The organism is Paenibacillus sp. FJAT-27812, assembly GCF_001273905.1.
GTDB lineage: Bacteria > Bacillota > Bacilli > Paenibacillales > Paenibacillaceae > Pristimantibacillus.
This window is the reverse complement of the sequence record NZ_LIGH01000001.1, coordinates 739,795-797,465: the sequence shown is the minus strand read 5'-3', so window position 1 is coordinate 797,465 and position 57,671 is coordinate 739,795. Positions and strand designations below refer to the sequence as shown.

Here is a 57,671-nt window from a genome sequence, read left to right as displayed (position 1 = left end):
TCCTCGGTTTTGACGATGCAGAGCAGGTCAGTTGCGCGTACTCTCACTCCGCCGTTGCCGCCGACATGGAGCTCCCAGCCTCCATCGATGGCGACTACGCCAAAATCTTTAATCGTCGCTTCCGCACAATTGCGCGGACAACCGGAAACGGCAAGCTTTACTTTGGCGGGCGCATTCAGACGCTCGAACGCTTTTTCCAATTTGATGCCCATCCCGATCGCATCCTGCGTGCCGAAGCGGCAAAAGGTCGAGCCAACGCAGGTTTTTACCGTTCGCAGCGTCTTCCCGTAGGCGTGGCCGGATGGCATATCGAGCTCCTCCCAAATTTTCGGGAGATCCTCTTTCTTGACGCCAAGCAAGTCGAGCCGCTGCCCGCCTGTAAATTTAACCATCGGAACGTCAAACTTCTCGGCGACCTCAGCGATTTTTTTTAAATCGGCAGGGGAGGTCACGCCGCCGTAAATACGCGGAACAACGGAGTAGGTGCCATCCTTCTGAATATTGGCATGATAACGTTCATTGGTAAAACGGGATTCATTCTCGTCCACGTATTGCTCCGGATTGATCATGCCGAGGTAATAGTTAAGCGCCGGGCGGCATTTTGTACAGCCCTCAGCATTATGCCAGCCGAGCACGTTCATGACTTCTTTGGTCGAATTAAGGCCCATCCTTGTAATTTCTGCGACGATCTCATCGCGGCTGAGCGTCGTACAGCCGCAGATGCCTTCTTTAACCGGCTCGCCCGCCGCATCGCCGGCGTACAGCTGGAGGAGCCCTTCGACTAATGGCTTACAGCCGCCGCAGGAAGCGGAAGCTTTCGTGCAGGATTTGATAGCGCTAACCGTATTGCAGCCCTTATTCGTAATCGCATCGCCAATCGTTCCTTTCGCTACGCCGTTGCAGCCACAGATTATTTCATCATCAGCCATCGACTCGAGCCTATTGCCGCCGGAGGATTTGCCAAGCAGATCGGAGGGGATGCCAAGCAGCAGCTCCTTCTCGCGTCCTGCTACCGATTCGCCTTTCTTAATAGAAGCGAATAATTGTGCACCGTCCGAAGTGTCGCCGAATAGGACGGCGCCAATCAGCTTGCCGTCTTGAATGACGAGCTTTTTGTAAGTGCCTGCTAAATCGTCTTGCATTTTCAGGGCGCGAGTAGCAGGCGTTTCAACGAAGCGGCCAGCCGAGAACACGTCTACGCCAGACACCTTTAGTTTTGTTGAGGTGACGGACCCTGCATAACCAGTCGTTTCCACACCGGCCAAATGCTTAGCGAGCACCGCGCCTTGTTCATATAGCGGCGCAACAAGGCCGTATGAAATGCCGCGGTGCTCAGCGCATTCGCCGACCGCATAAATACCGGGCACGCTCGTTTGCATGAAATCATCTACGACGATGCCGCGATTGACTTCGATGCCTGCCGCCTTAGCGAGCGTTATGTTAGGCCTAATGCCAACGGCCATTACGACCAAATCGCCATCTACTTCGGTACCGTCCGTGAAGGCGAGTCCGGCAGCACGGCGCTTGCCCTTAATGGAAGCCGTATTTTTTTGCAGCAGAAATTGCATGCCTTGCGCTTCCAGCTCGCGCTGCAGCATTTTTGAAGCAGCTTCATCTAATTGACGCTCCATCAGGTAGCTGTGTATATGGACGACGTTCACTTCCATTCCGAGATGGAGGAGACCGCGGGCAGCTTCCAGCCCGAGCAAGCCGCCGCCGATGACGACTGCTTTTTTATAAGTTTGGGATGCGCTTAACATCACTTCGCAGTCATGGATATCGCGGAAGGCGATGACGCCTTCCTTGTCTGCGCCGGGAAGCGGCAGCATGAACGGGTTGGAGCCGGTAGCGACGATGATGGCGTCATAATCAACTTCAATGCCTAGCTCAGAGATGACCTTTTTGCGCTCCGTATCAATGTTCGTTACCTTGTTGCCCGTGTGCAAGGCTATATTATTTTGTTTGTACCAATCCCAGTCGTTAATGATAATTTCCTGCATATCTGCACCGCCTGCCAAGACGGATGAAAGCATAATTCGATTATAGTTGGGATGCGGCTCAGCGCCGAAGATTGTAATGTCATAGGTATCCGGTGAAAGCTTCAAGAGATGCTCGATTGCCCGCACCCCCGCCATGCCGTTGCCGATAAGGACTAGCTTCTTCTTTGCTATACTCATTGTATTTCTCTCCTCTCGATCTGTCTAAGTTTATCTTTTGGCTATGGGAAAATAAGAAAAGCCTGCCTCGTTTCATAGGAGAACGTACGTCTCCCGTGAAAACGAAAGCAGGCTTCTTTGCCGCTTCAAACGAATACATCGTTGTATTCGTGAATGATATGATTTTGATAACGCTAATATACAATGCGGCTGAAGTTCGTGTCAATATACTTAACACAAAAATACGAAAAACTTGTGTGATGACATTTTTAAGGTTTTTATGTTATATATAATGACAAATAGATCGACTTGTGCACAATGAACAAACGAAGTCGAATAGGAGGGGGCGCTTCTACATGCGTTCTTTGTTGGTGATCGATCAACGTACAGCAAACGAGGTGGCGGCGGCGGTCCCTCTGCCGGATCAGCTTTCGAAGAAACAAACGCCAAAATGTTTGCTTGAGTGCTACGGGTATCAAGTCCTTCGTACGTCGGATGAGAAGAAAGCCGTTCTGCACATGGGCAGCACGGATGCCGTAATCCTTCATTTGCCGCTCAATGAGGCGAAGCAATGGGGAACAAGGCTGCTGAAGCAAAAGACGGTCCCGATGCTCTGGTGGTGCAGCGCCGCGACAGCTTCTTTATCGTCCGCATTTTGTGAGGATGACGTGCCTGTTGATGGCATTTTAACACCCTCGATGAGCGAGCAGGAGCTGCACTGGGCGCTACATTTTGGCTCTAAGCAATGCTTCGAGAGGCTGCAATGGATGAATGAGCGCAAGCAGCTGGAAGGGCGGCTTGAGGAGCGGAAGTGGATCGATATGGCTAAGGGGATTTTGTGCAAAATTAAAAACATTTCCGAAGCGGAAGCGTATGACGTGCTGCGAAAGCAGGCGATGAATGAGCGCAAGCGGATGGTAGATGTGGCAACGTCAATCGTGAAGGTATACCAAATCCTTCAGGATCAAAAATAAGGGGGCTTTGTGATGATGATCAACCTGTTAAAGGAAGTCGGACGCGGCAAAAGGGGAGCGCGCGACCTTGGGTATGATGAAGCGCTGCTGGCATCCCATGCCATTTTGGAGCTAAAGGCAACCCCGGCGCAAATCGGCGCATTTTTTATCGCAGAACGAATAAAGATGGAAAGCGTCGAGGAAATCGAAGCTTTCGTAGCTGTATGCAGGAAGCATGCTTATCGCGAGCCGATCCAGCAAGGGCTCGACTGCGCCGGTCCCTATGACGGCCGAAAAAAATCATTTTACGCCACATTTCCAACGGCTTTCCTTCTTGCTGCCGCCGGCCTGCCCATTACGCTGCACGGAGCGGCATCCTTGCCGCCAAAATGGGGAATTACGCTGCACGATATGCTCAAGGAAGCCGGCATTGATGCGGAGCGATTATCGAAAGACCAGATTGTTCAAGCGGCTGCGGGTACGGGAGTGCTGTACGTTCCGACGGAGGAATGGTGCCCGCCGCTTAAAGCTCTTCGTTCCATTCGGATTGAGCTGGGCATGCGAACGGTGCTGAATACGGCCGAGAAGCTGATCGATTTTGCCCATTCTCCCTATTTAATATTTGGGGTATATCATAATACGGTGTTCGAGCGCATGGCAAAATTAGCGGGCAATTTGCAATACAAAAAAGCGCTTATCGTGCAAGGGGCGGAAGGCTCCGAGGACCTGTTCATCGAGAGGCCGACCCGGACCTATTTCGTGGAAAACGGAGAGTCACATCTAAGCATGATCGATCCGGATGCTTATGGTCTAGAGACGCCCCTGCCGGAAGTCGATTGGACGGCGACCGAGCAGCTTCGTGTTTCGGAGTCCGTCCTGCAAGGGAGCGGACATCTCGCATTCGTTAATCAGGTGCTGCTTAATGCAGCTGTCAGACTGCAATTGGCTGAGAAGGCCGACTCGGTGGAGGAAGGGCTGTATATTTGCAAGGCTTTGCTCGATAGCGGGGCCGCATGGGAGCTTTACCGCAAATGGCAAAGCGCGATGCGAAGCGAAGCGGCGCTGCCTTGTCGCACCACATAACAGGCGAATGGCAATTACGTTGTTTAATAGTAACCCGGTAAACCGTATTCCGCTTTGTTGTGGGATACGGGTTTTGTTTTGCGTAGAGATAGCCTGCATAAAGGGAAAAGTGTCCTAAATATTAACATGTATTCCACAAAAAAGAGCCTTGTGATAAGATGGTTTGGATGTCCATTTTATCGCGATTGAGTAAATCGGTAGGGTTGAAGGAGGAATTGAGTGAGATTTAATTCTTTATCGATCATTATTTCGGCTCTCATCTTAGGTGTTTCTATTATAGCGGGCTGTATGATAATTGCTAACCATGAAGGACAAACCACGGAGCAAGCACCAGGCGAGATCCTTAATATTGAACAGGCAGCAGCATACTTGGATTTATCCGAAAAGCAAGTGAACCTTATTATTAATGCTGAGCAAAGCAAGCTTCAAAACAGCGGATCTTTTTCGGGCAAGATGTTTCCTTATTTTAAAGTTGGCAGTGACATATTTATTAGCAAGAGTGGTTTGGCAGACTGGATTAATGAAGCAGCAAGCGCTAGACGGGAATATGTCGTCGGGGATGTAATGCAATAAAGAAGCTTTGATATAGGCGCAACAAAGCTCCCTGATCATTCGTCTATGAAGGAACCGATATATGAGAAGTGGAGGATATGATGAGGGAGCAAATAAAAAGTAAAGTTGTCGTAGTCGCTATACTCATTGCCTGTAGTATTCCTATTCTTTTGTGCGGGTTCCTGTATCACCTTCTTAGTGCGCCAATGATGCCGTGAATAAACGGTGCGCGAAATTCCCAGCTGTAGAGTACGGCAGCAAGCTTGGATTTAATCGACAAATAATAGAGGTACTCTTTTAAGCTGCTGCATTTGTATTGATAGCCCAGTACCTTCGTGCTGTCCGTGATCATCTCGAGATGAAGGATTCTTCCGATATCCTCTTTCGTAGCGGGGACGGGACTATTTTTGAAATTGCGGATCAACATGCTGTAAATGGACGCTATATGGTATGCGGCCATGTCTTTCCGATAATGATCATGGGCACATAAGCCAAAGGTCTCGGACAGTTGTTTCCTTAGCTCATATTGAAGAATTAAGCTTCTCTCCAAATAAGGCTTGTAGAGAGAGCTCATTAGACTGTCCATATTGTTGACGGTGTAGAAATATAAAATATCAGGGAGCGCGTATGCGCGATCGGCAGTTAGCAGCGCTTCAAGATGAAAGATCGTATCCTCCCCAATCGTCAGCCCCTCATGGAACGTAATGCCGTTTCGATTAAGCGATTCCCGCAAAAATAAGCTTCGCCAGGCAAAACATAAATCATTTCCGGTATGAACGGCTGCCGCGCTTAAAATGAGGTCTTTCCCGCTTATAAGCGAATGGAGCTTGTAATGCGGAGACACGCTTAGTCCAGTCGGAACGGTCCTGTATCCGCTGATTACGACTTCGCAGCCATGCTCCTCCGCAGTGGCGTAAAGCTTAACGAAAAATAACTCATCAATCTCATCATCGGCATCGAGAAAGGCAATATATTTGCCGCTGGAAGCTTTGATGCCCACGTTTTTAGCGCTGCTTGTTCCGCTGTTGGGTTTATGAATCACTCTTATTCTAGCGTCTGCAGCAGCGAATTCATCACAAATGACGCCGCTGCGATCCGTGGAGCCGTCATTAATAAGCAGCACCTCTATGTTACGGAATGGCTGGTGAAGGATGCGGTGCAGGCATCGGAGCAGCCATCTTTCAGCATTAAAAATAGGCACGATTACACTAATGGCATAGCCCATGCACATCTCACCCCAAGTATGATCGTTAATGAATAGATGAATAGCGCTTACAAGTCTAGCTTTAAACTGATCATATCACATTCGTTATAAAGAACAAATCGTTATTTTTACGTAGAGCTTAATGAATGATAAGGAAGCTACAACAGTTAAAAAAGTGGTAATATGGAAAAATGGGGAAGGGGAGGAATGTTTGAAGTTTAAGGGGAAAGTGTTGTGGCCGGCCGTTTTGTTATTGGTTGTGGGCAGCTGGGTCGGTAATGTAATGTACTTTCAGAGCATGCAATTAGCGGAGCCGCTGTTTTTGAAGCATGAAATTTCGATTAGAAGCATTCAGGGCGAATTGATAGAACTACATTTTTTGGAAAATAATAATGCGGACAAGAAGATCATAAATGTTCAAGCAGAGGAGCTGCCGCAGCTTCGGTTCGCGGTTGATGAACGCAGCAGATATCAATATCAAACGTTAATGAGGGCTGCAGCAGAATGGATGCCGGCTGAGGCTGGCCAGCAGATCGCGGCGCCGCTTACGATCAAGGAAATAACCGTTTTTTATAATAAAGGACAGCCTCGAAAGGTTCCGATTGGCGAGATTAATGTCGTGGAGAGCAGCGGGGGAGGCTTGCTGGATTTTTCCTCAATGGGATCATCCAGTACGGGGGCTGGAAGCTATTTTGTGAAATTAACAAGGTCTGCTGCTTTAGAAAAAATAGAATACAGCGACAGCTTGAAGCCGTGGTTTAAGCTTAACTTGTCGGGGCAGCCTGTCGATTCGTATCTTTTTCCTGCGAAATTCTCGCAAGGGAGAATCTTATCGTTCGAGTATCAATGGTCCTTTCCGGACGATGAGCCAGCTGCGCTTGTATTTTACAAGCCTGCCATTACGCTTTACTTCCAGACGGAAGAGGGCGGAGCTATTGTTGAGCGGATTCCAATTAATAATAACTTCAACTTGAGTGAAAGCCAAGTCAAGCGATTAGTCCGAACGGGAGGTGCGCTTCATTGAAAACCTCTTTGAATATCGCGCTCAGGCGGCTTGGATGGGGGCTGTTCATTGCCTTTTTGGATATTCGCATCGGCTATGTTGACATAATCCCCGATTTCATAGGCTATATGATGATAGCGTCAGCGCTGCATGCAATGAGCCCCTATCAGCCCGTGTTCAACAAAGCAAAATGGATCGCGATTGTTCTGGTAGTTGTTTCTATGCCGAATGCGTTGATCCATACAGGCATATTCTTATCGGATTTTACCGCAGTTCCAATCCAGCAACAACTATATTCGCAAGCGCTTCTGGGCCTTCATGTCGTGCTTGCCTTCTTGGTTTTTGAAGGGCTTGGTTTGCTGGCAAAGCAGGATGGGCAGGAGATATTGCTGGATTCTGTCCGAAGCCGCAAAAGCTTATATATGGTGATATTGGCTGCGCAGCTTATCTTTTATCCTTTTCTATTGAATATGGATGAAAGCTGGATTCCTCTATTCATCCTTTTAGCACTCTTTTCATTCATTGCCGAGCTGCATTTTGTTCGGCTGCCGTTCCGCTTTTCAAAAAAATAAATATGGTTACCGTAAATTTAAATTATAATCTAAAATACGGCTATAATTAAAAAGGACAATTGGCGCCGAAGATGGCATTCGAGCCGCCGTGTTTTTTTATGCTGCATGCAGCAAGCTATTTTGGCAACAGGAAAAGGGGGATAAGATGTCGTTTGTAAATCGATTGCGATGGTTTTTTAAAGATCGGTGGGGGAGCTATGCAATAGCCGTCAGCATCATGGCGTTAGTCAGCCTGCTGTCCACAATACCGCCCAATCTCATTGGGAAGACGGTCGATCATATACGTGAAGGGGAGCTCACTTCGGCAGGCTTGTCGCAGACGGTGCTGCTGCTTATCGGGCTGTCGCTTATGCTGTACGTCATGGTTTATATATGGATTACGACGCTGTTTGGCAACTCGGCGCTTGTCGAGAAAGTGCTGCGCGGACGGCTGCTTGCGAATTTGACGCGGATGACGCCTGCTTTCTTTCAGCGCAACAGCACGGGGCAATTAATGGCGCTCGCAACGAATGATATTTTGGCAATCGGACAAACGGCAGGCTACGGCGTCATGACTCTCGTCAATACGCTCGTTGGCGCTTCGGTTGTCGTCATTATGATGATTTCGCTTGTGAGCTACAAATTAATGATTGCTGCCCTCATTCCGCTGCCCTTGCTGGCGGTCGTTATTAGCAAGCTAGGCAAAAAAGTGAGGACAAGGTTCTTGGATGCTCAGGCCTCTTTTGGCAAAATGAACGATCATGCGCTGGAATCCATCTCCGGCATTCGCGTTATTCGTTCGTACGTGCAGGAGAACGATGATCTTTCGGCATTTGATAAAGTGACCTCTGATGTGATGCTCAAAAACAAACGGGTATCGATTTTAAACGCATTGTTCCAGCCGATCATTTCATTGATTGTTGGCGTGAGCTATTCGATTGGCATTGGCTATGGCTCCTATCTTGTCTTCCAAGGCGAGATATCGCTTGGACAGCTGATTTCCTTCAATATTTATTTAGGCATGCTCATTTGGCCGATGATCTCCTTCGGCGAGTTCATTAACGTTCTGCAGCGCGGCAGCGCATCTGCTGATCGCTTGGATACGGCGCTCACGCAAAAGCCGGATCTGGAGGACGCGGACAAGCTCGCTGCGGTCGCAGTGCCTACGAGCATTGAGATGAAGCAGCTTACTTTTACTTATCCTACCGCAAGCCATCCTAGCTTGGATCAGGTATCTTTCCAGCTTGAACGAGGCCAGACGCTTGGGATCGTAGGTAAAACGGGAAGCGGCAAGAGCACGCTGCTGAAGCAGCTGCTTCGCCAATATCCGCTTGATCAGGAGCGGTTGTTCGTAGCAGGCGTGCCTGTAGAGCAAATCGCGATCGACCAGATGAGACGCTGGATTGCTTACGTGCCGCAGGAGCATCTGCTCTTATCCAAAACAATTAGAGAAAATATCGCGCTGGGCAAGCCAAATGCGATGCCTGAGGAAGTTGCCCGCGCGGTAGAAATGGCCTCTTTTACTGAGGATATTGCGATGATGCCTGAGGGGCTAGAGACGATTGTTGGCGAAAATGGCGTCATGCTGTCGGGCGGACAAAAGCAGCGTTTAGCAATAGCGCGGGCGCTGCTCGTAGACTCGGAAATATTGCTGCTGGATGATTCGTTGTCGGCCGTTGATGCGAGAACCGAGAGCCGGATTTTGCATCACATTCGCTTGGAGCGCGAAGGGAAGACAACGTTTATCAACACCCATCGTCTTTCTGCCGTTAGCCATGCGGATTGGATCATCGTGCTGAATGAAGGCAGGATCATCGAGGAAGGCTCGCATGAAGAGCTGATGCTGTTCGGGGGCTGGTACAAGGAGCAGTGGGAACGGCAGCAAATGGAAGCAAGCTTGGAAGAATGAGGAGGCTGTAGAATGCCAAAGCAATCAACGGCGAGAAGACTATTCCAATATGCTCTCGTCTATAAGTTCAGAATTATCGGCGCGCTGCTCATTCTTTGCTGCGCAGTAGGCGCTGAGCTTGGCGGACCTTTTATTATAAAAACGATTATTGATAAGCATTTGGACGTTGAAGGCAGCGATCTAGTGCCTGTTCTCTGGCTGCTTGCTCTGTATATGGGATTGCTGCTCGTTGCGAGCATCGGAAATTTCTCGCAATCGTACATTTTGCAATCGACAGCGCTGCAAATTATTAAAAACATGCGCATGGATTTAATGCGCCACATCCAGCGGATACCGCTGCGCTATTTTGACAATACGCCCATCGGTCAGATTGTTTCGAGAATAGCAAACGACACGGAGGCTGTACGGGATTTGTTCATGAGCTTCATGGCGACCTTTGTCGTCAGCTTCGTGCAGTTGATCGGCATCTTTACGGCGCTGTTTATTTTGGATGTGCGCCTGGCCCTGTACTGTCTGCTCCTGCCGCCGCTCTTCGCGCTCATTATGGTCATTCATTTGAAGTATTCGAAGCGCTACATTACGATTATGCGGGCTCGGCTTAGCGATATGAATGCGATGATCAATGAATCGATTGTCGTCATGCCGATTATTCAAGCGTTTCGCCGCGAGAAGGTGACGCTGGATGAATTCGAAGTGCTGAATGAGGATCGGTACGTCAATCAAATTAAGCAGTTTAGAGTTTTCTCTTTGTCATCCAGAAACATTGTGGGCACAATTGGCAGTCTAGTGACGGCGCTCGTCATTTGGTATTTTGGCCGTGCGTCTCTGGAGACTTCTATCATGTTCGGGGTGTTTTATGCCTTTATCGACTACCTGGGGCGTATCTTCCAACCGATTATCGGTATTTTCGATCAGCTGACGAATGCGCAGCGAGCGTTCGTATCGGCGGAGAAGGTGTTTGCGATACTTGATATGGATGGCATGGAGGTCGAGGAGGTTGCGGACGTGAAGCGGCCAGAGGGCGTCGTGAAGTTCGATCAAGTAACCTTCGCGTACAAAGAAGGCGAAAACGTGCTGAAGCAAATTTCGTTTGAAGCGCGCAAGGGTGAGACCGTCGCTTTGGTAGGCCATACGGGCTCCGGCAAAAGCTCGATTATGAACCTTTTGCTAGGCTTTTATGAACCGGATAAGGGCGTTATCTCAATTGACGGTCGCGATATTTCGACATATTCGAAGCAGGCGCTGCGCAAGCATATGGGGATCGTGCTGCAGGATCCGTATTTATTTGCCGGTGATATCAAGTTCAACGTCAGTCTTTACAATAAAGACATTTCTATCGATCGCGTTAAAAGAGTGCTGAAGGACGTTGGCGCCGCGCCATTCATCGAACAGCTGCCAGGCGGTTATGATGAGCTTGTCGTTGAACGCGGAAGTACGCTTTCCTCTGGCCAAAGGCAGCTTATTTCCTTCGCTAGAGCTCTCGCTTTTGATCCATCGATTCTTATATTGGATGAGGCGACGGCTAGCATTGACAGCGAAACGGAGGGGCTTATTCAACAAGCGCTGCGCGTCGTTAGTCAGGGACGCACTACGCTCATTATCGCGCATAGGCTGTCCACTATTCGCGATGCCGACCAAATTCTTGTGCTGCATCGCGGCGAGATCGTCGAGCGCGGCAATCATGATGCTTTGATGGCGCTCGGGGGCAGGTATTGCAAAATGTATCAGCTGCAAAAGGGTGAAAAAGCTTCGGCTGAGCCTGTGAGCACAATGAAAAAATAGTGATTTCGTATCATTTCTGTCTAAGTACCGTGTGTATGACGAACTATGTCATATATATGGTACTTTTTGTTATATTTCACGGGATTTCATACCTAGAAAATCATTACATTGTACCAATTGACAGGAAAAACGATCCGCTGTATACTCTTTCATATGTTATATGTCAGTTTACATCACATTAATAATAGACGGCTCCAATAGCTTCTGGGCCCAAAGCTATACCCCTTTCTTCAACAATGCAAATATTCTGTTTATGGATGTCATGCATGTATGGAGATAAGGGGATTTTTATTGCCGCCGATGAACAAATGTGCATGTTTACTGGAACTTAATTTCAAGTTGATATTGTGATGACAAATTTTCACTAGTCTATAATAGTTATGTATTGTTCTTTAATACCATTTTTGTTTAAAGGGAGGAGAAATTTAGAATGCAGAGAATCGTAAAGCGGATACAGAAACAAGTCTGCATGCTGCTAGTCGCTCTTCTGTTGGTTTCCGGTATGTTAGGAAGCTTGGGCAGCCCTGTACAGGCGACGCCTGCGGGGGATAATATCGTTATTTCACAGGTTTATGGAGCTGGGGGTAACGGCTCAGGGGCGACCTTTAAGCAGGATTTCATTGAGCTTTATAATCCGACCAATCATGAAATTTCCTTGTCGGGGATGACATTAATCTACGCGTCGGCAACAGGATCTTGGCCGACGTCGGGTAACAATCTTATGCCATTATCGGGTAAAATAGGACCTGGAAAATATTACTTAACCCAACAAGCTGCTGGTGCTGATGCTGCAGCTCCAAACCTGACAAGCCCAGATGCAACAGGCAATCTTAGTTTGGCGGGGGCAAGCGGCAAGGTGAAGCTGGTCAACAGCGCTAATACGGTTATTGATTTAGTAGGCTATGGTGCAGCTACTGAATTCGAAGGCGCAGGTCCTACAGGAACGCTGCTCACGAATGTTACAGCAGCAATCCGCAAAGGCAATCGTGCTCAAGATACGAATAATAACAATTCCGATTTCGAAGTGGGCACGCCAGATCCACGGAATTCATCGTACGGAGTCATTTCTGACGGCGTTGAAGCTGTAACGGCAGACGTAAGCTCCGGAGCGGTTCAACCAGGCACGATCATTCATCTTTCGACGCCAACGGTTGGCGCTAGCGTCTACTACAGCGTATATGGCTCAGGAGATACGCAGATCGCTCCGGAAGATTATGATTGGTATCAACCGGGCGTGACCTCTATTGAAATTAATGGACCAACGACGGTTCATGCTTATGCGAAGAAAGACGGCTTGGCGAATAGCGCATTAAGTGAATTCTCTTACAGCATCTCGAACCAAATTACAATCGCGGCAGCTCGTGCGGCTGCAATTGGTACAAGCGTGACACTCAGCGGAACAGTAACTCATCGTGCTGAATCCGGTGCATTTTTTAATCTATTTGTTCAAGATTCGAGTAATGGCATTATCGTAAGAGTTCCAAGCAGCGTATCCGTTCAGCCGGGAGATACGATTGAAGCTTTCGGAAAGCTTACGGAGTTTAACGGTTTGCTTCAATTAGAAGCAGCTGCGGATGATATGAAGGTTACGGGTTCAGAAGCTATCCCTGCGCCTGCTAGTGTAGATTCTACAAGCTTTGGCAAAACGACCGACAATCGAAACAAATTCGAAGGTCGCTTCGTACAGGTGAAAAATATTACGGTTGAAAGTGTTGCCAGTGGCGTTGTTACGGCAACGGATGCGGCAAGCGCTGGGAAAATTATTATTTATTCCTCGGATGCTTCATTTGTCGCAGGAAAGACGTTTGAGCAGGTTACCGGTGTTATGACGTATCATTCCAGCGTAGGCCTCGAGCTGCTGCCGCGCAATACGCTTGATATTGTCGAGAAACGGTTAGCTGTTCAAGCCAGCATTCCTTCAGGCGGCATTAATGCGGGTGCTTCCGTTTCATTAAGTTCGCTTGCGGAAGGCGGAGTTATTCGTTACACGACGGATGGCACTACGCCAACTGCTTCGGTTGGTGCGCTTTACGCTAGTCCAATCGTAGTAAATGCAGATACTGTCATTAAAGCGGTTGTTACAGCAGGTGGGGTAACAAGCGAAGTATCGACTTTCACGTATAAGGTATTGGGAAATACAGATGGTATTGCAATCAATAAAATTCAAGGCGAGACTCATAAATCGATCTACAATAATGTAAAGGTTTCAAATGTTACAGGCATTATAACTTCGATCAGCGCGGATTCTTTCTTCATGCAGGCGCCTGATGATCAACAGGATGACAATCCGAATACTTCCGAGGCTATTCAGGTATACAAAAAAGCGCATGGCCTTGCTGTAAAGGATGCTGTTTCCGTGACAGGTACAGTACAGGAATTTGGCAACAGCCCATCCCTGACTGTAACTCAAATTAATGCAACGGCTATTAATAAGCTATCCAGCAATAATACGCTTCCTACAGCTACAGTGATTGGTACAGGAGGACGTATCGTTCCTAAACTAATCGATTCGGACAGCTTCGCCAAGTTTAATCCAGAGGTTGATGCAATCGACTTCTTCGAGAGCTTGGAGAGCATGTTAGTTGAAGTGAAAAATCCTAGCATAACAGGACCTTATGCAAATGCAGTAACACCGGTTACGTTTGACAACGGATTAAATAATCCGGTAAAAACTCTTTTTGGCGGTATCGTGCTGGAAGGCAATGGTTTAGACGCTACTGACAGCAGCCTGAATCCGCAAAAGCTGTATATTGGCGGCTCAAAGCCAGCAGGCGATGAAATTAAAACGGGTGATGCGTTTAACGGAAATATCGTTGGCGTGATTCAGTACGCTGGCGATCTCTATAAGCTGATGCCAACGCAAGCTTTGCCAACGATTACCCGCAGCAGCAATACGCAGAAGGTAACTAGCATTGAGCCAAATGCGGACAAGCTGACGATTGCTACATTTAATGTGGAAAACTTCAGCCCTGCCGACACGGTGAAAGCTGGCAAAATCGCTTCGATTATCGTAACGAACATGAAACAGCCGGACATTATCGGTTTAATGGAAGTTCAAGATAATGACGGTGAGAAAGACACTGGCAATACGGATGCTTCCCAAAGCTTCCAAACGTTGATTGACGCTATTAAATCGAAAGGCGGCCCTACTTATAAATATACCGATGTTGCTCCAGAAAATAATAAGGACGGCGGAGCGCCCGGAGGAAATATTCGAGTCGGTTTCTTGTACAATACTGATCGAGTAACACTCGCACCAGGAGTAAAAGGCGATTTTAAAACGTCGATTAAAGTGGATGGAATCGGAGGTCTAACGCAAAATCCTGGTCGGATTGGATCTGCGGATGCTTCTACCTTTGCTTCATCCCGTAAGCCGCTCGTCGGAGAATTTAATTTCCAAGGAAAACGTGTCATTGTTATTGCGAACCATTTGAATTCCAAAGGCGGAGACGGCAAGCCTTGGGGTGAAATTCAGCCTGTTGTTCGCAGCAGCGAGGTGCAGCGCGCCAAGCAAGCGTTAACCGTGAACGGCTTCGTGAAAGAATTGACGACGAAAGACCCGGAAGCAAGCGTAGTTGTACTAGGGGACTTTAATGACTTCCAATTCTCTGGAACGCTAAACAAGATCAAAGGTGCGGAATTAACGAACCTTGTCGATAAGCTGGATGTTTCGGAACGATATTCCTACATCTATGACGGCAATTCGCAAACATTGGATCATATTCTAGTAGACAATGGAATTGAAGCAAACGCCAATATTGACGTTGTACATGTTAATGCTGATTTCTCGACAGAACAGGGCCGTGTGAGCGATCATGATCCGCTTCTTGCGCAGCTGGATCTGTCCACTAAGAAAGATGCGGAATTCTCTATGACGATTATGCATGTGAATGATTCGCATGCCAATCTGGCAAACGTAGCAAAAAGATTTACTGCAGTTAATCAGATACGGAATGAAACACCCAATTCAGTCTTGCTTGATGCTGGTGATGTGTTCTCCGGCACATTGTTCTTCAATAAATATTTAGGTCAAGCAGATCTGGCGTTTATGAATAAGCTAGGATACGACGCGATGGTATTCGGTAATCATGAATTTGATAAAGGGCCATCAGTACTAGCGGATTTTGTGAAAAATGCGAAATTCCCATTTGTAAGCTCCAATATTGATTTCAGTAAAGAGCCTGCGCTGAGCGGATATCTCGCTGAGCAAGCGGTCGGTGCAGAACCGGCAGACGGTAAAATTTACAACTCTATTATCATTGAGGTTGGCAAGGATAAGACGAAGGTCGGCGTATTCGGACTAACGACGGAGGATACGAAGTTCCTTGCTTCACCTGGCGAAAATATCGTTTTCAATGACTATATCGCGAAGGCAAAAGAAACAGTTAAATCGCTTCAAGACAAAGGGATTAACAAAATTGTTGCTTTGACTCATCTAGGACATGACTTTGATCTTGTACTTGGCGAGCAGGTTGCTGGTATCGACGTTATTGTTGGCGGTCACAGCCATACAAAGGTTGATGTTCCAAAGGTGATTCATGCAGGTGCAGAGCCAACGCTTGTTGTACAAGCAGAGGAGTATAACAAATATTTGGGTCGATTGGATGTTAAATTCAATCAAGCTGGCGTGCTTACGAATTGGAATGGCAAGCTGCTTGATATTGCGACTTTTGCAGCAGATCCAGATGCAACAGAAATGCTGAAGCCTTATAATGCGGGCATTGAAGACATCAAAAAACAGATTATCGGCAAAACGAATGTATTTTTGGATGGTGATCGCAATTCGGTTCGTGCGAAAGAAACGAATCTCGCAAATCTAATGACAGACGGCATGGTCGCAAAAGTAAAAAGCTTTGTGAGCAGCAATGCGGAATTACAGAAGCTTGAGGTAAAAGGTTATGTAGCGATCCAAAATGGCGGAGGTATCCGCGAGTCGATTAAACGAACGGCAGATGGCAAGGCAGATGGCGACATCACGCTGGGCGAATTGCTGACAGTTATGCCATTCGGCAATAACCTGACATCGCTTCGCATGACGGGCCAGGAAATTGTTGATGCGCTCGAGAACGGCGTAAGCGGAATTGATACAAAACAAGGCCGTTTCCCGCAAGTTTCGGGCATGCGCTACTACTATGATTCGAAGAAGCAGCCGGAAGTACTGGATGCAAACGGACATCTAGTAACTGCGGGCAAACGTATCGTCAAAGTTGACATTAAAAACGCTGATGGCAGCTATAGCCCAATCGATCTGAATGCATATTACTTTGTGGCAACGAACTCCTTCATGGCAAACGGCGGCGACTTCTACCGCTCGATGAAAGCAGCGAAGGATGCAGGACGCCAGTATGAGATGAACCTAGTTGATTACGAGGTGTTCATCGAGCATATTTCGAAGCTGGGCACGATCAATACGGGAGTTGAAGGCCGTATTACGGATCTGAATGGCGGTCCGCTACCAAGCGATTCTTTCAAAATGACGCTTATGCATGTGAATGATACGCATGCTCATCTTGAAACGGTTGCCAAAAGATTCACGGCGATTAAAGAGATTCGCTCAGAAGTGAAAAACTCCATTTTGCTTGATGCAGGAGATGTATTCTCAGGAACGTTGTTCTTTAACAAATATTTAGGACAAGCGGATTTGGCATTTATGAATAAGATTGGTTATGACGCGATGGTGTTCGGTAACCATGAATTCGATAAGGGTCCAGCTGTGCTTGCCGATTTTGTAAAGAATGCGAAATTCCCGTTTGTAAGCTCCAATATTGATTTCAGCAAGGAGCCAGCACTAAGCGGCTATGTATCGGAGCAAGAAAAAGGAAAGCCGGCATTAAATGGCAAAATTTATGACGCGATCATTTTGGATAAAGACGGCCAGAAGATCGGCATATTCGGTCTAACGACGGAGGATACGAAATTCCTTGCTTCGCCGGGTGAAAATATCGTGTTCGAAAATTACATTGCCAAGGCAGATGAAACGGTTAAAATGCTGCAAAAAGAAGGCATTAATAAAATCGTGGCCTTGACTCACCTAGGCCATGAATTTGATAAAAAACTGGCTGAAGCTGTAACCGGCATCGATGTTATCGTTGGTGGACACAGCCATACAAAGGTTGACGCGCCAGTAGTCTACCATGCGGCAGAAGAGCCAACGCTAGTCGTCCAAGCTGAAGAGTACGGCAATTATTTAGGCCGCTTGGATCTGGACTTTAATGGAAGCGGCGTGTTGACAGCATGGAATGGCAAGCTTCTGCCGATCAGCGGTTATGCTGAGGATGCAGAAGCGTTAGAAATGCTGAAGCCTTACAATGAGGGCATTGCTGATACTAAAAAACAAGTTATTGGCAAAACGAATGTGGATTTAGAAGGCGGTAACCCTCCTTCCCGCGTTAAGGAAACCAACCTTGCAAATCTAATGACGGACGGGATGGTCGCTAAAGTAAAAAGCTTTGTTAACAGCAATCCAGAGTTAAAGAAATTAGAGGTAAAAGGTTTTGTAGCGATCCAAAATGGCGGTGGAATTCGCACGTCGATTAAACAAAAGGCAGAGGGCAAAACGGATGGCGACATCACGCTGGGCGAATTGCTGACGGTTATGCCATTCGGCAATAACCTGACATCGCTTCGCATGACGGGCCAGGAAATTGTTGATGCGCTCGAGAACGGCGTAAGCGGAATCGATACAAAACAAGGCCGTTTCCCGCAAGTTTCGGGCATGCGCTACTATTATGACTCGAAGAAGCAGCCGGAAGTGCTGGATGCAAACGGTAAGCTGGTAACACAGGGCAGCCGTATCGTCAAAGTCGAAATGAAAAACGATAATGGCAGCTACAGTCCAATCGATCTGAATGCATATTACTTTGTGGCAACGAACTCCTTTATGGCAAACGGCGGCGACTTCTACCGCTCGATGAAAGCAGCGAAGGATGCAGGACGCCAGTATGAGATGAACCTAGTTGATTACGAGGTGTTCATCGAGCATATTTCGAAGCTCGGCACGATCAATACGGGAGTTGAAGGCCGTATTACGGATCTGAATGGCGGTCCGCTTCCAACAGATGGCGGAAATCCTAATCCAAATCCGACGCCAACACCGACACCGACACCGACACCGACACCAACACCAACTCCAACACCAACGCCAACTCCTGGTGGCAATGGAGGTACGGTAATTGAGTTTAGTGACGTAGGCAGCCATTGGGCGGCAAAAGCAATTGAAGAAGCAGTTAAGATTGGTTTTGTTAACGGATATGGAGACGGAACGTTCCATCCGGGAGACAAAGCAACGAGAGCACAATTCATTACTATGGTCGGCAGAGCGTTGAAGCTTGAATCGTCAGAGAGCAAGCTGGACTTTGCGGATGCGGCTCAAGTACCTGCTTGGGCGCGCTCCTTCTTTGCACAGCTTATCGAGGACAAGATTATAGCGGGCTACGAGGATAACACGCTTCGACCATCAAGCGCATTAACAAGAACAGAAATGACCGTTATTCTAGTTCGCGCACTTGGCATTAAGATTGACCCGAATGCGAAGTCATCATTCGCTGATGTCAGCGACATACCGGCATGGGCACGTCCTTATATCGCTGCGGCACAGTCTGCGGGTCTTGTTGGAGGAATGGGAGGCAACCGGTTTGCGCCTCAAGAGAATGCAACAAGGGCACAGGTTGTAACGCTGATTTTGGCGGCGCTGGAGTATGAGAAGAACAAAGGTTAGTCGTTAACTTAAAATATCCCATTCCACTTCAGACAAGTGGGGTGGGATGTTTTATTTTATGGGCAGAATGGATAAAGGGTTGTCATTGTATTTTTGCTAATGCTTTGATATATATAAGTGGGGTGTATTCCTTTTAAGCGAATGGGCTTATCCGCAACAGCCGGCGCAGCCGTTTACGCTATAGTCATACATGGAAAGAGTTGAGCTAGGATGGCAGATGATCGATTGGACGATAAACTGAGCAAAATGATAGATGCTGCAAGACTTTATTATGAATTAAATTATAATCAAGAAGAAATCGCGCAGAAGCTTGGCGTGTCGCGCCCTACCATTTCAAGATTTCTGCAGCAGGCGAAGGACGAGGGTTATGTTCAGATTAAAATAGTCTCGCCTAACGACAATAATGATGTGCTTGCTGACCGTTTGGAAAAAAAGTTCGGGCTTAAGAAGGCCGTCATTGTTTCGGTACCCCAATATGATGACAATATCGTCAAACGATATATAGGCGAAGCAGCCGCAAATTATTTATATGATACCGTGAAGGATGGCGATATCATCGCCACAACATGGGGGACCACCATTTATCAAATGGCCACACAGCTTAAGGATAAGCCTGTTCGAGATGTGAAGGTCGTGCAGCTAAACGGCGGGGTCAGTCATTCAGAGACGAATACATACGCTTATGAAATCATTCATTTATTCGGCAAAGCATTCCATACGATACCTTACTTCATTCCGCTGCCTGCGCTTGTTGATCACGAAATTGTGAAGCAAACGATAGAGTCGGATCGGCATATCCGCAATATTTTGGAGCTTGGGAAGCTGTCTAATATTGCAGTTGTAACTGTAGGGGCGCCAACCGACGATTCCGTATTGATTAAAGCGAATTATTTTACTCAAACCGATCTGAAAATTATTCATGAGCGGGGAGCAGGGGATATCTGTTCACGCTACATCGATACGGCAGGCGCCATATGCTCGGAAGTGCTGAACCGGCGTACGATCGGAATCAGTCTGGATGAGCTGCGGCGAAAGGAGCAGTCGATACTGGTAGCAGGCGGAGCCAAGAAAGTGAATGGCATATATGGCGCGCTGCGCGGCGGTTACTCCAACGTGCTGATAACAGATCAATTTACGGCAAGGTATTTGCTTGAGCGTGATTTGTAGAGTAAGGATAGATTCTAGCTTGCTAGAAATGTGATGTCGAGCGCGCCTGCATGGCGTGTATTATAGAAGGAACACTTCATTCCGACTATCCTAGACACGCCTCTAACTATCAATCGCTACGCTGCAGAAAGTGCAGCGCAGCGGAACGTACTCCCCCAATAGCTGCACAATCACTACCCCCTCTCACACAAAAAAAAGAGCTCTATTGCACGCACACGCTGCAACAGAGCTCTTCTATTTCCTTATCGTACCGACTTTTCCGCCGCATCAACCGTATGCTTCAGCAGCATAGCGATTGTAACGGGGCCAACGCCTGCGGGTACTGGGGTGATGGCACTGGCCTTAGCTAGGCAGGCTTCGTAGTCGACATCCCCGACGTTACCTTTGTTGTAGCCGGCGTCAAGCACGACTGCGCCTTCACGAATCCATTCCCCTTGAATAAACGCAGGTTTGCCGACCGCGGCGACGACGATATCGGCGAGCCGCAGCATGTCAGCTAGATTCTCTGTTTTGGAATGGCAGGTGGTAACGGTCGCATTGCGGTTGAGCAGCATCATGGATACCGGCTTGCCGAGAATCGGGCTGCGTCCAACGACGACAGCGTGTTTGCCCCCGATCGGTAGTTGGTAATAATCGAGTATCGCCATAATGGCGGCAGGCGTGCAGGAAGGATAGTCGGCGTAACCAAAAGCGTTTTGAGCGAAGCCAAGCGCGGTTACGCCGTCGACATCCTTCTCGATGCTTATCGCTTCAAAAGCTGCACGCTCATCGATCTGATGGGGCGCCGGGTGCTGCAATAAAATGCCGTGTACAAGCGGGTCCTGATTTAACTGCGAAATAACGTCAAGCAAGTCCTCTGTCGAGATGGACTTATCCAAGTGAACGCGACGTGACTCGATGCCGAGCCGCTTGCAGGCATTGCCTTTCATCCGAACATAGGTTTCAGAGGCAGGATCATCCCCGACCAATATAGCAGCTAAACAAGGAACGATGCCCTTTGCGCCAAGCGCCTCCACTCTTGCTTTCAACTGCTCCTTAATTGCATCAGCGACACGTGCCCCGTCCAAAATAAGTTTATCCGTCATCGTTTACCCAGCTCCTTCGAATGGTTGTCGAAAAACATAAAAAGGCAAGGGGAATGTCCCCTTACCTTTGCCCAGGCGTACGGCTAATGCTGCTATGCGCTTCCTCATGGTTCCCCATGCTCCGCCAGTCACGCACAGCTTTTTGTTGTTACGTCTATTGTAACAGCAATATATCGAAAAAACGAGCCGGATGCGATACGCAATTTATTTCCAGTTATTGGAGTGCGAAGGGAAGTTGATGGATGCTATAATTACTTCATCAGGAGGGCGCTTGAAGAGCAGCCCTCTTTATTTGCAGTTTTGCAAAATGCCGGTAGATGGAGGTGTCCCCGTGTTTAAGCTAGCTAGTTTTCTGAAAAAATATTGGCTGTCCGCAGTGCTCGCACCGCTGTTCATGCTGCTGGAGGTGTGCATGGATCTGCTGCAGCCGCGCTTTATGGCCAGCATCGTGAATGACGGCATTATGGCTGGAGATATGGGAGCAATCGCGGCTACCGCGCCCAAAATGCTGATTGCTGCCCTTATAGGCTTGCTCGCAGGCGTAGGCTGCACGGTGTTTGCGACGATTGCCTCGCAGAGCTTTGGTGCCGATTTAAGGCAGGAGCTGTTCCAAAAAATCCAGTCGCTATCGCTGAAGTCGCTCGACCGATTCGGCTCTGGCTCCATTGTAACAAGGCTGACGGGCGACGTTACGCAAATTCAGGGGCTTGTGCTGTTGATCCTCCGCGTGTTCGCGCGCGATACGTTTATTATTATCGGGAGCCTGACGATGGCTTTCATGATCAGCCCGCGGTTATCGGTCATCCTTCTGGCGATGATCCCTTTGCTCGCCTTATTTCTAATCATTACGACTCGGATCACGGTTCCTTTATTCTCAATCATGCAGCAGCGGCTCGATCAGGTGAATACTGTCATGCAAGAGAATTTGTCCGGCATTCGCGTAGTGAAAGCTTTCGTTCGGTCGGATTACGAGGAAGAAAGATTTAATGAAGCGAATTCGAATTTGTTGAAGGCCAGCCTAAAAGCAGCCAAAATCGTTGCGCTCAATACGCCGCTTATGTCGATCATTCTTAATTTCAGCATCGTAGCTGCCTTATGGTACGGGGGAATGCTCTCCGAGCAGGGCGCTTTGTCGGTCGGCAGCCTGGCGGCGTTTTTAACTTATATTACACAGCTGTTGTTCTCTACCTTGGGGCTTGGCAATCAATTGATGGCGATATCCCGTGCAAAAGCTTCGGCGGACCGCATTAACGAGGTTTTGGAGCTTCCGCGAGAGAATCAAGATACTAAGCAGCAATTCGATCAACAGCCTAAGCAAATACATGAAGGCCGAATCTCCTTCGAGCATGTGAGCTTCAGCTATGACGGCGATAGCGAGAATGCGGTTCTCCGCGACATCCATTTTGCCGTAGAGCCTGGCGAGACGATCGGCATCGTTGGCGTGAACGGAGCGGGCAAATCGACGCTGGTCAGCCTCATTCCGCGCTTTTATGAGCCTACCGAGGGAGTGCTGCGCATCGATTCGCATCCGATCAGCGAGATTGCTCCGCAGGAGCTGCACAGCCAGATTGGCATGGTGCTCCAGCAGGCGCATTTATTCAGCGGCACCATTGCGGAAAATATTAGCTACGGCAAGCCGGGTGCCAGCCAGCAAGAGATCGAGGCGGCCGCTAAGGCTGCGGAGGCGCATGCGTTCATCATGAAGCTGGAGCATGGTTATGATACCGTACTCGGACAGCGAGGCGTCAATCTATCAGGCGGGCAAAAACAGCGTTTATCCATTGCCCGCACGCTATTGCTAAAGCCAAAAATCGTCATTCTCGACGATTGCACAAGTGCCGTTGACCTTAACACCGACCAGCTCATCCGAAAATCGCTGCAAACGCTGATGAAGAGCAGCACCTGCCTTATTATCGGACAGCGGATTGCTTCCGTTCAGCAGGCAGATCGCATTATCGTACTTGAGGATGGGCAAATAACGGCGATAGGCTCGCATCAGGAGCTGCTGCAGCAAAGCAAGCTTTACAACCGGATTGCCTTATCCCAGCAAGGAGCATAAAGGATGAATCATACGCTATCGACATTAAAAAAACTCGGCACTTATTTAGTTCAGCAGCGAGCAAGACTCATCACGGTCATCATCCTTACGGTGGCCGCCGCGGGTCTTACGCTTGCAGGCCCTTATCTGCTTGGCACAGCGCTGGACGATTATATTATTGCGAAGAAATACGACGGACTGCTTCAAATCTGTCTGCTTATGCTTGGGGTATATGCGGCTGGCAGCTTAGTTGGCTGGCTGCAAGCCTTCTTCCTAGCGGATGTATCGCAGCGGACGGTTTGGAGCTTGCGCAACAACCTGTTCATTCATTTGCAAAAGCTGCCGATCCCTTTTTTCGCCGGCAAAAATCACGGCGAGCTGATGAGCCGCACGACGAACGACATCGACAATGTGACGAATACGCTGAACCAAAGCTTGATCCAGATCATATCGAGCGTCATTATGCTCATAGGCTCCTTCTCGATGATGCTCTTCTTAAACGTTTGGCTTACGCTCGTCGCGCTTGTGGTCATTCCGCTTATCGTTTTTGTATCGAAAAGAATCGCGAGAGTTACGAAGCGCCAGTTCCAAGGCCAGCAGCAGGAGCTGGGCGGTCTGAACAGCTTTATTGAAGAGACGGTATCCGGCCAGAAGGTCGTTGCCTTATTCCATCAAGAGGAGCGGATGGCGGAGCGCTTCAGCGAGGCGAACGCGAAGCTGAAGAAAGTCGGAATCAAGGCTCAAATTTATTCCGGCACGATGGGCCCTTTTATGAACATGTTCGGTCATATCAGCTATCTGATCATTGCAGGCGTCGGCGGCTGGCTGGCCGTGCATGACCTTGCTACCGTGGGCGTTATTATAAGCTTTCTCGGATATTCGAGGCAGTTTAGTGGACCGCTTAATGAAGTCGCAAATCAATACAACATGATCCAGTCCGGCATAGCAGGTGCTGAGCGGGTATTCGAAATGATGGACATTCCTTCGGAATACGACGGTGCGGAACGAGCATCGGAGGTGGAGACTCTAGCAGGCAAAGTGGAATTCCGGAATGTCGGATTTGCGTATAAGGACGGCACTGCGGCTCTGCGAAATATTAGCTTTACAGCTAAACCCGGCGAGACGATCGCGCTTGTTGGGCCGACAGGTGCGGGGAAGACGACGATCATTAATTTGATCGGACGATTCTTTGAGATTAACGACGGTCAAATATTGATCGATGACGAAGACATTCGCGCGATGGACAAAAACAGCCTTCGAAGCCAGCTCGGCATCGTGCTGCAGGATGCCCATTTGTTCTCGGGCACCATTCGCGAGAATATACGCTATGGCAAGCTGGAGGCAACGGACGAAGAGGTGGAAGCAGCAGCTGTCCAAGCGAATGCGCACAGCTTCATTGCCAAGCTGCCTCAGGGCTATGATACGGAGCTGACGGCGGAAGGCGGCAATGTCAGCCATGGACAACGCCAGCTCCTTACGATCGCACGCGCCATACTGGGAGATCCTTCTCTGCTCATCCTGGATGAAGCGACGAGCAGCGTCGATACGCTTGCCGAGCTGCAAATCCAAGAGGCGATGAAGAAGCTGCTCAGCGGAAGAACGAGCTTCGTCATTGCCCATCGTCTAAGCACGATTCGCCATGCGGATACGATACTTTTCATCAAGGACGGCGAAATCGCGGAGCGCGGAAGCCACGAGGAGCTGCTCGCTAGCAGAGGGCTGTACTATCAGCTGCACGGGCACCAGTTTTTACAAAACGCTTAGCTATCCGCTCTCATAAGGGAGAGTGGAATGTGGTACAATGAGACGAGTAATGCGATTAGGAGATGACAGACGATGACTGAACAATTAAATGAACAAGAGCTTGTACAATACATTGCAAGCGAAACGAATGCGGATGAGCAGCTGATCAAGCTGGTGCTGAGACATGAGCAAGCCTTCATCAACAATGCGAAGGAAGACAAGAACGGCGAGGTTGACATTGACAGCGACGAGCTGGTCGATTATATTCTCAGCCGCCCCGACGTCAAATCGAACGAGCTGGTTGTAGAATCGATTATGGACGCGGAAATGGATTACTTGATGGATAAAGGGTTAGCCGGTTACGTAGATTAATGCAAAGAAGGACTCCTGCCAAGAAGGAAAACGGCAGGGGTCTTTTTTGTTGCCCAAAATCGGAGATACCGTAAAATCGTCTACTTTTTTCAAGAGATTACTCCATATATTGCACGCCGGATTCATCATACAATGAGTTCACAAATCGATTAGGGGTGGGTGCGATGAGCCGGATTTTAGTGTCGATGGAAGGCATCGTTAAGCAGTTTCCCGGCGTAATGGCGCTTGACCAATGCCGCTTCGAGCTTTTTGCGGGGGAAGTGCATGCGCTGGTCGGAGAGAACGGGGCCGGCAAATCGACGATGATGAAAATATTAACCGGAGTCTACAAGAAGGATGCCGGACGGATTGTCTATAAAGGCAAGGAAGTTGAAATTGCCCATACGAAGGCAGCGCAAAATCTCGGCATCAGCATTATCCATCAGGAATTGCAGCTCATGCCGGATCTCACGATCGCCCAAAATATTTTTATCGGTCGCGAGCCGAGGGCGAGGATTCCGCTGTTTCTCGATGACCATGCGATTAATGCCAAGACGCAGGCACTGTTCCAAAAAATGAACCTGAAGCTTGATCCGCGCACGCTCGTATCGGAGCTGACGGTGGCGAAGCAGCAAATGGTCGAAATTGCGAAAGCGCTCTCTTTTCAATCGGAGCTGCTTATTATGGATGAGCCGACTGCCGCGCTTACGAGCGCCGAAATTGACGAGCTGTTCCGGATGATTAACCAGCTGCGGGAGCAGGGAGTAGGCATTGTGTATATCTCGCACCGGATGGAGGAGCTGAAGCGAATAACCGACCGCATCACGGTCATGCGGGACGGCACCTACATCGATACGGTGCGCACGGCGGATACAACGATCGATGAGATTATCGCGATGATGGTAGGCAGGCAGCTGTACAAGGCTTCGAAGCCTCAGGTAAGCGGGAAGGAGCAGCAGATTAAGGTGCTTGAGGTAAAGCGGCTTAATCGCGGCAGTGCCGTCAAGGACGTTTCCTTCCATTTGAACAAAGGCGAGATTATCGGCTTCGCCGGATTGATGGGAGCGGGCCGGACGGAGGTCGCTAGGGCGATATTTGGTGCGGATCGGATCGATTCGGGAGAGATTTTCATCAACGGGAAAAAGGTGAGCGTGAAGGGGCCGACGGATGCTGTCCGTTACGGGATCGGTTACTTATCGGAGGATCGGAAGCAGTTCGGCCTGCTTGTTGATATGGATGTAAAGACGAATCTATCGATCGCATCCTACCGAAGCTTTCGCAATCCGGTTGGATGGATGAGCCAGCAAAAAATGGAACGAAACGCGGAGAAGCATGTGGCATCGCTCAAAATCAAAACGCCAAGCGTCGACCAGCGGGTTAAGTTTCTGTCAGGGGGCAATCAGCAGAAGGTCGTTATAGGCAAATGGCTTACGCGAGATTGCCAAATTCTTATGATCGATGAACCGACGCGCGGGATCGACGTTGGCGCGAAGTCGGAAATATATAAGCTGCTGGATGAGCTGCTGCAGCAAGGCAAGTCAATCATTATGGTCTCCTCGGAGCTGCCGGAAATTTTGCGGATGAGCCACCGGATCATCGTCATGTGCGAAGGACGCATTACCGGCGAACTAAGCAGCGAGGAAGCTACGCAAGAGCTGATTATGAAATATGCAACAATGCGAGTGGAGGAGGAAGCGAAGTGAAGCTAGCCGAAATACAAAAGCCGGTATCCCTGAAAGCAGGCGCCACGCAAAAGCTGTTGGCATTTGCCAGCCTTATCTTATTGGTTGTGTTTTTCTCTTTGTCGTCTGGGAACTTTTTTCGCTTCGATAATCTCATAGGCATCATGCTATCGACCGCCGTCATCGGCGTGCTGGCGCTCGGCTCAACCTTCGTTATCATTACAGGCGGCATCGATTTGTCGGTCGGTACGGTTATGACCTTCTCGTCCGTTATGACCGGCGTCGTTATTACGTTTTGGGGCTTGCCGATTCCATTTGGCATAGCGGGCGGCATATTGACCGGCGCGCTTTGCGGGTTCATAAGCGGCTGGCTTGTAGCGAAAATGAGCATACCGCCGTTCATCGCCACTCTCGGCATGATGATGGTGACGAAAGGGCTGTCGCTCGTCGTGTCGGGGACGAAGCCGATTTATTTTAACGATACGCCTGCCTTCTCAAAAATCGCGATGGATACGCTGTTCAAGGTGCCGTATGCGGTGTACATCTTCTTTGGCCTTGCCGTTATTGCCAGCATCGTATTGTCGAAGACGATCATCGGGCGCTACAACTTCGCGCTTGGCAGCAATGAGGAAGCAACAAGGCTGTCCGGCGTTAACGTCACCTTCTGGAAAATTATCATTTATGTGATCACGGGTGCTTTTGCCGGCATTGCGGGCATTATGATGGCGTCTCGGCTGAACTCCGCCCAGCCTGCGCTTGGCTCCGGCTATGAGCTGGAAGCGATCGCGGCGGTCGTCATTGGCGGAACCTCGCTTAGCGGCGGGCAAGGCTCGATACTCGGAACCGTCATTGGCGCGCTCATTATGAGCGTTCTAACGAATGGGCTGCGCATTATGTCCGTGCCGCAGGAGTGGCAGGTCGTCATTGTAGGTCTAGTCGTGATCGGGGCGGTATATGCCGATATCCTGCGCCGCCGCAAAAAATGATTAACGGTATAGCTCTCAGAGAGCCTCTCGGCTGGATGGGATTTCATACAACAAAAACGAGCGTAAGGGGAGATCGACGATGAAGCGAAATAAATGGATGCCGCTTGTCATGCTTGTTCTGGCTTCAGTTATGGTGCTCAGCGCATGTGGCTCTAACAGCGGAAATAACGGCGGCAGCAAGGGCGAGAATAAACCGGCGGCAGCGGGAACGAACGAATCGAAAAATGACCCGGGCGATAAAAAGCTTTATATTCCGGTCATCTCCAAAGGCTTCCAGCACCAGTTTTGGCAAGCGGTGAAGCAGGGCGCCGAGAAGGCGGCGGCAGAGCTAAATGTCGAGATTACGTTCGAAGGGCCGGAGACCGAAGCGCAGGTGGATAAACAAATCGAGATGCTTCAGGCCGCGCTCGACAAGAAACCAAGCGCGATCGCATTCGCGGCGCTGGACAGCAAAGCTTCCATTCCGCTGCTTGAGAAAGCCAAAGCGAACAATATCCCTGTCGTAGGCTTCGACTCTGGCGTGGACAGCGACATCCCGGTGACGACAGCGGCAACAAACAATGTGGCGGCAGCGGCGCTGGCGGCGGACAAAATGGCTGAGCTGATCGGCGGCTCGGGCGAGGTTGCACTCGTTGTGCATGACCAAACGAGCCGTACTGGCATTGATCGCCGCGACGGGTTCGTGAACCAAATCAAAGATAAATACCCGGATATCAAAATCGTAGATATTCAGTACGGAGCGGGCGACCAGCTTAAATCAACCGACCTTGCGAAGGCGATCATGCAGGCGCATCCCGACCTCAAAGGGTTCTTCGGAGCCAATGAAGGCTCGGCAATCGGCGTAGCTAACGCAGTAAGCGAGCTTGGCAAGCAAGGCAAAATTACGGTGATCGGCTACGATTCCGGCAAGCTGCAAATGGATGCGATCAAGAACGGTACGATGGCAGGCGCGATTACGCAGGACCCGATCGGTATCGGTTATTGGTCGGTGAAAGCAGCCGTACAGGCGATTAACGGGGAGAAGGTTGAGCCGATGATCGATACGGGCTTCCACTGGTATGACAAAAACAATATCGATTCGGATGAAATCAAACCGCTTCTATACGAATAAAGCTCGAGTGATAAGCAGTAGACCGGCAAAATATGCCGGTCTGCTTTTTACTGTTTTCCAGAACGGGTACAGCTTATGGCAGGKATTTTTGTAAGCGCTATCGAAATGCTTTGTGGAAGGAGGCGTGGTACGCATGTACAAAATGATCATCGTCGACGATGAGGATGAAGTTAGGGAAGGCGTGGAGCGGCTTACCGATTGGAAACGCTGCGGGTTCGAGCTTGTCGGCGATTTCAGCAACGGAAGAGATGCGCTAGAGGCTGTCGAGCGGCTGCGTCCCGATGTTGTCATAACGGATATTAATATGCCTTATATGGACGGTATGGAGCTCGCGGCGCATTTAAGCGCCTTGTATCGGGAGCTGAAGGTCGTTATCCTAACCGGCTACGAGGATTTTGAATATGCGAAGCAGGCGATCAAGCTGAAGGTAAAGGACTATTTGCTGAAGCCGATTAATTTGCAGGAGTTTACGGATTTTTTGCTTAAGATGAAACGCGAGCTGGATGATGAGCAGTCCCGCATGGAGGATATGTCGGCCTTGAAGCAGCGACTGAATGAAAGCTTTCCGCTGCTGCGCGAACGCTTCCTTGAGAAGCTGGTCACCGTACCCATGACCGAGCACGACATCGTGCAGAAGCTAGATTATTTCCATCTGAGCATAGAAGGTCCGGCATATTTGGCGATGCTGCTTGATTTGGAGGATGCCGACACGCCGCCTGTGGCAGCGGCATATGGCGATAGGGAGCTGCTTCGCTTCGCGATGCTTAACATCGCGCAGGAAATTATCGAGAAGGAGCACGGGGGAATTGTTTTCCAGACGAATCATGATAAGTGTGTAGCGCTGCTTGGAGGAGCCGCCGAGAAGATTGCAGTTGACGCGCAAAGGCTGGCGGCGCATGCCTCGGAAGCGGTCCGTAAATATTTGAAGCTGGACGTGTCGATTGGAATCGGCAGCTTCTGCCAAACGCGAAGAGAGCTGAGAATCTCTTATCAAGAGGCTTGCTCGGCACTTGATTATCGTTTCCTGCTTGGCATAGGCAGCATAATCTCGATTCACGACGTAGAGTTCGGCAGGCGAATGAGCACGTCCTCTTATTACGAATTTGAGAAGAAGCTTATGGCCGCCGTCAAAACCGCAAAAGCTGCGCAAGCCTCAGCGATACTTGGCGATTGGTTTTTGGAGCTGAAGCAATCAGGGGCAACGCCCGGCAACTGCTACGGCTATCTTCACCGCATATTGGCTGCGCTCATCAACATGATCACCCAAGCCGGCTTTGACGATTCCAAGCTGCTCGGCGACGATCCGTTTGCAACGATTCCGGCACTCAAATCAGTGGATCAAATGAAAGGCTGGGTGGATGAGACTTGCCGCAGCGTAATCGCCTTTCTGTCCGAGCAGCGGACGCATGTAAACAACACGCAGCTCGAGGACGCGTTAATGTACATTAATGATCATTACAGCAGCCCCGAGCTGTCGCTTCAACAAGTGTGCCAGCATGTGTTCCTGAGCCTCAGCTACTTCAGCTCGCTGTTTAAGCAGCATACCGGCGATACGTTCGTCGAGTATTTAACGCGCCTGCGCCTTGATAAGGCTAAGCAGCTGCTCGCTGGGACACAGCTGAAGGCTTATGACATCGCTGAGCGAGTCGGCTACGCAGACCCGCAATATTTCAGCGTCATCTTCAAGCGGCGCATCGGAATGACGCCGAAGGAATATCGTGCCACGATGAAGGAGAACGCTTCGCCATGAGAGGGCGTCCCTTCTTCCAGTTCAAGAGCATTCATACGAGCATCGCGCTTGCCTTCTCCTGCCTCATTATTTGCACGACCGTTATCCTTAGCGTAAATACGTACCTGATTTCTTCGGATGCGGTGAAAGACAACTCCTATGATTATACCGCTCAGCTTATTGAGCAGGTGAACACGAACATTCAAACTTACATTGGCAATATGGAGAGCATTGCCGATCTCGCGCTGCGTGACGAGGAGCTCCAGCGGCTGATGCGTCTTTCCGATCCGCAGGATCCGGAAGGGCTATTGCTTGCGAGGCAGACGAGCACCTTCTTCCGCTCCATCGCTAAGTCACGCAACGATATTGCATCCATCGTATTCATCGGCACGAACGGCGCTCTCGTATCTGACCGCGATGACGCACAGCTCAAGGACTATCATGAGCTGCTCAAACAAGATTGGTACAAGACTGCGAGAGCCGCAGGCGGCAAGTCAGTCATTTCATCCTCCCGCGTGCAGCATGTATATAAGAACGAATACAACTGGGTCGTGTCGATCAGCCGCCAGGCTGAGGGAGCTGCGGATGGCAATAGCGGCGTGCTTCTTGTGGATTTGAACTATAACGTCATCAACGATTTGTGCAAGCAAATCCATATGGGCAATCGGGGTTATGTATTTTTGCTTGATCCGACCGGCGATTTGATTTATCACCCGCAGCAGCAGCTCGTATACTCGGGCTTGAAGTCGGAGGCGATCGAGCAAATTCTTCAGCTGCCGGATACTCGGTTTCTAAAAGCAAAGAACGACGGCATGACAAAGCTGTATACGATTCGCAGCTCACGCTATGGCTGGAAGGTAATCGGAGTGAATTATCCCGAGGATCTTGTCGGAGACAAGGGCCAAATCCAATTTTCGGCGATGCTGTGGGGTTCGTTGTGCTTAATTATCGCGCTCATCATCTCGATTCTCCTCTCCTTAACGCTGACGAGGCCGATCAAGAAGCTGGAAGGACATATGAAAAAGGTAGAGAAGGGCGATTTCAACACACGGTTTGAGATTGAGGGCATTAATGAAATCGGGAAGCTTGCTCGAACGTTTAATTTGATGACCGGCAAAATCAAAGAGCTGATGAGCCAGGTCGTGCAGGAGCAGGAGGATAAACGAATCAGCGAGCTGAAGGCGCTGCAGGCGCAAATTCATCCTCACTTTCTATACAATACGCTGGATTCGATCATTTGGATGGCAGAGATGGGTAAGATGAACGACGTTATCAACATGACATCCGCACTCTCGAAGCTGCTTCGTTCAACGATTAGCAAAGGGGAAGAGCTGATTCCCATTCGGGCGGAGCTTGCGCATATCGAGCATTATTTGACGATACAAAATATACGTTACCGCAACAAATTCGCTTATAGCATCGAAGTCGATCCTGCCATTATGGATAAAAAAATATTAAAGATCGTACTCCAGCCTATCGTAGAGAACGCCATTTACCATGGGATCAAGAACAAAGCCGACGCCGGCCATATTCTGATCAAAGGATATCGAACAAACGAGGGCATCACGCTTCAAATCATAGACGATGGCGTAGGGATGGACGCAACGAAGCTCCAAACGCTTGCAACTAAAGGACGCCCTCAGCTGCATGCCGTTCATGCCATACCTTTACCGTCAGCCGCTTCGGCATCCGCAACGAGCGGACTGGGGCTGCAAAATGTAAATCACCGCATTCAGCTGAATTTTGGCGAGCGCTTTGGGCTGTCCTTCGACAGCGAGCTTGATGAGGGGACGACGGTTACGCTTCGTCTGCCTGAATTAATGGAGGATAAAGGAGATTAGCCATGACGCGAAAATGGACTTGGGCTCTTCTATTCACCGTTCTTATAATAATTGCGGCAGTTCTTTTGCTGAACATGGGCATCTCGAAGCTCCAGCCGAAAAAGCCGCATTTTTTGTACGTGCCCAAAACGACGGACCAGCAGGTTGAATTTTGGGAAGCGATGCGCCAAGGGGTTAACATGGCAGCCGAGGAGTTCAACGTCGATGTAGAGGTGGAAGGCATGCCTTCCGAATCGGATATCGACGGGCAAATCGCGCTGCTGGAGCAAGCGATTATCGATAAGCCGCAGGCGATTATTTTAGCGGCGACAGATTATAACCGAATCGTGCCCGTAGCAAAACGTATCGTGGAAGCGGGCATTACACTCGTTACCGTCGATTCGGGCATAAAAGACGGCATATCCAGCAGCTTTATCGCTACAGATAATTATGAGGGAGGGAAAAAAGCCGGCCAGCTGTTACTCGATACAATCGATGCCAGCAAGAATGGGCCGGTCGCGATCATAAGCGTTGTACGCGGCTCTGCGACGGCAATGGAAAGAGAGCGCGGCGTGCGCGACCGCTTGGGCGGCAATCCTGCGATTAAAGTGCTCGATACGGTGTACAGCAATGCATCGGAGCAGCAGGCTTATGAGATGACGCTGGAGCTGCTGCGCTCCGAACCGGATCTTAGAGGAATTGCGGCGCTTAACGAGCCGACTGTAGTCGGAGCGGCAAGAGCGATTAAAGAGAAACAGGCGGTCTCGAGGGTGAAGCTGATCGGCTTCGATAATTCGATGGAGGAGATTGCATACCTTGAAGAGGATGTGCTGCAGGCGATTATCGTTCAGAAGCCGTTTAATATGGGGTATTTGGCGGTTAAGGCGGCTCTGGATTTAAACGCGGGGAAATCGGTGCAGCCTATGATCGATACCGGATCGGAAGCGATTACGAAGGAGAACATGTATGCAAGCGATAAACAGAAGCTGCTCTTTCCATTTGTTGAAAAGTAGTTTTTTTGAAAAAAAGACTCTTTTATGCTAAAGTCAAAAGATAAACTCGTAACAAACGGAGGTTGAGCTTTTGGCAAAGACGCACAAGGGGTTATCATTTTTAGAGATACTCAAAAGGTTTATTTTCATCACGATAGGTTCGATTCTTATGGGCGTTGCCCTGGAATTGTTTCTTGTGCCCAACAACGTAATTGACGGAGGGATTGCCGGTATTTCGATCATGCTGGCGCATTTGACTTCGCTTCCGCTCGGCGTATACTTGTTCGTTGTGAACGTGCCTTTCCTGATTCTCGGCTATAAGCAAATCGGGAAAACGTTCGCGATCTCGACGCTGTACGGCATTATCGTCATGTCGGTAACGACATCATTGCTTCACCATGTAGAAGCGTTCACCGAGGAGAAGCTGCTGGCGGTATTGTTCGGCGGACTTATTCTAGGAGCGGGCGTAGGTCTTGCCATTCGTTTTGGCGGCTCGCTTGACGGCGTAGAAATTGTATCGATTCTGATCTCGAAGAAGCTGCGTATGCCTGTCGGACAGATCATCATGATTTTCAACGTTATCATCTTTGTAGTTGCGGGCTTCGTGTTCGAATGGGATTCGGCCATGTACTCGATGTTTACATACTATATTGCGATTAAATTGATCGATATCGTCGTGGAAGGCCTCGATGAATCCAAATCGGTAACGATTATTTCAGCCGAATTTGAAGAGGTGTCGCAAGCGATTATCGATAGGCTCGGACGCTCCACCACTTTAATTCAAGCGCGCGGCGGCTATTCCAAGGATGAGACGCAAATGATTTATTGCGTCGTTTCTCGTCTGGAGCTTGCGAAGCTGAAGGCAATCGTGCAATCGATCGACGAGAATGCGTTTATCGCTATCGAGCATGTATCCGATGTTATGGGCGGCGGATTCAGCAAAGGCAGCATTCATTAATGGCATAGCAAAAAATCCGGCATCGCGTCAACAGACGCGGGTGCCGGATTTTTTTTGCTTAAAGGCTTGTCGAAGCATTTGGTTCTGATGCTGCTCTAGACAGCCCCTTATCCTTGACGCAGAGAAGGAAGAGCAGCGCGATCACCATGCCGCCCGATGAGAAGTAGAACAGCACCGAGTAGCCTAGCAGATCGATCATGCCGCCCATGAGCGGCGGCGAAGCAATGGCGGCGAGCGAGGAGATTAAATAATAAATGCCCGTGCGCGTGCCGATGCTTTGCTCCTTCCCGAGGGACACGATAAAGGGATAGGAGTTGATGTTGATCATCGCCCAGCAAATGCCGCCTAGAATAAGCAGGGTGCGAAGAGGAAGCAGGGCGTCCACGAAGGAGATCGCGGCAAAAATAATAATGAGGCCAATGACGCCAAGCGAGATGATGAGCTTTTTGCCAAAGCGATTGCCTAATAGTCCGCTCGGTATGGCGGCTAGGACGAAAGCGAGCGAGAAGAAGGCAAGCGAGAACGACGACTGGCCTTCCGTAAGCTGCAAATGATTTTTGCCATAGAGGGTGAAGAAGGCTTCAACGCCTTGATAAGACAGAAACCAAAAGAAGATCGCGCCAAGCAGGAAGATGGTAGGGCGGTTCCATTGTCCCTTGAACGACACGGCGGTTTTCTCTTCAGCAGGCGTGTATGCAATCGCATCTCGTTTTTCCTTAATGACATATACGAGGATGGCTAAACAGATGAGCGTCAAAACGGATGATGAAAGAAACGGCAGCGAGGAATGTTTCTCATATAGGAAGGAACCGCCAGCGAAGGCAAGAATCGATCCGATGCCGCCCATAAAGTTGATGATCCCATTCGCCTGCGTCCGCTTGCCGTCCTGCGTAATATCGGGCATAAGCGCGACGGTCGGAGACCGGTACAGGCTCATCGACAGGTTCATAAGGACCATGAACAAAACGAGTGTCAGCAGGCTGGTATGCCAAGGAATTAAGGCTCCAAACAAGGCAGCCAGCGGCATGCCGATGATCAGGTAAGGCATTCTTTTGCCAAAACGGCTGTTCGTACGATCGCTACGGCTTCCGATCCATGGCTGCAAAAACAAGGCAAAGTAATTGTCGATCGTCATCATAAATCCGATAAGCGCGGTGCTCGTCAAAAACTTTTCAAGGAAAAAAGGGACGAATGCATTGTACAGCGCCCATGTGATGCTGATGCTGAAAAAACCGAACCCGAGCAGCCATGTTTTTTTCATTACGCCTTCGCTCCTCTCCTATTCAGCAAGTCGTCCAAACGATCCGGGTAATCGGTAATGATTCCGGCAACGCCCGCATCAAGAAGCCGCTCCATTTCGGGTATGTCGTTAACGGTGAAAGGATTATAGTCAATGCCATTATCCGAAGCTTCGGCTACCCATTCCGGCAATACGGCAAAGTGGTAGGCATGCAGCGCGTCTGCTTGAAGCGTTCTCGCGTAATCCCAAGGCCGATACAGCCCTTCCATGTACAAAACGCCGGTGCGAATTTCAGGTGCCAGCTGCTTGCAAAGCGCGAGTGAATAATGATTGAAGCTGGATAGAATTACACGATCCGTCATATGATAAGCGCGAACCATATCGATCACTTTGTGCTCGATATCCTTATATTGAATGTAGTCGTTTTTGAGCTCGATATTGAGGATGGTATCGGTTGATTGCAAAAGCTCCAGCAGCTGCTCCAGAGCAGGAATCCGCTCGTTTGCGAATGACGGCGCGAACCAGCTTCCGGCATCAAGGCTCGCAAGCTCCTCATAATCGGTATCTTTCACTAATTGGTTAAGTCCGGCCGTGCGCGCCAAGGATTCATCATGAATGACGGCAATGCGGCCGTCCCTCGTTAAATGAACATCGGTTTCGATGCCGGTTGCGCCTAGCTCGAGCGCTTTTTTGAATGCGCCAAGCGTATTTTCAGGACAATAGCCGCTTGCGCCGCGATGGGCAAAGTTGATAGTGGTTTTGATAACGATTCATCCTCTCTGTGTGAAAACGATTGTTGACATTATCATGCCAAGCAGCTTCGTTGTTTATTTTTTACAGTTGATTATGTGGATCGTAGCATATTGCTTGTTAGATTTAAAGTGCCTTTACCGGAATAAAAAATCAAAATAAAAATGCCTATTTACATACCCCTTGGGGGTATGATACATTTAGTTCAGAAAGAGATACCCCATGGAGGTATGTTGAATGAACAAACGTACATTAAATGAGGAGTCGAAAGAGCATGTCCATGCTTCCGATGACTGCTGCGATACGACTGGTCCTCGCAAGAGCCATCACTCGGAACAGATGAAAGACAATTTAACGAAACGTCTCAACCGGATTGAAGGCCAGATTAGAGGCGTGAAAGCAATGATCGAGAAGGATACGTACTGCGATGACGTGCTTAACCAGATCGCTGCGGCTCAATCCGCATTGAACAGCGTCGGCAAGCTGTTGCTAGAGGGCCACATGAAAAGCTGCATCGTCGAACGCATTCAAGCGGGAGAAAATGAAGTTATTGATGAGTTGCTGATTACGGTTAACAAACTAATGAAGTAAGAGAGGGGAAATATAAAATGGCAAACACAGTATTGAAGGTAGAGGGCATGACATGCGGACATTGCGTGAGCTCGGTAGAGAAAGCAGTTAGCAATGCAGGTGCGGTAGGCAAGGTAGACTTGGCAAGCAAGAAAGTGACGGTTGAATACGATGAGTCAAAGGTAACGCTTGAAGCCGTCAAAGCGGCTATCGAGGATCAAGGCTACGACGTTGTTTAAGGGCAAGGCAATCGAGCAACAATGAGTAAATGAGCTAATAATCAAGAGGCTTCGTAAGCCTCTCTTTTTTTACAATAAAATATACCCCGTGAGGGTATGTGTACGGTAGGTGAATAAGCATGGATAAAGTGCAGACGACGATTCAAATTACAGGAATGACGTGCGCAGCGTGCGCCAATCGGATTGAGAAGGGACTCAACCGGATGGACAGCGTGGAAGCGAACGTGAATTTGGCATTAGAGCGTGCTTCCGTCAGTTATGACCCGCAAATCATGGATGATGAGAAGCTTGAGAACAAGATTAAAGATTTGGGATATGGCACGATCAAGCTTGCCGATGATTCGGATGAGAGCGCAGGCGACTACAAAAAACGTGAAATAAGAATGCAGCAGCTGCGCCTTGGCGTTGCGATCCTCCTTTCACTGCCGCTGCTGTGGGCGATGGCTGGGCATTTCACGTTCACTGACTTCATTCCGGTACCGGAATTGTTTATGAACGCATGGTTTCAGCTGGCATTAGCTGCCCCTGTTCAGTTCATAATCGGGTGGCCGTTTTATGTAGGAGCCTTCAAAGCGCTGCGCAACGGATCTGCCAACATGGATGTGCTTGTGGCGCTTGGCACTTCGGCTGCTTTCTTCTATAGTCTCTACGTAACGCTGCAAACATTAAGCCAGACGGGACATGGCGCGCACGAGGTCGAGCTTTATTACGAAACGAGCGCCGTGCTGATCACGCTGATTGTGCTTGGCAAGCTGCTGGAAGCATTGGCGAAAGGAAGATCATCCGAAGCGATCAAGACGCTTATGGGATTGCAAGCCCAGACGGCTATCGTGATTCGGGACGGCTCTGAGCAGCGCGTGGCGATTGAAGAAGTAGTCGCAGGGGATGTGCTGATCGTGAAGCCAGGCGACAAAATCCCGGTTGACGGCATCGTGCTGGAGGGTGCTTCTACAGTTGATGAATCGATGCTGACCGGTGAGAGCATGCCGGTAGAGAAGCGGCAAGGCGATATGTTAATCGGCGCTACAATCAATAAAAACGGCGCGATGCGCATGCAAGCGGAAAAAGTCGGCAAGCAGACGGCACTCGCGCAAATTATTCGAGTGGTGGAAGAAGCGCAGGGCTCAAAAGCGCCGATTCAGCGGGTAGCGGACCGAATATCGGGCATATTCGTGCCGATCGTAACGGCTTTGGCTTTAATCGCTTTTTTGGTCTGGTATTTCTTCGTAGAGCCCGGCGACATTGGGAATGCGCTGGAGAAGGCGATTGCCGTTCTAGTTATCGCTTGTCCTTGCGCGCTTGGTCTTGCAACGCCAACCTCTATTATGGCTGGCTCGGGAAGAGCGGCTGAGCTTGGCGTGTTGTTCAAGGGCGGGGAACATTTGGAGAGCACGCATCATATTGATACGGTTGTGCTGGACAAAACCGGTACGGTTACGAAAGGCAAACCAGAGTTAACCGATGCTAGAGTGGCGGCTGGCTTCGACGAGGCGAAGCTGCTGAGCTGGGTTGGCGCGGCAGAGAGAAGCTCGGAGCATCCGGTTGCGGAAGCGCTCGTAGCAGGCATTGCGGCTCGGGGAATCGACCTGCCCAGTGCAGAACAGTTCGAGGCGGTGCCGGGCTTTGGGATTAAAGCGCAGGTAGAAGGCCAACAATTGTTAGTAGGCACCCGGAAGCTGATGGAGAAGCATGGCGTTGATATCGAATCGGTAAGGGAAGAACAGCAGCAGCTGGAAACGGAAGGCAAGACGGTAATGCTCATTGCCGTTAATGGAAAATACGCTGGCCTCGTTGCCGTAGCCGATACCGTCAAGGAAACGTCGGCGGCAGCCGTTGCTCGCTTGAAAGAAATGGGATTAGAAGTCATCATGCTCACTGGCGACAATGAGCGTACGGCGAAGGCGATCGCAAGTCTTGTCGGCATTGAACGCGTTCTTGCCGAGGTGCTGCCGGAACAGAAAGCGAAAGCTGTGCAAGAGCTGCAAGCAGAAGGAAGAAAGGTCGCCATGGTGGGCGATGGAATGAACGATGCGCCGGCACTTGTAGCAGCCGATATCGGGATGGCGATTGGCGGAGGCACTGACGTAGCGATTGAAGCCGCGGATATTACACTTATGCGCGGTGATTTGAACAGTATCGCTGATGCGATTCGGATGAGCAGAGTAACTATGGCCAATATCAAACAAAATTTGTTCTGGGCGCTCGCTTACAATGTGATAGGGATACCGATAGCCGCTGCGGGCTTTCTTGCTCCATGGCTGGCGGGAGCTGCGATGGCATTAAGCTCAGTATCCGTTGTATTGAATGCGCTTAGGCTGCAAAGGATGAGATGATCGATATGCTTAAGGAAACGGCACGGAAGACAAAATTTCGCAAACGCTCCGCGGCAGCGGCTTTAATCGTGCTAAGCTTGCTTGCTGCAAGCTGCGGCAGTGCAGCGAAGAATGAACACGCGGAACATGCAGCAGCAACGAATGGGAAGGAGGCAGCGGCGAACGAGCATAGCGGGCATGCTTCTAACACGGCGACGAATGCTCCGAGCAATGAAGCAGCGGAAAATCATAGCGAGCATGGAGGCAAGGCAGATAACGCAGACAGCTCTGGGGCAGAAGTGAAGCTGGAATGGCAGTATTCGCCGGCGGCACCAAAACCGGGAGAAGAGACCAAAATCGAGATGATCCTATCTGACGCGACCGGAAAGCCGATCGAGAAATACGATGTCAATCACGAGAAGCTGATGCATCTTATCGTCGTAAGCGAGGATTTGTCGGAGTTCAGCCATATTCATCCCGAGTATATAGGGAAGGGGAAGTTTGAAGTGACAACCGCCTTCCCTATAGGCGGGTCGTACAAGCTGTATGCGGACTTTATTCCGACCGGCTCCTCCCAGAAGACGGCAACGTCGCTCATCAAGGTAGATGGCAAGAAGCAAGCCGCGCAGCCGCTGGTGAAGGATGCTTCGCTTGCAAAAGAGGTTGACGGCGTTACCGCCTCGCTCGATATATCCTCCCTCAGGTCGGGGGAAGAGGTCGATTTAACGTTCACGCTGAGCGATGCAAAAACGAAGAAGCCGATTACCGATTTGCAGCCTTACTTGGGAGCTATCGGACATGTCGTCATCTTGAGTGAGAATTTGAATCGTTATCTGCATGTTCATCCGAAGGAGGGCAATGCGAGCGGTCCGACCGCCGAGTTCTCGACAAGCTTTCCAGAGCCGGGCTTGTATAAAATATGGGGCCAATTTCAGCGCGGAGACAAGTCGTTTATCGTTCCATTTACGGTCGAGCTGAAGTAAGTTTCCTGTGATAAAAAAGTGTGGAACAGCTGCAGTCAGTCCCGATGATATACCATTCATCGGGATTTTTTTGTATGCTGAAGATGAATCTTTGCCCACAATTTCTTTTTCACATTCTAGTCAACTATACTTTTGAACTACAGTAAATTTCAAATTTTTCCCTTATTATAAATTTATGAGATGCGACTACCGATTTTCGGCAATAGAACCTTAGATCTGAAATGAGTTGATTATAATATTGGGATATTTTATTACTTTCATAGCGAACTTCATAGTTGCTTACTTTATCAATGATCAATCAAGCTTAGTTAAGCCATTATTGCAATCTGTTCTATTAGTGATTTTGAGTGCTGCGGTGGATTTAATCAGGCATTGCTACAAAAAGAAAAAACAAGAGCAATTAAGTTAGCGGATTTTGGTAGGGAAGAGGCTGTGACTTGCGATTTAAATCCTATATTCATTTACAAAAATACTAATCACCCCAAGAGGGTGATTTTTTTGTTTTATTCCGAAAGGAGAAAAATGGGAAATATCCCGTCGTTACGCGGTTTCTCAGGAGCTATGCCAAATACAGTAGAAAACGCTTACTAGAAAAATTGAAAGAAACCCAAATTAGGGCTTGAAAACCTAAAAATCCATGTTAAACTAATCATGTAATAAAACTATTAATTGATTAATATATTAGTTACTTCTTGTGGAGGTGAAGCGAAAACCGAATAAAGTTAAGGTTATTATGAGGGTCTAAGCTCATGGCCGACTTTACGGTTAACAAAATGATTAAAAGATAAGCATGCAAATTAGCTGTACGCATTGGCTGCTTATCCTTAGAAGCAAAACGGCCGTTTTACAGGCAGTAAGCCGTTTGCGCTTTATGCTGCTGATCATTAAAGGGAGTCATAACAGCATGTAAGACAAAAAGAAAGTTTCAGTGCTTCATCTAAGCGGTTAGGTCCGATTAACAAATGTGTTAAACGTAGTGATTGCACCCGTCACGGCAAACAGTGAAAGGTACTAATGACTATATCGTTTAAGAGATTAAATGTAAACGCTTTATTTAAAAATGCGAGGGAGGATTTTTAGATGAAAAAGGTTGCAAGCACTTTCATTTTTATGTTGGCACTTATCATGCTTATTACGGCTTGCTCAAGCGGAGCAGGTACAAACACCGTGAACAACGGCAAAGAAACGACGCCTGCGAATGCCGGGGGCAATAAGGAAACCGCAACAAACGATGGCGGAGCCGAAAATGCCGAGCCGGATGACGGGACGGTCAAATCGGCCATCGATCCATCGATTTCCGGTGAAGTGACGTTCTGGACATTCCTTGACAACAAAGAGAAGGACGCTGCGCTTCAAAAGGCGTTCAACGAGGCGTATCCGAACATTAAGCTGAAAACGATTTTTGTGCCGTTTGCTGATTTGCACGATAAGCTGCAAACGACGCTCGCGGCAGGCAAAGGCGCACCGGATGTGGCGCTTGTCGAGCAAGGCCAATTTACGCGCTACAGCACAGGTAACGTACTCGAGGATTTGCTTCAACCGCAATATGACGCCGGCAAATATCAAAGCCTAGTGTCGGAGTACAACTGGAACCGCTGGTCTTCCATCGACGGCAGCAAATTGCTTGGCATGCCGTGGGATGTTACGCCAGCCGTCACGTATTACCGCGCAGATATTTTTGAAGAGCTTGGCTTGCCCTCTGATCCCGTAGAGCTTGGCGAGTACATTCAAGATCCAGACAATTTCTTCACGCTTGCCCAAACCTTGAAAGCAAACGGCAAGTATTCGATGGAATGGCGCGATTCACCGGTTCACTGGTTAGGCGATTCGCTTGGCTACTTCGACAGCGAAATGAACTGGGTTCGAAACACCGATGAATTCGTGAAATTCCTTGATATTTCGAAGCAGGTCAACCAGCTCAAGATTGCTCCGCATGACGGCATTTACAGCGATAAAGGCAAGCAGCGCGTGAAAAAAGGCGAGTCTCCGATGTATGTAGCGGGAACTTATGGCGCGCGCGACCTCGAAATCAACTTCCCGGATCAAAAAGGCAAATGGAAAGCTACGACTATGCCATTTGGCTTGAATGTAGGCATGGGCGGCTCGACCTTCGTTATTCCTTCGCAAAGCGGCAACAAAGATGCGGCATGGGCATTCGTAGAGTTCATTACGACCTCAGAAGCGGCATGGAAGCTCTGGATCGAGCAATCCGTCCAACCGGACTACAAGCATATTACGAGCCAAGAATGGTACCTTGCGCATACGAATCCTTATCTCGGCGATCAAGAGGATTACAAGTTCTACAATGAGCTTGCAAGCTTGATTCCGGTGAGACGCTTCACGCGCCTTGACGGTTTGGCGTGGCCGCTATGGGTAGAAGGCGTGCTCGCTGCGCTTGATAAAAATATCGACTCGAAAACAGCCATTCAGCAAACGCAAGAAAACATCGAGAACAAGCTGAAGGCGGAGAAGGAAAAACTGCTCAAAGAGCTTCAGCAGTAGCTGGCTGCGTCAACGATCGCTTCTGCTCGGGCCGAATCATCCTTCCTCATCAAGGATGATTCGGCATTTTAATGCAAAAAACAAATTCTAACTTTCATCGCGAAACGATAGCTGCGCCACCTGAGGATGACGTCAGCCGTTTACGCTAGTATGGCAAGGGGGTGCTCCTTGGTGATTCGTTGGCTAAGCAAGTATAAAGTAACATTGATTGTCATTGCCGCATTGCTCTGTTTCTTCTTATGGTGGAACAATTCAAGAGGCTACAACGATGATGCAATGGCTGGCATTGCACTGGAAGCAGGAATCGATGAATCGTCCATTTTGGAAGGTGAAGACGCCAGCAGCAAGCTGGAGCCGTCTTTTAATAAATATGTAGACAGCTGGAACGAGCAGGGCGCGGCGGATACTTCGGATTACAGCGTCACGCTTTCTTCCGCTGATTATTTGGCGATCAGCGAATCGGGAACTCGGATGGTATCCGGGCTCGGCGATCTAGCGGGCGAAACACTCGCGCTAATCGATGAGGACAGCTGGTCGGATTATGCCTTTGAGGTGCCGCAGGATGGCTATTATCAAATGGGCATGAGCTATTACGCGATGGAGGGCAAGCGCTCATCCATCGTGCGGAGCGTGCAAATCGATGGCAAATATCCGTTTTACCAAGCAAAAAAACTGGAATTCCAGCGGATGTGGAAGGAAGCCGGCGAGCCTTGGTTCGATAATCAAGGCAATGAATTCAACCCGCGCAGGGAAGAGGCGGCGGGCTGGCAATACCGCGATTTCCGCGATGCGGAGGGCAAAACGTACGAGCCGTTCCGTTTCTATTTGACGAAGGGCAAGCATACGCTTCGCCTTCAAGCGGTTCGCGAGCCTGCGGCAATCGGGCAAATCGATATTTATTCGCCAAAGCATGTGCGGGCTTACGCCGAGGTCGCTGGCGAGTACGAGCAGAAGGGGTACAAGAAAACGGCAGGCCAGCTCATTAAAGTGCAAGCCGAGCTGTCAACCTTGAAGTCCGATCCGACGCTGAAGCGCATCGAGGACCGTGAACCGGCTACGGAGCCGTTCAAAAAGGATTCGATCGTGCTTAATACGTTCGGCGGCGCGAGCTGGCGGACAGGCGGGCAGTGGGCGGAATGGGAAGTTGAGGTGCCGGAGAGCGGCTTGTACGAAATCGGCGCCCGGTATGGACAATGGTTCCTGAACGGCATGCCGACGCAGCGTACCGTTACGATTGACGGCGAGCTTCCTTTTAAAGAAATGAACGAAATCTCCTTCCCTTATAAGTCGGAGTTCCAAATTTCAAAATTTGGCGGCGATAGCCAGAGCAAAGAGCCTTATCTCTATTATCTAGAGCAGGGCAAGCATACGATTCGAATGGAAGTGCAGGTCGGGGCGCTTGGGCGGATGCTTGAAACGGTTACCGACACGACCCGCAAAATGTCGCTGCTCGGCCGTGAGGTTATCCAAGTAACGGGAACAAATCCCGATCCGAACGGCGACTGGCGCTTGGAGCAAAATATTGCAAACCTAGTGCCGCGCCTGCAGCTCATGGCAAAAAGCTTCGATGAGACGATCAAAGGTCTGTGCGCGCTTGGCGTTGATGAAGGCAGCTCGGAGGTCAGCACGCTCTACGAGGCGCGCGATGTGCTCCTGAGCATGTCTAAAGAAACGACCTCGATTCCTGGCCGGATGCTGCAATTCAATGATTTGCAGGCTTCGCTTGGCACATGGGTGAACGGGCTAAGCAAGCAAAGCCTGCTGCTCGATTATCTGATCATCAAATCGCCAGATACCGCTTGGCCGACTCCGGCTGCGGGGTGGCTGGCTAGAACAGGCACGATGGTTTACGACTTCACGAGCTCCTTTACGAAAAATTACGGCGGCATCGGCAACGTGTATGAAGACGAGAAGGTGCTGGACGTCTGGGTAGCCAGAGGCCGCGATTGGGTCGATATCATCAAGCAAATGATTGATGAGGACTTTACGACGGAGACGGGCATTAAGGTCAACGTCAACGTGATCCCGGCGCAGCAAATGCAGGTGCTGCTGCTTGCGAGCACGGCCGGTCTTGCGCCGGATGTCGCGCTTGGCGTCGAGGGCGAAATTCCGATCGACTACGCGGTTCGTAACGGGCTGGTCAACTTGGAGGAATACGACGATTACGACGAGGTAGCCGCCCGCTTCAGGCCGGGCGCGCTTATTCCTTACAAGTATAACGGCGGCAGCTACGCTCTTCCGGAAAACCAAAACTTCAATATGCTGTTCTACCGCAAGGACATTATGCAGCAGCTAGGCATCAAAGAGGATCAAATTCCGGAAACGTGGCAGGAAGTGATGGATCTCATTCCGATTTTGCAGCAAAACGGGATGGACTTCTTCTACCCGCATGCCCCGAACAACCCGGCGCTTGCGATCAATGAATTCGCGCCGTTCCTGTTCCAGCAAAACAGCGAGTTCTACCGGGAAGACGGCAAATACTCGAACCTTGATTCGCCTGAGGCGATGGAGGCTTTCAAGCTGTGGACGGGACTATTCACCAACTTTAAAATTTCGAAGCAGGCCGATTTCTATAACCGTTTCCGCTCCGGCGAAATGCCGATCGGGGTGGCGGATTACTCGACGTACGTGCTGCTCTCGACAGCGGCGCCGGAGCTTACCGGCTGGTGGGGCATGAAGCCAATGCCAGGCATCAAGCAAGAGGACGGACAAATTAACCGTTCAACCGGAGGTCTCGCACAAACGGGCATGATTTTCAAAGACACCGATATGAAGGACCAATCTTGGGCGTTTCTGAAATGGTGGACCAGTGCCGATACGCAGGAAAGATTCGGCTCCGAGCTCGAAGCGCTGCTTGGCGTTGAGGCACGCTGGAATACCGCTAATATCGAGGCTCTGCAGCGCATGCCATGGCAGTCCTCCGATATTGACGCGATTCTCGAGCAGTGGGAATGGTTCAAGGAGCGCGAGGTTGTGATTGGCGGTTACTACACGACAAGGCATATCGCGAATATTTGGAACCAAATTGTATTGAACGGCAAAATACCGCGTGAAGCGGTGGAGGAAGGCGTTAAGGAAATCGATAAGGAATTGCGCAAGAAGCGCGAGGAGTTTGGCTTAAACGACGAATCTACCGATCAGGCAGCTTCAAAAGGAGGCGACAGTCCGTGAAAATGAACACAGAACCGGCGGTAACCGCGGCTGCACCGGCAGCGGACCGCCTCCGCAAGCAAGGCAAGTTGTCCTTGCTGTGGCAGGAAATGAAGAGAAACAGGGTATCGTACCTGTTTCTCGCCCCGTTTCTCATCCTGTTCACGCTGTTTACGATTGTACCGGTCGTGACATCGGTAGTGCTGAGCTTCACGTACTACAACATTTTAGAGGCGCCTAGATTTATCGGCCTGTCCAATTACAGGCTCTTATTCGTCGACGACGACATCTTCCTGAAAGCGATTGGCATCACGCTGAAGTTCGCGTTCATTACGGGGCCGGTCGGATACGTAATGGCGTTTCTGCTGGCTTGGCTCATTAGCCAAATCCCGCAAAAATACCGCTTTTTCTATACATTGTGTTATTACACGCCTTCGATTACGAGCGCAACGGCGATGTCGGTCGTATGGCTTTATCTGTTCGCGGGCGACCGCAAGGGCTTGCTTAACTACTTTGCATCCAAGCTTGGCATTATCGACGAGCCTTATTTATTTTTGCAAAATATTCATTCAATCGTTCCCGTCATCATTATCGTCTCGCTTTGGATGTCCATGGGGGTAGGCTTCCTGGCCTTTCTAGCCGGACTTCAAAACGTGCCCAAGGATCTGTATGAAGCGGGCGAAATCGACGGAATCAAGTATAGGTGGCAGCAGCTTATCTACATTACGGTTCCTTCGGTTAAGCCGCAATTGCTGTTCGGAGCGGTACTTCAAGTCGTTAGCTCACTAACCGTATTCGACGTCAGCGTGCAGCTCGTCGGATTGCCGAGTCCGCTTTATGCGGGCCATACGATTTTGACGCATTTATTCGATTACGCCTTTATCAAGTTTGAGATGGGTTACGCAGCGGCGATAGCGGTTGTGCTGTTCGTCATGATGATTGGACTCAACCGTCTCATATTCAAATGGCTAGGAAAGGACTGAACCGATATGACTGGCGCAGTGAAAGGCAGGAAGGATTGGGGCGGCTTTTTCCTCTATCTATTTCTAACGTTGTTCGGTCTCTTGATGCTTGCACCGCTCGTTTACATGGTGTCTACCGCCTTTAAACCAACAAGCGAGCTGTTCCTGTTTCCGCCGCGATTTTTCGTGAACAACCCGACGCTGATCAATTTTCGCGATCTATTGCTCATCACGGGAACTACGAGCGTTCCGTTTTCAAGATTTATATTTAACAGCCTGCTGATCAGCTCCTGCATCGTTGGCTTCGGCATCATCGTGTCGGCGATGGCGGCTTATCCGCTGGCGAAGCACAACATGCCGTTCCGCAGCGCGATTTTTAACATGGTCGTGCTTGCGATCATGTTCTCGCCGATGGTCGTGCAAATCCCGCAATATTTGCTCATTAGCAAAATCGGCCTGATCAATACGTACTGGGCGATGATTTTGCCATACTTGGCCGCTCCGATCGGGATGTTCCTGATGACGCAGTTTTTGCGCCAAATACCGGACGCCTTGCTTGAGGCGGCGCGCATGGACGGCGCTTCCGAGTGGAAGGTGTTCTGGGTTGTCGTCATGCCGATGCTGAAGCCGGCGATCGCCACCTTTGCCTTATTCAGCTTTATATCCGCTTGGAACGATCCATATCCGGCGATGGTGTATACGACCGATCAGGATATGAAATCACTGCCGCTGGCCATCCAGACATTAAGCGGCGGCTACGGCGTCGTCGCGCGTGTCGGTACGCTCGCTGCCGCCAGCTTATTGATGATTGTGCCGACGATTATCGTCTTTATCGTCACGCAGCGGCTGGTGCTGCAAACGATGGCGCATTCAGGTCTGAAAGAGTAGGAGGACAACCGGGATGAAGCAGGTTACGATATTCCGATTCGTTGTCAGTACGGCTGTCGCTTTACTGATGCTGGTTACGGCTTTGCCGGTTCAAACGTTCGCGGCCTCCCCTTATGAGGGATATACGAGGAATAAGCTAGGCCAAGACGTTCACTCGATTAACGGGTACATGTACGAGAGCTCGATTGACGGCTACAATCTGGCATCGGGTCCGTTTAATGCGCCGGAGGATATTTTTCTCGCTGATGATGGAACGATTTACGTGGTCGACACCGGAAATAGCCGGATCGTCCACTTGGATACGAATCATGAGGTGCTGAGCATCATCGGCGATGCGGAAGGGGACGGCATGCTAAACGAGCCAAAGGGCGTTTACGTGAAGCAGGATGGAACCGTCTATGTCGCGGATACCAAAAACCAACGAATCGCTATTTTTGATCCAAACGGCAAATTCATCAAGCAGTTCGGCAAGCCGGAAAGCCCGCTGCTGGGGGCGACCTTCTCGTATTCCCCGTCGAAGCTGCTTGTCGACAAGCGGAACTATATGTTCGTCGTGAGTGACGGCAATACGCAGGGGCTTATCCAAATTGATCCGAACGGTCAGTTCAAGGGCTTCTACGGCGCGAACCATGTTGGCTTCAGCTGGAGCAGGCTGTTCGTTAAGCTTGTCGCGACCGATGAGCAGAAGGCGAAGCTGTCTGTCGTGAAGCCGCTGGAGTTCTCGAATGCCGTGCAGGATGCCGAAGGCTTTATTTATACGTCGACGCTTGGAACGGAAATGAATCAATTGAAGCGGCTGTCGCCCGTAGGGGTCGACACGCTCAATGTTGTTCCTAAGAGGTACGGCGGACGATTAGAGGCTGGCCCGTTCGAGGTGCCTTCGTTTCTTGACCTTGCCGTAGACAAGGACGGCGTCATTACCGCGCTTGATCTGCAATCCAGCAAGGTGTACCAATACGATAAGCTTGGCAATTTCTTGTTCGTGTTCGGCGGCCTCGGAGACCAGAACGGCTTGTTCATCACGCCGTCCAGCCTTGCGCAGTCGCAGGACGGCACCGTCTACGTGGTAGACAAAGGGCGCAACCGGATCGACTTGTTCCGAACGACGCCGTTTGCCGATCTCGTGCATAACGCGTCGCGGTTATTTGTAGACGGGCGGTATAAGGAGGCAGAGGGGATGTGGAACGAGGTGCTGCATTTGAATGCCAACTTCGACCTCGCCTATCTCGCGATTGGCAAATCGCTTTACAAAGCGGAAAACTACAAGGATGCGATGACGTATTTCGAGCTGGCAAGATCACGGTTCGATTATTCGGTCGCGTTCAAGGAATACCGGAAGGAATATGTTAGAGAGCATTTTGCTTGGATATGTCTAGCCATCATTGTCCTTATCATCGCTATGCGGTACGTTATGCCTTTCCTATGGCGAAGGGTGTCCGTCATGCTGGCAGCCCGCAATACGGCTAGAGCCGTTCACATGAAGGGAGGGGTGCAGCATGATCGCAACCTTTAAAATGATGCGGCAGGTGCTCGTGCACCCGATCGACTTTTACCACGACATCCAGGAGCCGGGCCGCATTAAATGGGGGCAGGCGCTGTTTATCGTCGCGCTTGCTTATGTCGCAAGGATGATTGCGATTCTAATTACGGGCTACGCCTTCGAGACGAGAGAAAACTATGAGGTGTCACTCGTGCATGAGCTGATCTGGATCGTCGTGCCTTGGCTGACTTGGACGGTGTCCAATTGGGGCGTAAGCGCGATTCTTGAGGGCGAAGGAAAGTTCAAGGAAGTGTTCGTCGGCAGCGCGTTCGCGCTGGTGCCTTATGCGATCTTTATCATCCCGATCACGCTGCTCACGAATGTTTTGGCGCTGGATGAAAGCGGTATTTATTCGTTTTTGATCAATTTCACGATTTATTGGGCGGGCTGGCTGCTTCTGCTGAAGGTAAGGATCGTTCACGATTTTGAGCTGGTCAAAATGATCTGGATTACGGTGCTTAGCATCGTTGGCATCTTGATTATCTGGTTTATCAGCATCCTGATGTTTGGCCTGGTCAATCAGCTCATTAACTTTGTCGTAGACATGTTCAAAGAAATAAACTTCCGGAGGTAGGTGTACGAGATGAGGAAACAACGGAAATGGCTTGGTATCGCGGTGCTGCTGCTCGTTGTCAGCATATTCCCTCACTTCGGGACCGCGGAAGATAAGCTTCAGGTGCAAGCGGAAGCGGAAGCCGGCAAAGGCGAAGCTGCATCGCAGGAGACCGCTGCGGATGTCGAGGCGGATACGCCCGTTGCTGAAGAAGCGCCGGCGGATGCGGCTGCGACGGACACTGCGGTGCCTGCTGCCACGGGCGAAGTGAAGCTTTATCCCGTATCGGCTAAGAAGCAGATCGCAGAGAACGCCGGCTTTAAAATGTACATCGATGAGAAGACAGGAAATGTGCGCCTCGTGGATAAGCGAACAGGCAAGGAGTGGCTCGGCACGCCGCAGCTGCCTCGAACGACGATGCCTAACAACAAGAAGTTTATGGATGCGGCCGTGCACGTGAAATATACGGAGGGCTCGGATACCGTTCAAACGTATTTGACGAAGGAAAAGGAAAATAAGCTGAAAATCGAGACGATCGACGGCGGAGCGAAGGTAACCTTCCAATTCGTAAAGGAAGAGCTTGAGTTTACGATAGAGTACCGCCTCGTCGAGAACGGCTTCGAGCTTACCGTTCCCGAGGCTTCGATTAAAGAAGCAGGCAAAGCGAAATTCGTCAGTATCGAGCCGCTGCCTTTCTGGAATGCAGCTGCGGATACCGAGGAAGGCGCGATTTTCCTGCCGGACGGCTCAGGGGCGCTCATGAAATACAGCGCGAAGCATCCGCAATATTTTGCCGGCTATTCGGAAACGATTTACGGAGCGGACCCGGCTTACGTGACGCAGTCGCATGAGAACATCGACCAAATGTGGAGACAGAAGCTTGCTCCGAAAGAGATGGTCGCGCTGCCGGTATTCGGCAATTACCGAAACGAAGTTGGCTCTTTGGGTATCGTAACGAAGGGCCAGTATGATGCGAAAATCAATGGCACGCCTTCCGGCATCCGCGCAATCTCCTATTACCGGACGTCAGCGGAGTTTATCTACCGGTGGAGCGACGTTATTTTTATCGGAACATCAGGGGAAATACCGTTCTTCCAAGGCGACTGGATCAAAGGCGATCGGCAGACGCGTTATGTTCTGCTGCAGGATCAGGAAGCGGATTACGTCGGGATGGCGCAGGCATACGGCAAATATTTGCAGCAAGAGCAAGGCGTGAAGCCGGTGGAGCAAACGGCGGTTCCCGTAAAGGTGAAGCTGCTTGGCGGCATTTTGCGCGATGAGGTGCTTGGCAGTACGTTTATTTCCATGACAACTTTCGATCAAGCGCGTGAAATCATTGATGCATTCCAGCAAAAAGGGATAACGAACCTCGAGCTGACGTTCTCCGGCTGGTCGGAAGACGGCTTGTACGGCGATCAGCCCGACCACTTCCCTGTCGAGAAGAAGCTTGGCGGGGCGAAGGACCTTAAGGATCTGGCTGCCTATGCGGCGAACAAAGGGGTATCGCTTTATTTGGAAGCGAATTACGCGCGCGCCTTCTCCGAGAGCGACGGCATGAAAAAAGCGAAAGACGCGATTCGCGGCATGGACCGCGAGGTCGCGCCAAGCACCGATTATTTCGTAGGCAGCAGATGGAACGACGACAGCAGGCTCTACTATTGGATGAAGCCGGAGCGGGTTATCAGCAAACATCTGGATAAAGAGCTGAAGGATTATGCGAAGCTGGGCATTGCCGGCGTTCATCTTGCTTATTGGGGAGATACGCTTTATTCGGATATCGATCCGAAGTCGCAAACTTCGCGCGGCGAGACGGCAGCCGCTTGGGTGAAGGCAACCGACGCAATTCGTGAAGCAACCGGCGGTACGTCCGTCGATTACGGCTTTGCTTATATGCTCGGACACATTGACGGCATCAGCGGGGCGCCGCTCGATTCCAGCCACTTTATCTACAATGACGAGACGGTTCCTTTTTATCAGATTGCGGTGCGCGGCCTGGTTCCTTATTCGGCTAATGCGATTAATCTGCGCAATGACGCGCAGAACGAGCTGCTTCGGAGCGTGGAATACGGTGCGCTGCCAAGCCTTGAGCTGACGTATGAGCCAACGACGAAGCTGCAGCGAACGCTGGAAGATCGCCTTTGGAGCTCGCAATATACGACGTGGCTCGATGACGCCGCCGAGCAATATAAGGAGCTTGAGCAAATCTATCAAGCGATCTCGAATCAGCCGATTGCGGATCATGAGAAGCTGAGCAGCAGCGTGTATAGAACGACATATGCGAATGGCACGAAGGTCATCGTCAATTACGGCGGAGCTCCGGCAACAATTGATGGCAATCCAGTTCCAGCGGCAGGTTATCTCATGCAGAACGGAGGGAAATGAGCATGGGCAAAAAATTAGGACTCTCGATGAGGGGCCGCCACATCTTTGAGGGCTATTCGTTCATTTCCATATGGATCATCGGCTTCTTGCTGTTCATGGTCATTCCGCTCGGCAAGTCGCTATACTACTCGCTTAACAATCTGGAAGTGACGAAGGAAGGCTTGAGGGCTTCTTATGCCGGCTTAACCCATTACCGCGCTGCTTTCACGACGGACATCGATTTTGTTCCGCTGCTGCAAGCGACGCTGACCACGATGCTCTCGCAGGTGCCGCTCATTCTTATATTTGCGATGTTCAGCGCGCTGCTGCTTAACCGCCAATTTCGCGGGCGCACGCTGTTTCGCGGCATCTTCTTCCTGCCGGTCATTATCGCGTCAGGCGCGATTTTAAGAGAATTGCTGGAGCAGGGCGCGGCCCAGCTCCCGATCTTTTATCAATACGATCTGTACAGCAAGCTGAATGCGTTTATTCCGGACAGCATTCTTGATCCGCTTCTGCAATATGCAGATTCATTAACTCTCGTTATGTGGGACTCGGGCGTGCAAATCTTAATTTTCATAGCTGGCTTGCAGACGATTTCTCCCGCGCTATATGAAGCTGCCAAATGCGATGGAGCGACGAAATGGGAGAGCTTCTGGAAAATCACGTTCCCGATGATTATGCCGATGATGTTCGTAAATACGCTGTACAGCGTCGTGAACTCATTCACCAAAACGGATAATCAAATTATGAATCACATTATGAACAACGTATTCAAAACAAATAATTACGCTTACGGCTCTGCCATGGGCTGGATTTACTTTATTGTCATTTCGGTTGTGCTGGCGGTCGTGTTTTTCATTTTCCGCAAAAGCTTGTCAGCGACCGAAGGTAGGGGGTAGAAGGCATGAGTTCACCAAGTGTGACCGAAAAATATGCGGGTCTTCAAGGCAAAGCGGAAGCGGTCTGGAAGATTACGTGGATGAAGCGCGGGCGCGGCATAATCGGAACGTTCTTCTACTATTTAGTCATTCTCAGCTTGGCGTTCGTATTCGTCTATCCGCTGCTGTACATGGTATCCAAATCGCTCATGCGGCCGGAGGATGTTGCGGATGCGACGATTCAATGGATTCCGAAGCAGTTCAGCTTAACGAATTACTCGATTGCGCTTAAGGCGATCAATTTCTGGCCCGGACTATTGAACAGCACGATCATTTCATTCGGGAGCGCGATTTTGCAGGTCATCAGCTGCTCGATCGTCGGCTACGGCTTCGCGCGTTACCGCTTCCCTGGGCAAGCGCTGTTTCTGGCGATGGTGGTGTTCACGTTTCTAGTGCCGCCGCAGACGATCGTCGTGCCGTTGTTTACCTTTTTCCTTGATCTAGGCTGGGTAAATACGCATTTGCCGTTCGTTGTGCCGGCGCTGCTTGGTCACGGATTAAAAGGATCTTTGTTCGTGCTAATCTTTATTCAATTTTACCGCACCCTTCCGAACGTGCTCGAGGAGGCGGCGAGAATCGATGGCGCAGGCGCATTCCGCACGTATTGGATGATTATGTTCCCGCTAGCCAAGCCGGCTATGCTGGTCGTCTTCTTGTTCTCGGTCGTTTGGCATTGGAATGACTTGTTCGAGCCTAACATGTATTTGCTCGTTCCAGAGTATTTCAACTTGGCGCAAAATATGGCCTTCTTCAACGGAAATGCGAATTTGGATCTTCAGCAGGCTTCAAGCTCGGTATCCGCAGGCACGCTTGGCATGGCGCCAACGCTGCAAAACCAAGTTATGGCGGGCGTAATGCTCACGATTTTGCCTGTGCTCATCCTATATATGTTCACGCAGCGCTACTTCGTGGAGAGCGTTGAACGTTCGGGTATCGCAGGCGAATAGCAAGATACGGCTGTTCAGCTATCGAAAAAGAGGTGCAAGTTGATTAATAAGCGTATAGGGAGATTTTTGGTCTTGCTGCTGCTGGCCGCGATGGCAGCAGCGATCTGGCTGCTAACGCGGCCGCAGCAGGGGGAGCAGGTAAAGGAAAATGCGGAGCTGGATAAGCGGTCTGCGTATGAGCAATCTCTAGTCCTTCGCTACACGTTTGATGAAGTGGAGCTGCCAGAGCCGGGCAGCGCTATTCATGCAGCTGCCGATGCAACGGGCCATGATAACGGAGCTATTTTGAATGGCGGCACGCTGCAGGCGGAAGGGAAGTTTGGCAGCAGCTATCAGCTTGACGGGGCAAGCGCCTATGCGGAAATGCCGACGGCGGTGCTTAACGGGTTGGAAGAGCTGACGATATCGGCATGGGTCAATTTGAACGATCTCCGGACTTGGCAGCGGATATTCGACTTCGGCAACGGAGTGGATCGTTATTTGTTTCTGACCCCAATGTCAGAAACCGGAAATATGAAGCTGGCGATTAAAAATGGCGGCGGCGAGCAGATCATTCATGCCGAGGCGGAGTTTCCGGTGGATAGCTGGACGAATGTAGCCTTCACATGGTCGGGCACAACAGGCGTTCTCTATTTGAATGGCCGTGAGGCTGCCCGCAATGATGAGCTTTCGATAAAACCAACCGATATGGCAGGCACAACGGGCAATTTTATCGGAAAATCACAATTTGACGTCGATCCGTTTTTGTCCGGACAAGTAGATGAGGTACGCATTTATAGCAAGCGTTAACCGCCGATGAAGTTGCCGATCAACTGACTGCAGGCATGAGCGATGATGAAATCGTTGCTTTTGCCGCGGATTGGCTGACGATTGAAGGCAGCGACCGTGTTGTCGATGCACTAGTGCTTCCGCTAGTTGGGCCGGGTGGGGCTAATATCGTTTGGTCCTCGGATCATGAGGTGGCGGTAGGTTCAGAAGGCTCCGTTACGAGGCCGGCGAGCGGTGCTGGCGATCTTGAAGTCGTACTGACTGCGGCCGTCACGAAGGGCAAAGCCTCAAGCAAGAAAGAAATCCCGCTCCGCGTATGGGAGGAAGGCGCTGCCGATTACGCGGTATCGATTCAAGCTGATCAGCAAGGCGCTCCCGTGAGTGATCACCTTTTCGGCATTTTCTTCGAGGATATCAACTTCGCCGGTGATGGCGGCGTGTACGCGGAGCTTGTGGAGAATCGCTCCTTCGAGTTTGGAGATTCGCTCTGGAACTGGGCGAGCAGAACATCGGGCTCTGGTGACGGAACGATGGAGGTGCGCACGGAGTACCCGCTAAATGCCAATAATCCGAGCTATTTATCGGTAATGGTGAACGCGCCTGCCGAGGCAGATGAATTTGCGATCGTGAACAGCGGATTCGGAGGCATCGCCTTGAAGCAGGGTGAGAGCTACGATTTCTCCATGTACGTTCGCAGCGGCAAGGGCGATAAGCTGAAGCTGACCGCTTATTTAGAAGGCGACGACGGCAAGAGGCTCGGTGAGACGAAGCTGTCTTTAGGCGAAGTGGCTGCTTCTGCTTATGCTGGATGGGGCAAGCTGACTGCAAAAATAACCGCTTCTGCTGATGCGCAGAGCGGAAGATTTGTTCTGGGCATGCAGGGAGCAGGTGCGCTTGATGTCGATATGGTCTCGTTGTTTCCTCAATCGACTTGGAAGAACAGACCGGGAGGCTTAAGGGCGGATTTGGTCCAAATGCTGGCTGATTTGAAGCCGTCATTCGTAAGATTTCCCGGCGGCAGCATTGTCGGTGGAGACGGAATCGGCAATCGCTACAACTGGAAGGATTCGATTGGAGATCCCGCGCAACGAAAACAAAACGCCAATATGTGGGGCGGCGGTTCGTTAACGACGCCTTATTACCAAAGCTACGGGCTTGGGTTCCATGAATACTTCCAGCTAAGCGAAGATCTTGGGGCAGAACCGCTTCCCGTCGTCAATGCGGGGATGGGCGATCAATTCCGCCAGTCGGATGTGGCGCCCATGGATGAGCTTGCGCCCTTTATGCAAGATGCGCTTGATCTAATCGAATATGCCAATGGCTCCGTAACGAGCAAATGGGGAGCGCTGCGAGCAAAAAACGGGCATCCAGCTCCTTTTGGGCTTGAATTTATCGCAATCGGCAACGAGCATTGGGGTACGGATTATTTTATAAGATACGAGCAGTTTGCAGCAGCCATTAAAGAGAAATATCCGAACATCCAGCTGATCGCCTCGGCAGGCCCATCGCCATCCGGTCCTATTTTTGACGAGGCATGGAGCTGGCAGCAAAGGCAGCCGACGGATATTGTGGATGAGCATTATTATATGAACCCGGATTGGTTCAAAACAAATGCAAGCCGCTATGATTCGTATGACCGCAAAGGTCCAAAGGTGTTCGTTGGAGAATATGCCGCGCACAACGGCGCAAGAGCGAACAATTTCGGCTCGGCGCTTGCGGAAGCGGCTTATATGATCGGCCTGGAGCGAAATTCCGATGTTGTAGCGATGGCTTCATATGCGCCGTTGTTTGGCAAGGAAGGTTATTCGCAGTGGTCGCCGGATTTGATATGGTTCAACAATTCGGAGGTTTATGGAACGCCTAATTATTATGTGCAGCAATTGTTTAGCCAGCATGTGGCAAGCTCGGTGCTTCCAGCGGCAGTCGGCATGCGAAGCGGGCAATCGTATGAGGCGGGACGCGGAGGCACCCAGGGTGAAGCTCCCTTCTATTTCATCGCGGGCAGAGACGAGAAGACGAATGAGATGATTTTGAAAATCGTAAATGGCGAAGCGTATGACGTGAAGGTATCCATTCATGTAATGGGGCAGTCCATTTCTCCGCAAGGGACGAAGCTGGCGCTACAAGCGATGCTGGATACGGAAAATTCGTTTGCGGAGCCTGAAGCGGTGAAGCCGAAGGAACAAGCAGTCGATGGTCTGTCGAATACGTTCACCGTGGAGCTGCCGAAGCAGTCGGTTGCGATCTACAGGTTGAAGACCGCGCAGTAAACAGAAAGAGAAAGGAGCAGGCGGCTGATTGATATGCTCCCCCTACAGTAGACAGGTGAAATAATAAAACCTGATTACTGTAAGGGGAGCTTTTTCATGGCTAAAGGAAAATATAATGCACTA

General features: G+C 50.0%; 39 protein-coding genes and 1 riboswitch (1 of these 40 running past the window's edge). Of the genes, 34 read left to right on the top strand and 5 right to left on the bottom strand.

The window, feature by feature from the left end; all coding sequences use genetic code 11:
- Positions 1 to 2,177 carry the 5' portion of a nitrite reductase large subunit NirB gene (gene nirB / locus ADU23_RS03395; protein ID WP_053372459.1) on the bottom strand. 265 nt of this gene lie to the left of the window's left edge, so 2,177 of the gene's 2,442 nt are visible here — the first part of the coding sequence; it begins with the start codon at positions 2,175 to 2,177; the stop codon falls past the left edge of the window.
- A gap of 335 nt (positions 2,178 to 2,512) precedes the next feature.
- On the opposite strand from nirB, the gene ADU23_RS03390 reads away from it, so the two are divergent.
- The 3 genes from ADU23_RS03390 to ADU23_RS03380 all read left to right on the top strand — a co-directional run bounded on the left by ADU23_RS03390 (position 2,513) and on the right by ADU23_RS03380 (position 4,765).
- The gene (locus ADU23_RS03390) at positions 2,513 to 3,130 is read left to right on the top strand and encodes an ANTAR domain-containing response regulator (RefSeq protein WP_053372458.1); all 618 of its coding nucleotides are present in this window, start codon (positions 2,513 to 2,515) and stop codon (positions 3,128 to 3,130) included.
- A 9-nt stretch (positions 3,131 to 3,139) separates the two neighbouring features.
- Positions 3,140 to 4,192, top strand: a complete 1,053-nt coding sequence (locus tag ADU23_RS03385) for an anthranilate phosphoribosyltransferase (protein ID WP_053372457.1) — start codon at positions 3,140 to 3,142, stop codon at positions 4,190 to 4,192.
- A 219-nt stretch (positions 4,193 to 4,411) separates the two neighbouring features.
- Positions 4,412 to 4,765 (top strand): helix-turn-helix domain-containing protein, encoded by a 354-nt coding sequence (locus ADU23_RS03380; protein ID WP_053372456.1) that lies wholly within the window; start codon positions 4,412 to 4,414, stop codon positions 4,763 to 4,765.
- Positions 4,766 to 4,931: 166 nt separating this feature from the next.
- Here the strand turns inward: ADU23_RS03380 and ADU23_RS03375 are convergent, their stop codons facing one another.
- On the bottom strand, positions 4,932 to 5,969 hold the full coding sequence (locus tag ADU23_RS03375) for a glycosyltransferase family 2 protein (RefSeq protein ID WP_063845940.1): 1,038 nt from the start codon (positions 5,967 to 5,969) through the stop codon (positions 4,932 to 4,934).
- A gap of 190 nt (positions 5,970 to 6,159) precedes the next feature.
- On the opposite strand from ADU23_RS03375, the gene ADU23_RS03370 reads away from it, so the two are divergent.
- The 6 genes from ADU23_RS03370 to ADU23_RS03345 all read left to right on the top strand — a co-directional run bounded on the left by ADU23_RS03370 (position 6,160) and on the right by ADU23_RS03345 (position 20,077).
- Complete coding sequence (locus tag ADU23_RS03370) at positions 6,160 to 6,972, top strand: hypothetical protein (protein ID WP_053372455.1); 813 nt, start codon at positions 6,160 to 6,162, stop codon at positions 6,970 to 6,972.
- Positions 6,969 to 7,523 (top strand): hypothetical protein, encoded by a 555-nt coding sequence (locus tag ADU23_RS03365; RefSeq protein WP_053372454.1) that lies wholly within the window; start codon positions 6,969 to 6,971, stop codon positions 7,521 to 7,523. The genes ADU23_RS03370 and ADU23_RS03365 overlap by 4 nt, the downstream gene beginning before the upstream one ends.
- Before the next feature lie 145 nt (positions 7,524 to 7,668).
- Entirely contained in the window at positions 7,669 to 9,411 is a 1,743-nt protein-coding gene (locus ADU23_RS03360; RefSeq protein ID WP_053372453.1) for an ABC transporter ATP-binding protein, read from the top strand.
- A 12-nt stretch (positions 9,412 to 9,423) separates the two neighbouring features.
- Positions 9,424 to 11,193 (top strand): ABC transporter ATP-binding protein, encoded by a 1,770-nt coding sequence (locus ADU23_RS03355; protein ID WP_053372452.1) that lies wholly within the window; start codon positions 9,424 to 9,426, stop codon positions 11,191 to 11,193.
- 430 nt (positions 11,194 to 11,623) lie between these two features.
- On the top strand, positions 11,624 to 18,910 hold the full coding sequence (locus tag ADU23_RS03350; protein ID WP_053372451.1) for a 5'-nucleotidase C-terminal domain-containing protein: 7,287 nt from the start codon (positions 11,624 to 11,626) through the stop codon (positions 18,908 to 18,910).
- A gap of 210 nt (positions 18,911 to 19,120) precedes the next feature.
- Positions 19,121 to 20,077 (top strand): sugar-binding transcriptional regulator, encoded by a 957-nt coding sequence (locus ADU23_RS03345; protein ID WP_053372450.1) that lies wholly within the window; start codon positions 19,121 to 19,123, stop codon positions 20,075 to 20,077.
- A gap of 242 nt (positions 20,078 to 20,319) precedes the next feature.
- On the opposite strand, the gene ADU23_RS03340 is transcribed toward ADU23_RS03345, so the two are convergent.
- Positions 20,320 to 21,162, bottom strand: coding sequence for a bifunctional 5,10-methylenetetrahydrofolate dehydrogenase/5,10-methenyltetrahydrofolate cyclohydrolase (locus ADU23_RS03340; protein WP_053372449.1), 843 nt, complete (start codon positions 21,160 to 21,162; stop codon positions 20,320 to 20,322).
- 62 nt (positions 21,163 to 21,224) lie between these two features.
- Positions 21,225 to 21,304, bottom strand: a riboswitch (ZMP/ZTP riboswitch).
- Positions 21,305 to 21,493: 189 nt separating this feature from the next.
- Here ADU23_RS03340 and ADU23_RS03335 point away from each other — a divergent pair.
- The 10 genes from ADU23_RS03335 to ADU23_RS03290 all read left to right on the top strand — a co-directional run bounded on the left by ADU23_RS03335 (position 21,494) and on the right by ADU23_RS03290 (position 34,572).
- A complete protein-coding gene (locus tag ADU23_RS03335; RefSeq protein WP_063845938.1) occupies positions 21,494 to 23,221 on the top strand; it encodes an ABC transporter ATP-binding protein in 1,728 nt (575 codons plus the stop codon).
- Between the two features lie 3 nt (positions 23,222 to 23,224).
- The gene (locus ADU23_RS03330; protein WP_053372448.1) at positions 23,225 to 24,964 is read left to right on the top strand and encodes an ABC transporter ATP-binding protein; all 1,740 of its coding nucleotides are present in this window, start codon (positions 23,225 to 23,227) and stop codon (positions 24,962 to 24,964) included.
- A 72-nt stretch (positions 24,965 to 25,036) separates the two neighbouring features.
- On the top strand, positions 25,037 to 25,315 hold the full coding sequence (locus ADU23_RS03325) for a hypothetical protein (RefSeq protein WP_053372447.1): 279 nt from the start codon (positions 25,037 to 25,039) through the stop codon (positions 25,313 to 25,315).
- Between the two features lie 164 nt (positions 25,316 to 25,479).
- On the top strand, positions 25,480 to 26,997 hold the full coding sequence (locus tag ADU23_RS03320) for a sugar ABC transporter ATP-binding protein (protein WP_053372446.1): 1,518 nt from the start codon (positions 25,480 to 25,482) through the stop codon (positions 26,995 to 26,997).
- Positions 26,994 to 27,962 (top strand): ABC transporter permease, encoded by a 969-nt coding sequence (locus ADU23_RS03315; protein WP_053372445.1) that lies wholly within the window; start codon positions 26,994 to 26,996, stop codon positions 27,960 to 27,962. Before ADU23_RS03320 ends, ADU23_RS03315 begins: the two co-directional genes overlap by 4 nt.
- A 79-nt stretch (positions 27,963 to 28,041) precedes the next feature.
- Complete coding sequence (locus tag ADU23_RS03310; protein ID WP_053372444.1) at positions 28,042 to 29,073, top strand: ABC transporter substrate-binding protein; 1,032 nt, start codon at positions 28,042 to 28,044, stop codon at positions 29,071 to 29,073.
- 133 nt (positions 29,074 to 29,206) lie between these two features.
- Positions 29,207 to 30,823 (top strand): response regulator, encoded by a 1,617-nt coding sequence (locus ADU23_RS03305; RefSeq protein WP_053372443.1) that lies wholly within the window; start codon positions 29,207 to 29,209, stop codon positions 30,821 to 30,823.
- Complete coding sequence (locus ADU23_RS03300) at positions 30,820 to 32,643, top strand: cache domain-containing sensor histidine kinase (protein WP_053372442.1); 1,824 nt, start codon at positions 30,820 to 30,822, stop codon at positions 32,641 to 32,643. Before ADU23_RS03305 ends, ADU23_RS03300 begins: the two co-directional genes overlap by 4 nt.
- Before the next feature lie 2 nt (positions 32,644 to 32,645).
- Entirely contained in the window at positions 32,646 to 33,635 is a 990-nt protein-coding gene (locus ADU23_RS03295) for a substrate-binding domain-containing protein (RefSeq protein WP_053372441.1), read from the top strand.
- Between the two features lie 70 nt (positions 33,636 to 33,705).
- A complete protein-coding gene (locus ADU23_RS03290) occupies positions 33,706 to 34,572 on the top strand; it encodes a YitT family protein (protein WP_053372440.1) in 867 nt (288 codons plus the stop codon).
- A 58-nt stretch (positions 34,573 to 34,630) separates the two neighbouring features.
- Here ADU23_RS03290 and ADU23_RS03285 read toward each other — a convergent pair whose 3' ends face one another.
- Together ADU23_RS03285 and ADU23_RS03280 are read right to left on the bottom strand one after the other, a co-directional pair.
- Positions 34,631 to 35,833 (bottom strand): SLC45 family MFS transporter, encoded by a 1,203-nt coding sequence (locus ADU23_RS03285; RefSeq protein ID WP_053372439.1) that lies wholly within the window; start codon positions 35,831 to 35,833, stop codon positions 34,631 to 34,633.
- Positions 35,833 to 36,564: a glycerophosphodiester phosphodiesterase gene (locus tag ADU23_RS03280; RefSeq protein ID WP_331459308.1), complete on the bottom strand. Its 732-nt coding sequence runs from the start codon at positions 36,562 to 36,564 to the stop codon at positions 35,833 to 35,835. Before ADU23_RS03280 ends, ADU23_RS03285 begins: the two co-directional genes overlap by 1 nt.
- Before the next feature lie 235 nt (positions 36,565 to 36,799).
- Between ADU23_RS03280 and ADU23_RS03275 the strand changes: the two genes are divergently transcribed.
- From ADU23_RS03275 to ADU23_RS03205, 15 genes are all read left to right on the top strand, one after another.
- The gene (locus tag ADU23_RS03275) at positions 36,800 to 37,153 is read left to right on the top strand and encodes a metal-sensitive transcriptional regulator (protein ID WP_053372437.1); all 354 of its coding nucleotides are present in this window, start codon (positions 36,800 to 36,802) and stop codon (positions 37,151 to 37,153) included.
- Between the two features lie 17 nt (positions 37,154 to 37,170).
- A complete protein-coding gene (locus tag ADU23_RS03270; RefSeq protein WP_053372436.1) occupies positions 37,171 to 37,371 on the top strand; it encodes a copper ion binding protein in 201 nt (66 codons plus the stop codon).
- Between the two features lie 119 nt (positions 37,372 to 37,490).
- Complete coding sequence (locus tag ADU23_RS03265) at positions 37,491 to 39,704, top strand: heavy metal translocating P-type ATPase (RefSeq protein WP_053372435.1); 2,214 nt, start codon at positions 37,491 to 37,493, stop codon at positions 39,702 to 39,704.
- A gap of 5 nt (positions 39,705 to 39,709) precedes the next feature.
- Positions 39,710 to 40,666, top strand: a complete 957-nt coding sequence (locus ADU23_RS03260; protein WP_157265575.1) for a hypothetical protein — start codon at positions 39,710 to 39,712, stop codon at positions 40,664 to 40,666.
- Between the two features lie 1,080 nt (positions 40,667 to 41,746).
- Complete coding sequence (locus tag ADU23_RS03255) at positions 41,747 to 43,168, top strand: ABC transporter substrate-binding protein (protein ID WP_053372433.1); 1,422 nt, start codon at positions 41,747 to 41,749, stop codon at positions 43,166 to 43,168.
- 171 nt (positions 43,169 to 43,339) lie between these two features.
- Positions 43,340 to 46,339, top strand: coding sequence for an extracellular solute-binding protein (locus ADU23_RS03250; RefSeq protein WP_053372432.1), 3,000 nt, complete (start codon positions 43,340 to 43,342; stop codon positions 46,337 to 46,339).
- Between the two features lie 2 nt (positions 46,340 to 46,341).
- Positions 46,342 to 47,301, top strand: coding sequence for a carbohydrate ABC transporter permease (locus tag ADU23_RS03245; protein ID WP_053377441.1), 960 nt, complete (start codon positions 46,342 to 46,344; stop codon positions 47,299 to 47,301).
- Between the two features lie 6 nt (positions 47,302 to 47,307).
- The gene (locus ADU23_RS03240; protein ID WP_053372431.1) at positions 47,308 to 48,168 is read left to right on the top strand and encodes a carbohydrate ABC transporter permease; all 861 of its coding nucleotides are present in this window, start codon (positions 47,308 to 47,310) and stop codon (positions 48,166 to 48,168) included.
- A 13-nt stretch (positions 48,169 to 48,181) separates the two neighbouring features.
- Complete coding sequence (locus ADU23_RS03235) at positions 48,182 to 49,681, top strand: NHL repeat-containing protein (RefSeq protein WP_053372430.1); 1,500 nt, start codon at positions 48,182 to 48,184, stop codon at positions 49,679 to 49,681.
- Positions 49,665 to 50,282: a YIP1 family protein gene (locus tag ADU23_RS03230; RefSeq protein WP_053372429.1), complete on the top strand. Its 618-nt coding sequence runs from the start codon at positions 49,665 to 49,667 to the stop codon at positions 50,280 to 50,282. The genes ADU23_RS03235 and ADU23_RS03230 overlap by 17 nt, the downstream gene beginning before the upstream one ends.
- 9 nt (positions 50,283 to 50,291) lie before the next feature.
- Complete coding sequence (locus tag ADU23_RS03225) at positions 50,292 to 52,643, top strand: DUF5696 domain-containing protein (protein ID WP_053372428.1); 2,352 nt, start codon at positions 50,292 to 50,294, stop codon at positions 52,641 to 52,643.
- Between the two features lie 2 nt (positions 52,644 to 52,645).
- Positions 52,646 to 53,524: a carbohydrate ABC transporter permease gene (locus tag ADU23_RS03220; RefSeq protein ID WP_053372427.1), complete on the top strand. Its 879-nt coding sequence runs from the start codon at positions 52,646 to 52,648 to the stop codon at positions 53,522 to 53,524.
- Positions 53,525 to 53,529: 5 nt separating this feature from the next.
- Positions 53,530 to 54,510, top strand: a complete 981-nt coding sequence (locus tag ADU23_RS03215) for a carbohydrate ABC transporter permease (protein ID WP_053372426.1) — start codon at positions 53,530 to 53,532, stop codon at positions 54,508 to 54,510.
- A gap of 39 nt (positions 54,511 to 54,549) precedes the next feature.
- Positions 54,550 to 55,299, top strand: a complete 750-nt coding sequence (locus ADU23_RS03210; protein ID WP_157265572.1) for a LamG domain-containing protein — start codon at positions 54,550 to 54,552, stop codon at positions 55,297 to 55,299.
- Positions 55,300 to 55,334: 35 nt separating this feature from the next.
- Positions 55,335 to 57,548: an alpha-L-arabinofuranosidase C-terminal domain-containing protein gene (locus ADU23_RS03205; protein ID WP_053372424.1), complete on the top strand. Its 2,214-nt coding sequence runs from the start codon at positions 55,335 to 55,337 to the stop codon at positions 57,546 to 57,548.
- Positions 57,549 to 57,671 lie beyond the last annotated feature (123 nt).

Bases quoted from the DNA above. Each gene is read 5' to 3' on its own strand.
- ADU23_RS03330 (WP_053372448.1), top strand. From the start codon at position 23,225: ATGAATCATACGCTATCGACATTAAAAAAACTCGGCACTTATTTAGTT.
- ADU23_RS03295 (WP_053372441.1), top strand. From the start codon at position 32,646: ATGACGCGAAAATGGACTTGGGCTCTTCTATTCACCGTTCTTATAATA.
- ADU23_RS03350 (WP_053372451.1), top strand. From the start codon at position 11,624: ATGCAGAGAATCGTAAAGCGGATACAGAAACAAGTCTGCATGCTGCTA.
- ADU23_RS03230 (WP_053372429.1), top strand. From the start codon at position 49,665: ATGATCGCAACCTTTAAAATGATGCGGCAGGTGCTCGTGCACCCGATC.
- ADU23_RS03375 (WP_063845940.1), bottom strand. From the start codon at position 5,969: ATGGGCTATGCCATTAGTGTAATCGTGCCTATTTTTAATGCTGAAAGA.
- ADU23_RS03235 (WP_053372430.1), top strand. From the start codon at position 48,182: ATGAAGCAGGTTACGATATTCCGATTCGTTGTCAGTACGGCTGTCGCT.
- ADU23_RS03275 (WP_053372437.1), top strand. From the start codon at position 36,800: ATGAACAAACGTACATTAAATGAGGAGTCGAAAGAGCATGTCCATGCT.
- ADU23_RS03245 (WP_053377441.1), top strand. From the start codon at position 46,342: ATGAACACAGAACCGGCGGTAACCGCGGCTGCACCGGCAGCGGACCGC.
- ADU23_RS03215 (WP_053372426.1), top strand. From the start codon at position 53,530: ATGAGTTCACCAAGTGTGACCGAAAAATATGCGGGTCTTCAAGGCAAA.
- ADU23_RS03270 (WP_053372436.1), top strand. From the start codon at position 37,171: ATGGCAAACACAGTATTGAAGGTAGAGGGCATGACATGCGGACATTGC.
- ADU23_RS03360 (WP_053372453.1), top strand. From the start codon at position 7,669: ATGTCGTTTGTAAATCGATTGCGATGGTTTTTTAAAGATCGGTGGGGG.
- ADU23_RS03220 (WP_053372427.1), top strand. From the start codon at position 52,646: ATGGGCAAAAAATTAGGACTCTCGATGAGGGGCCGCCACATCTTTGAG.
- ADU23_RS03255 (WP_053372433.1), top strand. From the start codon at position 41,747: ATGAAAAAGGTTGCAAGCACTTTCATTTTTATGTTGGCACTTATCATG.
- ADU23_RS03285 (WP_053372439.1), bottom strand. From the start codon at position 35,833: ATGAAAAAAACATGGCTGCTCGGGTTCGGTTTTTTCAGCATCAGCATC.
- ADU23_RS03305 (WP_053372443.1), top strand. From the start codon at position 29,207: ATGTACAAAATGATCATCGTCGACGATGAGGATGAAGTTAGGGAAGGC.
- ADU23_RS03240 (WP_053372431.1), top strand. From the start codon at position 47,308: ATGACTGGCGCAGTGAAAGGCAGGAAGGATTGGGGCGGCTTTTTCCTC.
- ADU23_RS03390 (WP_053372458.1), top strand. From the start codon at position 2,513: ATGCGTTCTTTGTTGGTGATCGATCAACGTACAGCAAACGAGGTGGCG.
- ADU23_RS03320 (WP_053372446.1), top strand. From the start codon at position 25,480: ATGAGCCGGATTTTAGTGTCGATGGAAGGCATCGTTAAGCAGTTTCCC.
- ADU23_RS03260 (WP_157265575.1), top strand. From the start codon at position 39,710: ATGCTTAAGGAAACGGCACGGAAGACAAAATTTCGCAAACGCTCCGCG.
- ADU23_RS03265 (WP_053372435.1), top strand. From the start codon at position 37,491: ATGGATAAAGTGCAGACGACGATTCAAATTACAGGAATGACGTGCGCA.
- ADU23_RS03325 (WP_053372447.1), top strand. From the start codon at position 25,037: ATGACTGAACAATTAAATGAACAAGAGCTTGTACAATACATTGCAAGC.
- ADU23_RS03310 (WP_053372444.1), top strand. From the start codon at position 28,042: ATGAAGCGAAATAAATGGATGCCGCTTGTCATGCTTGTTCTGGCTTCA.
- ADU23_RS03340 (WP_053372449.1), bottom strand. From the start codon at position 21,162: ATGACGGATAAACTTATTTTGGACGGGGCACGTGTCGCTGATGCAATT.
- ADU23_RS03300 (WP_053372442.1), top strand. From the start codon at position 30,820: ATGAGAGGGCGTCCCTTCTTCCAGTTCAAGAGCATTCATACGAGCATC.
- ADU23_RS03225 (WP_053372428.1), top strand. From the start codon at position 50,292: ATGAGGAAACAACGGAAATGGCTTGGTATCGCGGTGCTGCTGCTCGTT.
- ADU23_RS03345 (WP_053372450.1), top strand. From the start codon at position 19,121: ATGGCAGATGATCGATTGGACGATAAACTGAGCAAAATGATAGATGCT.
- ADU23_RS03355 (WP_053372452.1), top strand. From the start codon at position 9,424: ATGCCAAAGCAATCAACGGCGAGAAGACTATTCCAATATGCTCTCGTC.
- ADU23_RS03205 (WP_053372424.1), top strand. From the start codon at position 55,335: ATGAGCGATGATGAAATCGTTGCTTTTGCCGCGGATTGGCTGACGATT.